The sequence below is a fragment of the Methylobacterium sp. WCS2018Hpa-22 genome, from assembly GCF_031843785.1.
Classification (GTDB): domain Bacteria; phylum Pseudomonadota; class Alphaproteobacteria; order Rhizobiales; family Beijerinckiaceae; genus Methylobacterium.
This window is the reverse complement of the sequence record NZ_JAVTJA010000025.1, coordinates 1-53,018: the sequence shown is the minus strand read 5'-3', so window position 1 is coordinate 53,018 and position 53,018 is coordinate 1. Positions and strand designations below refer to the sequence as shown.

The 53,018-nt window shown below is 66.6% G+C and carries 63 protein-coding genes and 1 riboswitch; of the genes, 15 read left to right on the top strand and 48 right to left on the bottom strand.

Annotation, left to right across the window (positions count from 1 at the left end; genetic code table 11):
* Positions 1-614: 614 nt before the first annotated feature.
* Positions 615-1,862, bottom strand: a complete 1,248-nt coding sequence (gene mtaB / locus RQI43_RS23270; RefSeq protein WP_311276739.1) for a tRNA (N(6)-L-threonylcarbamoyladenosine(37)-C(2))-methylthiotransferase MtaB — start codon at positions 1,860-1,862, stop codon at positions 615-617.
* Positions 1,863-2,750: a diaminopimelate epimerase gene (gene dapF, locus RQI43_RS23265; RefSeq protein ID WP_311276738.1), complete on the bottom strand. Its 888-nt coding sequence runs from the start codon at positions 2,748-2,750 to the stop codon at positions 1,863-1,865.
* A 243-nt stretch (positions 2,751-2,993) separates the two neighbouring features.
* Between dapF and RQI43_RS23260 the strand changes: the two genes are divergently transcribed.
* Positions 2,994-3,698, top strand: a complete 705-nt coding sequence (locus RQI43_RS23260; RefSeq protein ID WP_311276737.1) for a GyrI-like domain-containing protein — start codon at positions 2,994-2,996, stop codon at positions 3,696-3,698.
* Between the two features lie 12 nt (positions 3,699-3,710).
* Here the strand turns inward: RQI43_RS23260 and RQI43_RS23255 are convergent, their stop codons facing one another.
* The 6 genes from RQI43_RS23255 to gcvT all read right to left on the bottom strand — a co-directional run bounded on the left by RQI43_RS23255 (position 3,711) and on the right by gcvT (position 11,967).
* Positions 3,711-5,375: a cyclic peptide export ABC transporter gene (locus RQI43_RS23255; protein WP_311276736.1), complete on the bottom strand. Its 1,665-nt coding sequence runs from the start codon at positions 5,373-5,375 to the stop codon at positions 3,711-3,713.
* 332 nt (positions 5,376-5,707) lie between these two features.
* The gene (locus RQI43_RS23250; protein WP_311276735.1) at positions 5,708-6,220 is read right to left on the bottom strand and encodes a methylated-DNA--[protein]-cysteine S-methyltransferase; all 513 of its coding nucleotides are present in this window, start codon (positions 6,218-6,220) and stop codon (positions 5,708-5,710) included.
* Between the two features lie 100 nt (positions 6,221-6,320).
* Positions 6,321-7,208, bottom strand: coding sequence for a class A beta-lactamase (gene bla / locus RQI43_RS23245; RefSeq protein ID WP_311276734.1), 888 nt, complete (start codon positions 7,206-7,208; stop codon positions 6,321-6,323).
* Positions 7,209-7,396: 188 nt separating this feature from the next.
* A complete protein-coding gene (gene gcvP / locus RQI43_RS23240) occupies positions 7,397-10,243 on the bottom strand; it encodes an aminomethyl-transferring glycine dehydrogenase (protein ID WP_311276733.1) in 2,847 nt (948 codons plus the stop codon).
* Positions 10,244-10,422: 179 nt separating this feature from the next.
* The gene (gcvH, locus tag RQI43_RS23235) at positions 10,423-10,785 is read right to left on the bottom strand and encodes a glycine cleavage system protein GcvH (RefSeq protein ID WP_311276732.1); all 363 of its coding nucleotides are present in this window, start codon (positions 10,783-10,785) and stop codon (positions 10,423-10,425) included.
* Between the two features lie 51 nt (positions 10,786-10,836).
* Positions 10,837-11,967 (bottom strand): glycine cleavage system aminomethyltransferase GcvT, encoded by a 1,131-nt coding sequence (gene gcvT / locus RQI43_RS23230; RefSeq protein WP_311276731.1) that lies wholly within the window; start codon positions 11,965-11,967, stop codon positions 10,837-10,839.
* Between the two features lie 50 nt (positions 11,968-12,017).
* A riboswitch (glycine riboswitch) is annotated at positions 12,018-12,125 on the bottom strand.
* Positions 12,126-12,377: 252 nt separating this feature from the next.
* Here gcvT and nth point away from each other — a divergent pair.
* The gene (gene nth, locus RQI43_RS23225) at positions 12,378-13,139 is read left to right on the top strand and encodes a Fe-S cluster assembly protein HesB (RefSeq protein ID WP_311276730.1); all 762 of its coding nucleotides are present in this window, start codon (positions 12,378-12,380) and stop codon (positions 13,137-13,139) included.
* 15 nt (positions 13,140-13,154) lie between these two features.
* Here nth and RQI43_RS23220 read toward each other — a convergent pair whose 3' ends face one another.
* Together RQI43_RS23220 and RQI43_RS23215 are read right to left on the bottom strand one after the other, a co-directional pair.
* Positions 13,155-13,439, bottom strand: a complete 285-nt coding sequence (locus RQI43_RS23220) for a type II toxin-antitoxin system RelE/ParE family toxin (RefSeq protein ID WP_056427437.1) — start codon at positions 13,437-13,439, stop codon at positions 13,155-13,157.
* On the bottom strand, positions 13,429-13,686 hold the full coding sequence (locus RQI43_RS23215) for a type II toxin-antitoxin system Phd/YefM family antitoxin (RefSeq protein WP_244478043.1): 258 nt from the start codon (positions 13,684-13,686) through the stop codon (positions 13,429-13,431). Before RQI43_RS23215 ends, RQI43_RS23220 begins: the two co-directional genes overlap by 11 nt.
* A 221-nt stretch (positions 13,687-13,907) precedes the next feature.
* Here RQI43_RS23215 and trpS point away from each other — a divergent pair, with 221 nt between their 5' ends.
* From trpS to tam, 3 genes are read left to right on the top strand one after another with little or no spacing between them, the layout of a single operon-like run.
* Positions 13,908-14,978 carry a tryptophan--tRNA ligase gene (gene trpS / locus RQI43_RS23210; RefSeq protein ID WP_311276729.1) on the top strand — a complete coding sequence of 357 codons (1,071 nt, stop codon included), beginning with the start codon at positions 13,908-13,910 and terminating at the stop codon, positions 14,976-14,978.
* Positions 14,978-15,676: a haloacid dehalogenase type II gene (locus RQI43_RS23205; protein ID WP_056427432.1), complete on the top strand. Its 699-nt coding sequence runs from the start codon at positions 14,978-14,980 to the stop codon at positions 15,674-15,676. Before trpS ends, RQI43_RS23205 begins: the two co-directional genes overlap by 1 nt.
* A gap of 27 nt (positions 15,677-15,703) precedes the next feature.
* On the top strand, positions 15,704-16,480 hold the full coding sequence (gene tam / locus RQI43_RS23200) for a trans-aconitate 2-methyltransferase (RefSeq protein ID WP_311276741.1): 777 nt from the start codon (positions 15,704-15,706) through the stop codon (positions 16,478-16,480).
* A gap of 149 nt (positions 16,481-16,629) precedes the next feature.
* On the opposite strand, the gene RQI43_RS23195 is transcribed toward tam, so the two are convergent.
* On the bottom strand, positions 16,630-17,283 hold the full coding sequence (locus RQI43_RS23195; RefSeq protein ID WP_018044186.1) for a pyridoxamine 5'-phosphate oxidase family protein: 654 nt from the start codon (positions 17,281-17,283) through the stop codon (positions 16,630-16,632).
* 199 nt (positions 17,284-17,482) lie between these two features.
* On the opposite strand from RQI43_RS23195, the gene RQI43_RS23190 reads away from it, so the two are divergent.
* Together RQI43_RS23190 and RQI43_RS23185 are read left to right on the top strand one after the other, a co-directional pair.
* Positions 17,483-17,839: a type II toxin-antitoxin system RelE/ParE family toxin gene (locus tag RQI43_RS23190; RefSeq protein ID WP_082470252.1), complete on the top strand. Its 357-nt coding sequence runs from the start codon at positions 17,483-17,485 to the stop codon at positions 17,837-17,839.
* A gap of 54 nt (positions 17,840-17,893) precedes the next feature.
* The gene (locus RQI43_RS23185; RefSeq protein ID WP_056427426.1) at positions 17,894-18,193 is read left to right on the top strand and encodes a DNA-binding transcriptional regulator; all 300 of its coding nucleotides are present in this window, start codon (positions 17,894-17,896) and stop codon (positions 18,191-18,193) included.
* Positions 18,194-18,394: 201 nt separating this feature from the next.
* Here the strand turns inward: RQI43_RS23185 and ilvC are convergent, their stop codons facing one another.
* From ilvC to RQI43_RS23140, 9 genes are all read right to left on the bottom strand, one after another.
* Positions 18,395-19,414 (bottom strand): ketol-acid reductoisomerase, encoded by a 1,020-nt coding sequence (gene ilvC / locus RQI43_RS23180; RefSeq protein ID WP_019904456.1) that lies wholly within the window; start codon positions 19,412-19,414, stop codon positions 18,395-18,397.
* Positions 19,415-19,440: 26 nt separating this feature from the next.
* Positions 19,441-20,085 (bottom strand): TetR/AcrR family transcriptional regulator C-terminal domain-containing protein, encoded by a 645-nt coding sequence (locus tag RQI43_RS23175; RefSeq protein ID WP_311276728.1) that lies wholly within the window; start codon positions 20,083-20,085, stop codon positions 19,441-19,443.
* Between the two features lie 93 nt (positions 20,086-20,178).
* Positions 20,179-20,817, bottom strand: coding sequence for a glutathione S-transferase (locus RQI43_RS23170; protein WP_311276727.1), 639 nt, complete (start codon positions 20,815-20,817; stop codon positions 20,179-20,181).
* Complete coding sequence (locus RQI43_RS23165) at positions 20,814-21,197, bottom strand: type II toxin-antitoxin system PemK/MazF family toxin (RefSeq protein ID WP_311276740.1); 384 nt, start codon at positions 21,195-21,197, stop codon at positions 20,814-20,816. Before RQI43_RS23165 ends, RQI43_RS23170 begins: the two co-directional genes overlap by 4 nt.
* Complete coding sequence (locus RQI43_RS23160; protein ID WP_244478044.1) at positions 21,181-21,405, bottom strand: MazF family transcriptional regulator; 225 nt, start codon at positions 21,403-21,405, stop codon at positions 21,181-21,183. Before RQI43_RS23160 ends, RQI43_RS23165 begins: the two co-directional genes overlap by 17 nt.
* A gap of 112 nt (positions 21,406-21,517) precedes the next feature.
* On the bottom strand, positions 21,518-22,060 hold the full coding sequence (gene ilvN, locus RQI43_RS23155; protein ID WP_018044192.1) for an acetolactate synthase small subunit: 543 nt from the start codon (positions 22,058-22,060) through the stop codon (positions 21,518-21,520).
* 24 nt (positions 22,061-22,084) lie between these two features.
* Positions 22,085-23,860: an acetolactate synthase 3 large subunit gene (locus RQI43_RS23150; RefSeq protein ID WP_311276726.1), complete on the bottom strand. Its 1,776-nt coding sequence runs from the start codon at positions 23,858-23,860 to the stop codon at positions 22,085-22,087.
* A 271-nt stretch (positions 23,861-24,131) separates the two neighbouring features.
* Positions 24,132-24,539 (bottom strand): carboxymuconolactone decarboxylase family protein, encoded by a 408-nt coding sequence (locus tag RQI43_RS23145; RefSeq protein ID WP_311276725.1) that lies wholly within the window; start codon positions 24,537-24,539, stop codon positions 24,132-24,134.
* Positions 24,502-24,960 carry a MerR family transcriptional regulator gene (locus RQI43_RS23140; RefSeq protein ID WP_311276724.1) on the bottom strand — a complete coding sequence of 153 codons (459 nt, stop codon included), beginning with the start codon at positions 24,958-24,960 and terminating at the stop codon, positions 24,502-24,504. Before RQI43_RS23140 ends, RQI43_RS23145 begins: the two co-directional genes overlap by 38 nt.
* A gap of 254 nt (positions 24,961-25,214) precedes the next feature.
* Between RQI43_RS23140 and RQI43_RS23135 the strand changes: the two genes are divergently transcribed.
* From RQI43_RS23135 to RQI43_RS23100, 8 genes are all read left to right on the top strand, one after another.
* Positions 25,215-25,721, top strand: a complete 507-nt coding sequence (locus tag RQI43_RS23135) for a chemotaxis protein CheW (protein ID WP_311276723.1) — start codon at positions 25,215-25,217, stop codon at positions 25,719-25,721.
* A 61-nt stretch (positions 25,722-25,782) separates the two neighbouring features.
* Complete coding sequence (locus RQI43_RS23130) at positions 25,783-27,237, top strand: CheR family methyltransferase (RefSeq protein ID WP_311276722.1); 1,455 nt, start codon at positions 25,783-25,785, stop codon at positions 27,235-27,237.
* Complete coding sequence (locus RQI43_RS23125; RefSeq protein ID WP_311276721.1) at positions 27,234-27,818, top strand: chemotaxis protein CheW; 585 nt, start codon at positions 27,234-27,236, stop codon at positions 27,816-27,818. Before RQI43_RS23130 ends, RQI43_RS23125 begins: the two co-directional genes overlap by 4 nt.
* A gap of 54 nt (positions 27,819-27,872) precedes the next feature.
* Positions 27,873-29,543 carry a methyl-accepting chemotaxis protein gene (locus RQI43_RS23120; RefSeq protein ID WP_056427397.1) on the top strand — a complete coding sequence of 557 codons (1,671 nt, stop codon included), beginning with the start codon at positions 27,873-27,875 and terminating at the stop codon, positions 29,541-29,543.
* A gap of 26 nt (positions 29,544-29,569) precedes the next feature.
* Positions 29,570-31,864, top strand: coding sequence for a response regulator (locus RQI43_RS23115; protein WP_311276720.1), 2,295 nt, complete (start codon positions 29,570-29,572; stop codon positions 31,862-31,864).
* A 65-nt stretch (positions 31,865-31,929) separates the two neighbouring features.
* Positions 31,930-33,003 carry a chemotaxis-specific protein-glutamate methyltransferase CheB gene (gene cheB / locus RQI43_RS23110; RefSeq protein ID WP_056427695.1) on the top strand — a complete coding sequence of 358 codons (1,074 nt, stop codon included), beginning with the start codon at positions 31,930-31,932 and terminating at the stop codon, positions 33,001-33,003.
* Positions 33,000-34,736 carry a response regulator gene (locus RQI43_RS23105; RefSeq protein WP_311276719.1) on the top strand — a complete coding sequence of 579 codons (1,737 nt, stop codon included), beginning with the start codon at positions 33,000-33,002 and terminating at the stop codon, positions 34,734-34,736. The genes cheB and RQI43_RS23105 overlap by 4 nt, the downstream gene beginning before the upstream one ends.
* A 2-nt stretch (positions 34,737-34,738) precedes the next feature.
* Positions 34,739-36,604: a response regulator gene (locus tag RQI43_RS23100; protein ID WP_311276718.1), complete on the top strand. Its 1,866-nt coding sequence runs from the start codon at positions 34,739-34,741 to the stop codon at positions 36,602-36,604.
* Positions 36,605-36,739: 135 nt separating this feature from the next.
* Here the strand turns inward: RQI43_RS23100 and rplQ are convergent, their stop codons facing one another.
* From rplQ to rpsJ, 28 genes are all read right to left on the bottom strand, one after another.
* Entirely contained in the window at positions 36,740-37,150 is a 411-nt protein-coding gene (gene rplQ, locus RQI43_RS23095; RefSeq protein ID WP_018044203.1) for a 50S ribosomal protein L17, read from the bottom strand.
* Positions 37,151-37,339: 189 nt separating this feature from the next.
* Positions 37,340-38,377, bottom strand: coding sequence for a DNA-directed RNA polymerase subunit alpha (locus tag RQI43_RS23090; RefSeq protein ID WP_200919091.1), 1,038 nt, complete (start codon positions 38,375-38,377; stop codon positions 37,340-37,342).
* 101 nt (positions 38,378-38,478) lie between these two features.
* On the bottom strand, positions 38,479-39,354 hold the full coding sequence (locus tag RQI43_RS23085; RefSeq protein ID WP_311276717.1) for an MBL fold metallo-hydrolase: 876 nt from the start codon (positions 39,352-39,354) through the stop codon (positions 38,479-38,481).
* A gap of 44 nt (positions 39,355-39,398) precedes the next feature.
* Complete coding sequence (rpsK, locus tag RQI43_RS23080; RefSeq protein ID WP_018044206.1) at positions 39,399-39,788, bottom strand: 30S ribosomal protein S11; 390 nt, start codon at positions 39,786-39,788, stop codon at positions 39,399-39,401.
* Positions 39,789-39,959: 171 nt separating this feature from the next.
* Entirely contained in the window at positions 39,960-40,328 is a 369-nt protein-coding gene (gene rpsM, locus RQI43_RS23075) for a 30S ribosomal protein S13 (RefSeq protein WP_018044207.1), read from the bottom strand.
* Between the two features lie 209 nt (positions 40,329-40,537).
* Entirely contained in the window at positions 40,538-41,140 is a 603-nt protein-coding gene (locus RQI43_RS23070; RefSeq protein WP_056427687.1) for an adenylate kinase, read from the bottom strand.
* A gap of 117 nt (positions 41,141-41,257) precedes the next feature.
* A complete protein-coding gene (secY, locus tag RQI43_RS23065) occupies positions 41,258-42,595 on the bottom strand; it encodes a preprotein translocase subunit SecY (RefSeq protein WP_056427383.1) in 1,338 nt (445 codons plus the stop codon).
* Between the two features lie 149 nt (positions 42,596-42,744).
* Complete coding sequence (gene rplO / locus RQI43_RS23060) at positions 42,745-43,242, bottom strand: 50S ribosomal protein L15 (protein ID WP_207412098.1); 498 nt, start codon at positions 43,240-43,242, stop codon at positions 42,745-42,747.
* A gap of 11 nt (positions 43,243-43,253) precedes the next feature.
* Positions 43,254-43,445, bottom strand: coding sequence for a 50S ribosomal protein L30 (rpmD, locus tag RQI43_RS23055; RefSeq protein ID WP_018044211.1), 192 nt, complete (start codon positions 43,443-43,445; stop codon positions 43,254-43,256).
* Between the two features lie 12 nt (positions 43,446-43,457).
* Positions 43,458-44,045, bottom strand: a complete 588-nt coding sequence (gene rpsE, locus RQI43_RS23050; RefSeq protein WP_018044212.1) for a 30S ribosomal protein S5 — start codon at positions 44,043-44,045, stop codon at positions 43,458-43,460.
* Between the two features lie 93 nt (positions 44,046-44,138).
* Complete coding sequence (gene rplR, locus RQI43_RS23045; RefSeq protein WP_311276716.1) at positions 44,139-44,501, bottom strand: 50S ribosomal protein L18; 363 nt, start codon at positions 44,499-44,501, stop codon at positions 44,139-44,141.
* 12 nt (positions 44,502-44,513) lie between these two features.
* Positions 44,514-45,047, bottom strand: a complete 534-nt coding sequence (gene rplF / locus RQI43_RS23040; protein ID WP_056427377.1) for a 50S ribosomal protein L6 — start codon at positions 45,045-45,047, stop codon at positions 44,514-44,516.
* Positions 45,048-45,069: 22 nt separating this feature from the next.
* Entirely contained in the window at positions 45,070-45,465 is a 396-nt protein-coding gene (rpsH, locus tag RQI43_RS23035) for a 30S ribosomal protein S8 (RefSeq protein WP_056427374.1), read from the bottom strand.
* Positions 45,466-45,477: 12 nt separating this feature from the next.
* Positions 45,478-45,783 carry a 30S ribosomal protein S14 gene (rpsN, locus tag RQI43_RS23030; RefSeq protein WP_056427370.1) on the bottom strand — a complete coding sequence of 102 codons (306 nt, stop codon included), beginning with the start codon at positions 45,781-45,783 and terminating at the stop codon, positions 45,478-45,480.
* A 39-nt stretch (positions 45,784-45,822) separates the two neighbouring features.
* The gene (gene rplE, locus RQI43_RS23025; RefSeq protein ID WP_056427367.1) at positions 45,823-46,389 is read right to left on the bottom strand and encodes a 50S ribosomal protein L5; all 567 of its coding nucleotides are present in this window, start codon (positions 46,387-46,389) and stop codon (positions 45,823-45,825) included.
* Positions 46,382-46,699, bottom strand: a complete 318-nt coding sequence (gene rplX / locus RQI43_RS23020; RefSeq protein ID WP_018044218.1) for a 50S ribosomal protein L24 — start codon at positions 46,697-46,699, stop codon at positions 46,382-46,384. The genes rplE and rplX overlap by 8 nt, the downstream gene beginning before the upstream one ends.
* Positions 46,699-47,067 carry a 50S ribosomal protein L14 gene (gene rplN, locus RQI43_RS23015; RefSeq protein ID WP_018044219.1) on the bottom strand — a complete coding sequence of 123 codons (369 nt, stop codon included), beginning with the start codon at positions 47,065-47,067 and terminating at the stop codon, positions 46,699-46,701. The genes rplX and rplN overlap by 1 nt, the downstream gene beginning before the upstream one ends.
* 538 nt (positions 47,068-47,605) lie before the next feature.
* Positions 47,606-47,872: a 30S ribosomal protein S17 gene (gene rpsQ, locus RQI43_RS23010; RefSeq protein ID WP_056427364.1), complete on the bottom strand. Its 267-nt coding sequence runs from the start codon at positions 47,870-47,872 to the stop codon at positions 47,606-47,608.
* 10 nt (positions 47,873-47,882) lie between these two features.
* On the bottom strand, positions 47,883-48,098 hold the full coding sequence (rpmC, locus tag RQI43_RS23005) for a 50S ribosomal protein L29 (protein ID WP_018044221.1): 216 nt from the start codon (positions 48,096-48,098) through the stop codon (positions 47,883-47,885).
* Positions 48,099-48,110: 12 nt separating this feature from the next.
* A complete protein-coding gene (rplP, locus tag RQI43_RS23000) occupies positions 48,111-48,524 on the bottom strand; it encodes a 50S ribosomal protein L16 (protein WP_056251136.1) in 414 nt (137 codons plus the stop codon).
* Between the two features lie 49 nt (positions 48,525-48,573).
* Entirely contained in the window at positions 48,574-49,314 is a 741-nt protein-coding gene (gene rpsC / locus RQI43_RS22995; RefSeq protein ID WP_018044223.1) for a 30S ribosomal protein S3, read from the bottom strand.
* A 10-nt stretch (positions 49,315-49,324) separates the two neighbouring features.
* The gene (gene rplV / locus RQI43_RS22990; RefSeq protein ID WP_018044224.1) at positions 49,325-49,711 is read right to left on the bottom strand and encodes a 50S ribosomal protein L22; all 387 of its coding nucleotides are present in this window, start codon (positions 49,709-49,711) and stop codon (positions 49,325-49,327) included.
* Position 49,712: 1 nt separating this feature from the next.
* Entirely contained in the window at positions 49,713-49,991 is a 279-nt protein-coding gene (gene rpsS, locus RQI43_RS22985) for a 30S ribosomal protein S19 (protein WP_018044225.1), read from the bottom strand.
* 5 nt (positions 49,992-49,996) lie between these two features.
* Positions 49,997-50,833 carry a 50S ribosomal protein L2 gene (gene rplB / locus RQI43_RS22980; RefSeq protein ID WP_056427361.1) on the bottom strand — a complete coding sequence of 279 codons (837 nt, stop codon included), beginning with the start codon at positions 50,831-50,833 and terminating at the stop codon, positions 49,997-49,999.
* A gap of 25 nt (positions 50,834-50,858) precedes the next feature.
* Complete coding sequence (locus RQI43_RS22975; protein ID WP_018044227.1) at positions 50,859-51,155, bottom strand: 50S ribosomal protein L23; 297 nt, start codon at positions 51,153-51,155, stop codon at positions 50,859-50,861.
* On the bottom strand, positions 51,152-51,772 hold the full coding sequence (gene rplD / locus RQI43_RS22970) for a 50S ribosomal protein L4 (protein WP_311276715.1): 621 nt from the start codon (positions 51,770-51,772) through the stop codon (positions 51,152-51,154). The genes RQI43_RS22975 and rplD overlap by 4 nt, the downstream gene beginning before the upstream one ends.
* Entirely contained in the window at positions 51,772-52,515 is a 744-nt protein-coding gene (gene rplC, locus RQI43_RS22965) for a 50S ribosomal protein L3 (protein ID WP_018044229.1), read from the bottom strand. Before rplC ends, rplD begins: the two co-directional genes overlap by 1 nt.
* A 50-nt stretch (positions 52,516-52,565) precedes the next feature.
* Positions 52,566-52,874, bottom strand: coding sequence for a 30S ribosomal protein S10 (gene rpsJ, locus RQI43_RS22960; protein ID WP_018044230.1), 309 nt, complete (start codon positions 52,872-52,874; stop codon positions 52,566-52,568).
* Positions 52,875-53,018 lie beyond the last annotated feature (144 nt).

Sequence of the window (53,018 nt, the reverse complement as noted above, 5' to 3'; positions counted from 1 at the left end):
GTGAGGGGGCGCGTCCGGGTGAGCCAAGTTCGGATGCGCCCCCTCACCCTCGCTTCGGCTTCGCCTCTCGCTCATCGCGGACACGACAAGGTGTCCGCGATCCTCTCCCCGCGCGCGGGGAGAGGCGGCGCTGCCTGACACTGCCGCTCTCCTTCAGAAGGCCGGCCATTACGGTCGAGGCGCTGGCGCCGGGACATAATGCTGGAGCAGATCGAGATGTGGGTATCGGGTCGGCGCATAACGCGCGATTCCTTCTCCCCTCTGCGGGAGAAGGTGGCCCGCGAGCCAAGTCGGACGAGGGGAGCGCCATCTCCGGAGAGGTCGCTCCCTCTCCCGGTCGCTCCGCGACCACCCTCATCCGCAGCATGATCTACGATATTCACACAAATGGCGGGATGCGCCGCCCTGCCCTCCTCCCCAGCGGATCTCGGGCCTGCCCGAGATCCGTCGAGCTTGTGGGGAGGAGTTGGAGGTGGGGGTGGTTGGGCGACCCTCAGGCTGCGGAGGCTGGCGGAGCCACCCCCACTCCTAGCCTCTCCCCACAAGGGGGAGAGGGACGCGCTCTGCCTGAAACAGTAGCTGGGTGGATCTCCTCGCTCGCATAGGGCGGAGGATTACTCCGCCCCGATCAGCACCCGGCCGTCATGCCCTGCGATCGTCACGTCGCGAAGCTCGCCCGGGGGCGTGTCGGCTGCCAGCCGGACCGGGGTGAACCCTTCCGTACGCGCCATTCCGCCGCGCTCGGTGAGCACGCGGTGGGTCCGGCCGACCTCTCCCGCGAGATGTGCCGTCAGTGCCGTGGCTCCCGCGTCACGAAGACGGGCGGCGCGCTCGCGGATCACGTCTCCGGCGACGGGCGGCATGCGCGCGGCCGGCGTGCCGGGGCGGGGCGAATAGGGGAAGACGTGGAGATGCGTGAGGCCGCATTCGGCAACGAGATCGAGGGAGCGGGTGAACTGCTCTTCCGTCTCGGTGGGAAAGCCGGCGATGAGGTCGGCCCCGAAGACGGCATTCGGGCGAAGACGCCGCACGGCCTCACAGAACCGGATCGCATCGTCGCGGCCGTGCCGGCGCTTCATGCGCTTGAGGATCAGGTCGTCGCCGGCCTGCAGCGAAAGGTGGAAATGCGGCATCAGCCGGTTCTCGCCGGCAATCGCCTCCCAGAGAGCCGCGTCGGCCTCGATGGAATCGATGGAGGACAGGCGCAGGCGTGCGAGATCCGGCACGTGGCGGAGGATCGCCTGGACCAGCCGTCCCAGGCTGGATGACTGAGACAGATCCCGGCCGTAGGCGGTGAGGTCGACGCCGGTGAGCACGACTTCGCGCCCGCCATGGTCGACGATGCGGCGGACCTGATCGACCGCGTCGTCCAGCGTGACGGAGCGGGAATTCCCCCGGCCGAAGGGGATGATGCAGAAGGTGCAGCGATGGTCGCAGCCGTTCTGCACCGGCACGAAGGCGCGGGTACGGCCGGCGACCGAGGCGATCCGCGTCGGTGCGGCTTCCCGCGCGGCCATGATGTCGTCGATCTCGAGACGCGGTCTGACATGCGTGGCGGGCTGCCAGGTCTCGGCCCTGGTCTTGGCGTCGTTGCCGACGATGCGCGCCACTTCCGGCATCGCCGAATAGGCGTCCGTTTCCACCTGAGCGCCGCAGCCGGTGACGACGATCTCGGCCCCCGGCCGCTCGCGGGCGAGCTTGCGGATCGCCTTGCGGGCCTGGCGTCCGGCCTCCGTCGTGACGGCGCAGGTATTGACGAGGACGAGGTCCGCGCCCGTCCCGGCCGCCTCGGCATGGCGGCGCATCACCTCGGATTCCACCGTGTTGAGGCGGCAGCCGAAGGTCAGGGTCTCCACCGCCACTCAGTCCACCCGCGTGAAGAGTTCGGGGGACAGGAAACCCTCCCATTCGAGGGCCACGGGGCCGGTCATCAGCACGTGGTCGTCGGCGCGCCATTCGATGACGAGGTCGCCGCCGGGCAGGCTCACGGTGGCGTGGCGCGCCAGCATGCGCAGGCGCGAGGCCGCCACCAGGGTGGCGCAGGCGGCGGTGCCGCAGGCGAGCGTCAACCCCGCGCCGCGCTCCCAGACCCGGAGCTTGATCGTGTCGGGCCCCGTCACCTGAGCCACGGAGATGTTGGCGCGCTCGGGAAAGATCGGGTGGTTCTCGAGCATCGGGCCGATGCGGCCGAGATCGTAGCCGTCGGGATCGCGCTCGACGAAGAACACCGCGTGGGGGTTGCCCATGTTCACCACGCCCGGCGAATGCAGCACGGGCGCGTCGATCGGGCCGATCTGGAGCTCGATCCGCCGCGTGTCGGGGAACGGCTCGGCCAGCGGAATCTCGTCCCACTTGAGGCGGGGGCGGCCCATATCGACGGTGAAGGAGGTGTGCGCCACGCGCTTCACCTCGACGAGCCCCGCCTTGGTCTCCAGGGTGAGGCGGCCGTTCTCAGCCGGGCGCGCCATGGCCGGGTCGTCCAGCATGGCGTAGGCGACGCAGCGGGTGCCGTTGCCGCAGGCGCCGGATTCCGACCCGTCGGTATTGTATATCCGCATGAAGCCGTCCGTGCCGGGGCTGCGCGGATCGTGGATGACCATGAGCTGGTCGAAGCCGGAGCGCGGGTGGCCGGCGATGGCGCGGGCCTCCTCGGCGCGCACGACCAGCTCCGTGCCGCGCAGGTCCAGCACCACGATGGCGTTGCCCGCCCCGTGCATCTTCAGGAACCGACGGTTCTCGAGCCTCGTCATGATCGTCTTCGGTTTCGTTGTCTGAACGGGGCATCCCGCGTGCGAGGCCCCCGCATATAGGACAAAGCGCCGGGCCGCGCACGCGGGGTCCGCTCGGGGGAGCGTTGCACAAGGGACGCGCCCGTCACGTTCCTGCGTTCGGGGCGGGTTGGCGTCTCGCAGGCGGGCGGCTTCCTCCCTATTTTAAGGCTTCGCGATTCAGCCGTACGATTCGTCGCGGCGTGCGATCTCCGGAGCGTTGCCTTGACCCGTCATCGTCTATTGCCGCTCGTCAGCCTCGCCGCCGCTTTGGCCGTCTCCTCCGCGCTCGCGCAGCAGCCGTCCTCGCCCGCGACCTCCTCTCCCCTGCCGACCACGACGGCGCCCGATCCGGTCAATCCCGACGCGCCGGCCCGTCCGGTGCCGACCCAGGCGCTTCCCGCCGCGCCGGCGCTCCCGGCCGGCCCGGCACGCCAGACCCTGGTGGAGACCCCCGGCGACGCCAACGACGTGGACGAGGTCTCGCTGCCGCCCAAGCCCGCCGCGATCCTGGCGGGGCGGGCGAGCTGGGAGGAGGCGGTGCCGGCCCTGAAGGCCGCCTTCGTGAAGATCGAGGAGGCGCTGGCCAAGGACGGGATCACCCCCACCGGGCGGCCGATCGCGGTCTTCGCCAAGACCGACGATGACGGATTCCAGTTCGAGGCGATGATCCCGATCGCCTCCATGCCGGACCCGAAGCCCGCCGAGTCGGGCGGTCTGCGCTTCGGCACGACCCCCAGCGGCAAGGCCCTGCGCTTCCCGCACAAGGGCTCCTACGACGAGATCGACGGCACCTACGAGACGCTCACCGCCTATCTCGACGCCAAGGACGTGGTGGTCCAGGACCGCTTCATCGAGGAATACGTCACCGACCTGAACGACAAGGCGGACGAGAAACTCGACGTGAACATCTACGCCCTGCCGAAATAGGCGGAGTCTCGCTCACGCGGTCGCTTCCGTTCGGGGAGCTTCCAGGATCGCGCCGTTGTTCAGGTGGATCACCCGGTCGGCCGCATCGAAGTAGCGGTCGTCATGGCTGATGACGATCAGGGTCCGGCCCTCACGCTTCAGGTCCGGCAGGAGCCGTGTGTAGAACAGGCGGCGGAAGGTGGGGTCCTGCTCCGCCGCCCACTCGTCGAGGACGAGGACCGGCCGTCCTTCGAGATAGGCCTGAACCAGGGCCAGGCGCTTGCGCTGCCCGGCCGAGAGATCGACGGTGGAGAAGGCCCCGTCCCGGATCGTCACCTTGTGGGCGAGGTCCAGGGTCTCGAGATAGGCATCCGCCGCCGCCGGATCCGCCCCGGCGGGCAGGACGAGATCGTCGAACAGGTAATAGTCGAAGAACACCGCCGAGAAATGCTGGCGGTAGGCGTCCCGCGTCTCGTCCGTCACCGGCGCCCCGTCGAGGAACAGGGTGCCGGTCTGTGGCGGATACAGGCCGAGGATCAGCTTGATGAGGGTGGTCTTGCCCGAGCCGTTCTCGCCGACGATGAACAGGATCTCCCCCCGCCGCACGGTGAGGTCGATGGGCCCGAGGGTGAAGCCCGGCTTGCCCTCGACGGCCGGGAAAGCGTGGCTGACGCCGCGAAGCTCGATTTCCTCAATGGTCCGGGGCGTCCGCGTGTCCTCCGGCGCGAGCAGGTTCGGCTCCGAGACGGTGCGTCCGGCCGAGAATTCGGCGATGCGCTGGTAGGCGATCCGCGCCCGGCCGATCTCGGGCAGGATGGCGAGGATGTAGGTGACCGGCAGCTCGATATAGAGCAGCACGAGGACGAAGCCGGAGAGGACCGCGTTGTCGATCCCCAGAGTCGCCTTGTAGGTCACGATGGCCGCGATCGTGGCGAACAGGGCCAGCTTCTTCGTCAGGTAGGAGAATTCGAGGAGCGTATGGGTCCTGAATTCGTTGCGGCGGAGTTCTTCGATGGACGAGGTCAGGGCCCCGTCCCTCAACCGCATTCGGCGCTGCCGGTTGAGCCGCAATTCCCGGCTGCCTTCGGTCAGGCTCTGGAAATGCTTCTGCATCGTGTCGGCGAGGGAGCGGCGCGTGCGGTAGCCGACCATGGCGCGGCGGCGCAGGATGTTCTCGACATAGCTGCCGAGGCCGAAGACCAGCAGGGTGATGGCGAGGAGCGGGGCTGACAGAGTGAGCATGTAGACGAGGCATCCGGCGGTGACGCCGCTCTGGATGATGAGCCCCGACAGCATCGCCACCGTCGTCGACAGCGTGGCGGCATCCGTGTTGAGCGAAGCGAGGACCTTGTGGCGGCCGATCTGCTCGATGCGGTCGATGGGCGCCGTGAGGATCATGTCGGCGAGATCGCGGCTGAGGCCGGCGCTGATGCGTCCGCTCGCCAGGGCGCTGCCGAGCCCGGAGAGAAGGGACCCGCCCACGCCGAGAAGGACGAGGCCGAGGAAGACGGGAATGAAAGTCTCGGAAAGACCGCCCTCCGCATGGATGGCCGTGTTGACCTTGGCCAGAACCGTCGCCGTGGCGAGGCCGCTCAGCGCCCCGATCGCCGAGGACACGGCCACGAGCGGCCAGATCGGACGCAGCAGGCGCATCGCGTCCTTGCCGAGCCCGCTCAGACGATTGTCCGGTCCCGCCATTCATCCCTCCGGCTCGGCCCTGTCGTTGGGCCGCTGGGCAGCCGGATACGTCAGGAACGGGATGCGCCAAAATTCGAAACACGCAGGGCGTGTCTGCGGACGGGCCTGCTTGTCGTCGCGGTGGGGATGTGGAGAATAATCACAGCGCCGCGTCGGACCGGGCTCAGAATCGATCATCCCATCAGATCACCTCATCCTGAGGTGCCGGAGCGTAGCGGAGGCTTTGAGCGAGCCCTCCAGTTGCCTCGTTGGGTTCTGGAGGCCTCCTTCGAGGCCGCTCCGCGGCACCACAGGATGAGGTCAAGCCTTGGACAGACACCCCGAACAGGCGCTCAGAGCAGGCTGAGCTGCGCCGAGACACGAGAGGTCGCCCCGCGCTCCAGCGCGAGCAGCCACTTTTTCGTGTCGAGGCCGCCGGCAAACCCCGTGAGGCTGCCTCCCGTGCCGATGACGCGGTGGCACGGAACCACGATGGGGAGCGGGTTGGCGCCATTGGCGGCACCCACGGCCCGGCTGGCGCTCGGACGGCCGATTCGCCTGGCCAACTCGCCGTAGCTGATCGTCTCGCCCAGCGGGATGTCAATGAGCGCGGTCCAGACCTGCCTCTGGAACGGTGTGCCGCGCGGGTCGAGTTCGAGGTCGAACCGGGTCAGCCGGCCTTCGATATAGGCACTCAATTGCCGCCGGGCTTCGGCGAAGGCCGCGTCGTCCCGGAGCCAGTCCGGTTTCGGGGCAACGGCGCCCTTGCCGGTTGGGAAACCGATGCAATGCAGGCGCTCGTCCGTACCGGCCAGAACAAGCGGACCGATCGGGCTGGGCAGGACCGTGTAGCTGGTTTGCGGCATAGCACGTTCGTTCGTTGAAACATGAGGGTTGGTGTCGACCTCGAAGACCGGATCGGTGGTCTGCGGAGCATCACATCGCGACACGCCTCCCGCCGCCAACTCATGAGGTCGCCCAGGTCACCACAGCGGAACCAGCCTTGCGCAGCACTGCCTCGCGCACGTCCATCGCAAGTCCCGGCGCGTCGTAATAAGCTGCAATCATGAGTGCAGGACGCCCTGGGGGTCGGACGATAGCGTAGTCGTTGGTGTGTCGGTCGACGCTGGTGCCTGGCCTGTTTCCTACTCGCCATCGGGCCGGCAAGGCCGCACGCAAGCGTTGCGAGCCCGGCTTGCAGTTGACCATCCAGCTTTCAAGCTTTTCTCGGCTCCCGGCTATCAGCACGTCGCCGAGAAGGATCGAGCGGGCTGAAGCAACGATGGCCCGGGGCGTCGTTGTGTCCAGATTTCCCTTGGGGGTATTCGCAGCAAGCTCGAAGCGATCGACGCGTGTGACCTCATCGCCGATGCTGCGAAGAAAGCGGGTGAGGCCGTCAGGCCCGCCGCTGGACTTCATCAGCAGATTCGCGGCGGTATTATCGCTCGTTTCAACCATCGCTTGGCAGAGCGTCTCGACTGACAGCGCGCCGCGCGAGACGTGCAACTCTGTCACAGGTGAGGGTGACACAAGATCAACGCGCGAAAAAGCGACTTCACGCCCAAAACTTTCCGCTCCCGCATCGACGCGGGCCAAGACGTGCGCGGCCAGCAAACCCTTGAAGGTGCTGCACATCAGGAAACGTTCGTCGGCCCGGTGCTCGAGGGTTCGACCGGAGCCGGTGTCGAGCGCGAGTAGCCCCAGGCGCCCACCGTATCGACTTTCGAGGGCGGCGAAGGGGGCGCTGTCGGCGGAATGTGAAGCACCTATGCCACCGACCACACCGATTGCTGCGCCAATGATCAACTTACGGCGTGTCGGCGAAACATCAGCAGCCGCGTCGGTGTGTTTCAAGGAGACCAGTCCTGCCCAAGGGGAAGCCATGGCCAAGCTTGCTCTCGGATTGTGTTTCCGAAGGGGCGGGCGAGGATCCCCCCCGCGGTTTGCGAGCCGAGCCTTCACAGTGCGATCAGGCGCTTGGCCACATCCACCCCACCGGCCGCTGCCGTCCCGAGCGAGAGGAGAGCGGCCGACGTGGTACCCTATTCGGCCGCCTCGCTATAGGCATCCACCGGTGGGCAGGAGCAGACGAGGTTGCGGTCGCCGTAAGCGTTGTCGACGCGGTTGATCGGCGGCCAGTACTTGTCCATGCCGAGACTTCCCGAGGGGAAACACGCCGCCTCGCGGGAATAGGGCCGCTCCCACGGGCCGATCAGGTCCGCCACCGTGTGCGGCGCGTGTTTCAGCGGATTGTCGACCTTGTCCATCCGGTTATCCTCGATGGCGCGGATCTCCTCGCGGATCGCCAGCATCGCATCGCAGAATCGGTCGATCTCGCCCTTGGTCTCGGATTCCGTGGGTTCGATCATCAGGGTGCCGGCCACCGGCCAGCTCATGGTCGGCGGGTGGAAGCCGCAATCGATCAGGCGCTTGGCGATGTCCTCGACGCCGATCCCGGCCGATTTCTGGAACGGCCGCACGTCGATGATGCATTCATGCGCCACCCGGCCCTGTGCCCCGGCATAGAGCACCGGATAGGCGCCCTTCAGGCGGCTCGCGATGTAATTGGCGTTGAGGATGGCCACGCGGGTGGCCTGGGTGAGGCCGCGCCCGCCCATCAGCAGGCAGTAACTCCACGAGATCGGCAGGATCGAGGCCGAGCCGTAGGGCGCCGCCGAGACGGCCCCTTCCTCGGCCGTCCGTGGATCGGAGGGCAGGAACGGGATGAGATGCGCCTTGACGCCGATGGGACCCATGCCGGGGCCGCCGCCGCCATGGGGGATGCAGAAGGTCTTGTGCAGGTTGAGGTGGCTGACATCGGCGCCGATATCGCCGGGGCGCGCAAGGCCCACCATGGCATTGAGGTTGGCCCCGTCGAGATAGACCTGGCCGCCATGGGCATGGACGATGTCGCAGATCTCTCGGACCCGCACCTCGAACACCCCATGCGTCGACGGATAGGTGATCATGCAGGCTGCGAGGTTGTCGGAATGCAGCTCGGCCTTCCGGCGAAAATCCTCGACGTCGATGTTGCCGTGCTGGTCGGCGCCGACCACGACCACGCTCATGCCGCACATCTGCGCGGAGGCCGGGTTGGTGCCATGCGCCGAGGACGGGATGAGGCAGACCTTGCGGTGCCCCTCCCCGCGCGAGAGGTGGTAGGCCCGGATAGCGAGCAAGCCGGCATATTCCCCCTGCGCGCCGGAATTCGGCTGCATCGAGATCGCGTCGTAGCCGGTGATCGCGCAGAGCTTGTCGGAGAAGTCGCGCAGGAGTTCCTGGTAGCCCTCCGCCTGATCCGCCGGCACGAAGGGGTGGATCTCCGAGAATTCCGGCCAGGAGATCGGCAGCATCTCGGCGGTGGCGTTGAGCTTCATCGTGCACGAGCCGAGCGGGATCATCGCGCGGTCCAGCGCCAGGTCGCGGTCGGCGAGGCGACGCATGTAGCGCGTCATCTCACTCTCGGCCCGGTTCATGTGGAAGATCGGATGGGTAAGATAGGCGGAGGTTCGGAGATTCGCCTCGGGGAGACGCTGCGCCGGCCAGGCCTCGTCATAGGTCAAGCCTTCGCCGCCGAAGGCGCGCCACACCGCCTGGACGATATCGGGCCGGGTGCGCTCATCGACGGTGATGCCGATGCGGTCCGAGCCCACTTTCCGCAGGTTGATGCCGTTCTTCACCGCGTTCTGCAGGATCAACCCCTGGAAGGCGCCGACCTCGACGGTGATCGTGTCGAAGAAGCCCTTCGGCTCCACGGTGAATCCGAGGGCCTCCAGCCCTTCCGCGAGGCGCACCGCGTCGCGGTGGACCCGAGCGGCGATGGCCTTCAATCCGCGCGGGCCGTGGAACACCGCGTACATGCCGGCGATGACCGCCAGCAGCACCTGCGCGGTGCAGATGTTCGACGTCGCCTTCTCACGGCGGATATGCTGCTCGCGGGTCTGCAGGGCGAGGCGATAGGCGCGGTTTCCCCGCGCATCGACGGAGACGCCCACGAGCCGGCCCGGCAGAGTGCGCTTATGCGCCTCGCGGGTGGAGAGATAGGCCGCGTGCGGGCCGCCATAGCCCATGGGCACGCCGTAGCGCTGCATCGAGCCGATGGCGATGTCGGCGCCCATCTCGCCCGGCGGCTTCAGCAGGGTGAGGGCCAGGGGGTCGGCGGCCATCACGGCGACCGCGCCGGCCTCGTGCAGGCGGGCGATGACCTCCGAAAAATCGTGGATGGCGCCGCAGACGCCGGGATATTGGAGGATCGCGCCGAAGACCTCCGCCGGGTCGAGATCGGTCGACGGGTCGCCGACGACGATGGTCCAGCCCAGCGGCGCGGCACGGGTCTTCAGGACGGCGATGGTCTGGGGCAGGCATTCGCCGTCGACGAAGAAGGCGGTCTTGCCGTTGCGGGCGATACGCGAGGCCATGCCCATGGCTTCCGCCGCCGCCGTGGCCTCGTCGAGGAGCGAGGCATTGGCGATGTCGAGGCCGGTGAGGTCGCAGACCAGGGTCTGGAAGTTCAGCAGCGCCTCGAGCCGGCCCTGGCTGATCTCGGGCTGGTAGGGCGAATAGGCGGTGTACCAGGCCGGGTTCTCGAAGATGTTGCGCTGGATCACCGGCGGCATCGTGGTGCCGTGGTAGCCCTGGCCGATGAGCGAGACGAGAAGCCGGTTCTTGTCGGCGATGCCGCGCATGTGTTCGAGCACCCGGCGCTCGGTGAGCGACGTGCCGAAATCGATGCGCTCTTCCTGGCGGATGTCGGCCGGCAAGGTCTCGTCCACGAGGCCGTGCAGGCTCTCGGAGCCGATCACGGCCAGCATCGCCGCGATCTCAGCGGTGGTCGGACCGATGTGGCGGCGATTGGCGAAATCGTAGGGATCGTAGCGATCGTTTGGCATGATGGGCCTCGCGTGCCGAAGTCTGAAGAATGTCGCAACGCTTCTCCCTCCCCCTTGTGGGGAGGGATCGAGGGTGGGGGTGGTTCCGCCGGACTCCGCAGCGGGTCGCCCAGCCACCCCCACCTCCAACTCCTCCCCACAAGGGGGAGGAGAGAGCGTTCTGGGTCGTGCGCGTTGCGCTATTTCGCGAACTCCGCGTAGGCCGTCTCGTCCATCAATCCGTCGAGGGAGGCGACGTCGTCGAGGCGGAGGCGATAGAGCCAGCCCGCGCCCTGCGGGTCGGTGCCGATGCTGGCCGGGTCCGACACGGCGGCCTCGTTGATTTCGGTCACCTCGCCAGAGACCGGGGCGAACACGTCGGAGGCGGCCTTCACCGATTCCACCACCGCCGCGGCCTCGCCCTTGACGAGCTTGGCGCCGACCTTGGGCAGCTCGACGAAGACGAGGTCTCCGAGTTGCTCAGCCGCATGGGTGGTGATGCCGATGGTGGCGACATCGCCCTCGATGGCCAGCCACTCGTGCTCGTCCGTGAATTTCAGCATGATGCGCTCCGTGAAACGGGGATTGGGGGGAAGTCGGCCGGGGGCCGGGATTCAGCTGCGCTTGAAGCGCGCCGGCACGAAGGGAAGCGCCACGACCGAGACCGGCAGGCGCCGGCCGCGCACTTCCGCGAAGAGGCGGGTGCCGGGCGTCGACAGGGCGGCAGGGACGTAGCCCATGGCGATGGGCGCCTTGAGGCTGGGGCTGAACCCGCCGGAGGTGACCCGGCCGATGGCCTCGCCGGCTTCCTCTGCGACGAGCGCGGCCCCTCCCCGCACCGGGGTCGGGCCCTCCGGCAGCAGGCCGACGCGCCGCGACGCGGGACCGTCACCGATCTCACCGAGGATGCGCTCAGCGCCCGGAAAGCCACCCGCGCGCGCACCGCCCTCGCGGCGGACCGGCTGGATCGCCCAGGTCAGACCGGCCTCGACTGGGCTCGTGCCGACATCGATATCGGCTCCGTGCAGGCACAGGCCGGCTTCCAGCCGCAGGGAATCGCGTGCGCCGAGGCCGACGGGCTCCACGTCCCTGTCCTGCAGCAACGCCTCGGTGACCGCATCCGCGGCATCCTCCGGAAGGGAAATCTCGAACCCGTCCTCCCCGGTATAGCCGGAGCGGCTGACGAGGGCGGACGCGCCGAGGAGCTCCACCCACTTCACATCGAGGAAGCGCATGGCGGCGGTCTCCGGGGCGAGCCGCGCCAGGGCGCTCTCGGCCAGCGGCCCCTGGAGGGCGAGGAGCGCCCGGGGCAGCACGGTGATCTCGCACAGGCCGGCCAGATGAGCGCGAAGATGGGCCTCGTCCGCCACCTTGTTGGCCGCGTTGACCACCACGATCAGGCTGTCGTCGAGGCGTGCGACCATGAGGTCGTCGAGGATGCCGCCGGTGTCACCGGTGAGGAAACCGTAGCGCTGCCGGCCGGGCGCCAGCCCCAGCACGTCGATCGGCAGGAGGGTTTCGAGGGCGCGCGCGAGCTCCGCCATGCCGCCCGGACCTGGCTTCAGCTGGATCTGGCCCATATGCGACACGTCGAACAGACCGGCCGCCTTGCGGGTGTGCAGGTGTTCGGCGATCAGGCCGGCCGGATAATGGAGCGGCAGCGCATAACCCGCGAAGGGCACCATGCGGGCGCCGTGGCGCAGATGGAGCGCGTGAAGCGGGGTGCTGCAAGCATCGAGCGGCATCTGGTCATCCCATGACAGATCGGCTCCGGATGCTCGATCGAGCGATCCGGCTACCCCCATCTGTCACGGTTACCTGAGAGCTTCTCCCGCCCCGCGAGGGACCGGGATTTCTCCTTCGGTGGACGCCCGCGAAGGCGCCTCTCTCCAGATTGTCAAAACGAAGCGGTGATTGTGCCTGAGAGTTTCCGGGGGTGGTTGCTCCGTCGGCGCCATGACCGGTTGGTACCGGCCTGGGCTCTCCCGCTTCGTCATTCGCTGACGGACAGAGCCTCGCATGACCTTCGCCGGGGCGCAAGGTTCGGGCTTTCACCTTGGCGCAACTGTCAGTCTATTGCACGATACTGCTGCCCTGCGGCACTTCCTCTCGCGCCGGCTCGGAACCGGCGGGACTCGGCGCGGATTCCGTTGTCATGTCCATCGCATCCGGGCACGACCTCGCCGGCCCCCGCCCCCGGCAGACCAAGCGTTCCGTTCCCCTCGCGGATGCGAGCCTGACGGACAAGGCGCTCGAGATCCATCGCCGGCTCTGCCCCGTCTACGGCTGCCCGATTCCGTATTTCCACAGCCTCGATCCCTTGAGCGAACTCGTCTCCTCGCTTCTGTCGCACCGCACCCGGAATGCCGATTCCGGTCGCGCCTTCAAGGCGTTGCGGGCACGCTACCCGGATTGGGCCGACCTCGTGGGCGCGCCCGTGGAGGAGATCGAGGCCACCATCTCCGGCGTGACATGGCCGGAACTGAAGGCTCCCCGCATCCGTGCCATCCTGGCGGCGGTGGCCGAGCGCCACGGCTCCCTTTCGCTCGATTTCCTGAAGGAGATGGAGGTCGATGCGGCGCGCTCGTGGCTCGAGGCGATTCCGGGCGTCGGCCCGAAAACCAGCGCGGCGGTGCTCTCGTTCAGCCTGTTGCGGATGCCGGCCCTGCCGGTGGACAGCCACCACCACCGAGTGGCGCAACGCACCGGCCTCATCGGCGCGAAGGTCGATGTCGGCCCCTCGCATCCGATCCTGCGGGCGCAGCTTCCGGCGGAATGGAGCGCGCAGGATCTCTACGACAACCACGAGATCCTGATGCTCCATGGCCAGGCAGTGTGCCATCACCGCAATCCGGCGTGCGGGAGATGCGTGTTGCTGGATATCTGCCCGACCGGGCAGGCGCGGGAGCGGGGCTAGGCGGTAGCGGCGGCGCTACCGCTTGGCGGCTCCGTATACGGCACTTCGCTCCCGCTTGCCGACCGCCACCACCGTCACGGTGACCGTCGTGTCATCGACACGGTAGACCAGGCGATAGCCTGCGGACCTCAGCTTGATCTTGTAGCAATCCTTCAGGTCGGCATCGCGCAGCTTGTCCGCTTCGACCCTCGGGTTCAGCAGACGCTCCGCCAGCTTCTTCTTGAACTGCCCCCGGAGCGTCTCGCCGAGCTTGTGCCACTCCTTGAGCGCGGAAGGCAGAAACTGGAGTTCAAAGGGCATCCAGGGTGACCCGCACGGGCACTTCCCCGGAGCGGGCTTTCACGATCGACGCCAGCACGTCGTCGTCGATGGCGTCCATCATGGCCTCGAAGGTCTCCGGCGGGACCATGTAGCCCATGACGCGGTTGTGGTTCAGGATCGCCACCGGTGCTCCGTCGGCGCGGTTCATCACCGATGTCGGGCTCTTCTTCAGCTCCGACACACTCACCGCCACATCGGCCATGACACTCTGCAGCTGAGCTTCCATTCGCGACTCCACCGCCTGCCGCCTCCCTGGAACGGCAGAGGCGATCTCGTCTCGGTACCAAATTGCGTACGAAAATTCGATCTTTTTCGGGTTCGATGCGGCGTATGCCGTCAAGCTGTGCACCTTGACCACCCATGGTGAGCCGTTCAGAACGCAAACGTCGGTGCCCTGACCCGAGCGTCGGCTTCTCCCTCGCCATCACGCCATAGGAACCACGCGCGATGACCGCGTTCACAGAGCTCGTGTTCTCGGGCGTCCAGCCCACGGGCAACCTGCATCTCGGCAATTACCTTGGCGCGATCAAGCGCTTCGTGGAGATGCAGGAGCGCGACGCGCAGTGCCTCTACTGCGTCGTCGACATGCACGCGATCACCCTGTGGCAGGACCCGGCCGCCCTGAAGGGCCAGATCCGCGAAGTCACGGCCGCCTTCCTCGCCGCCGGCATCGACCCGAAGCGCAGCATCGTCTTCAACCAGAGCCAGGTGCCGGCCCATGCCGAGCTCGCCTGGATCTTCAACTGCGTCGCCCGCCTCGGCTGGCTGAACCGCATGACCCAGTTCAAGGACAAGGCCGGCAAGGACCGGGAGAACGCGAGCGTCGGGCTCTACGCCTATCCCGTGCTGATGGCGGCCGATATTTTGGCCTACCGCGCCACCCACGTGCCGGTGGGCGAGGACCAGAAGCAGCATCTCGAACTGACCCGCGATATCGCCCAGAAGTTCAACAACGACTTCTCGGAGTCGATCTCCGCCCATGGGCACGATGCGGGCGAGGGCTTCTTCCCGATCACCGAGCCGCTGATCGGCGGCCCGGCCGCCCGCGTCATGTCCCTGCGGGACGGCACCAAGAAGATGTCGAAGTCGGACCCCTCCGATAATTCGCGCATCAACCTCACCGACGAGGCGGATACCATCGCCAACAAGGTGCGCAAGGCCAAGACCGATCCTGAGCCCCTCCCCTCCGAGACGGCCGGTCTGGCCGCACGGCCCGAAGCCGACAACCTCGTGGGCATCTTCGCGGCGCTGAAGGGCGTCACCCGCGACGAGGTGCTGGCCGATTACGGCGGTGCCCAGTTCTCTGCCTTCAAGGGGGCGCTGGTGGAGCTCGCGGTGGAAACCCTCGCGCCCATCGCCTCCGAGATGAAGCGTCTCGTGGCCGACACCGACTATATCGACTCCGTCCTCGCCGATGGCTCCGAGCGCGCCGAGGCCATCGCGGCCCCGACGCTGGACGCGGTGAAGGACATCGTCGGTTTCGTCCGGCGCGGTCCGCGGTTGCGGACCGTCCGGTAATGATCCGGGCGCTCGTCTTCGACGTCTTCGGGACGCTCGTCGACTGGCGCTCGGGAGTGGCCCGCGAGGCCGCACGCCTCCTCGGCGCGGAGGCGCCCACCCTCGATGCCGACGCTTTCGCGGATGCGTGGCGCCGGCACTACGGGCCTTCGATGGAGACCGTGCGTTCTGGGGCCCGGCCCTTCGTGGACCTCGATATCCTCCATGCGGAGTCCCTGCCCCTCGTTCTGGCGGAGTTCGGCATCGTCGGCGCGCCGGATGCCACACGGCGGGAACTGGTCCAGGCCTGGCACCGGCTCGACGCTTGGCCCGACGTACCGCACGCTCTGCGGCGCCTTCGGACGCGCCACCTCCTGGCGCCAAACTCGAACGGTCATATCCGGCTGATGGCCGACCTCGCCCGCCGCAATGGGCTGATCTTCGACGCGATCCTGGGTGCCGGCCATTCCCGCGATTACAAGCCGAAACCCGCCCTCTATCACGATGCGGTGGCGGCCTTCGGCTTCGCTCCGGCGGAGACCTTGATGGTCGCCGCCCATTCGGGCGACCTCGCGGCAGCGGCGAGCCACGGCCTGTCCACCGCCCATATCGCCCGCCCGCGCGAGCACGGGCCGGGCGGTGGCGAAACGGCGCCCAATGTTCCGGTTACTTATGCAGCCCGTGACCTCACGGATCTGGCCGACCAGCTCGGCTGCTGACGACGACGGAGCGGAAGGGTGAGCACGATGGCCGATTGGAACCCAGCCCTCTATACCCGCTTCGAGGACGAGCGTACCCGTCCGGCGGCCGAGCTCCTGGCCCGTGTGCCTCTCGAAGCCCCGCGACTTGTCTACGATCTCGGATGCGGCCCCGGCAATTCCACCGCGCTCATCACTGCACGCTTTCCCGAAGCGGAGGTGATCGGCCTCGACACCTCGCCGGCGATGCTGGAGCGTGCGAGGAGCCGCCTGCCCGGCCTCGCCTTCGCGAGGGCCGATGCGGCGACCTGGATCCCCGAGCAGGCGCCGGACCTGATCTACGCCAACGCCGTGCTGCAATGGCTGCCCGACCACCCGGTGCTCCTGCCCCGGCTCCTCGGCCTCCTGGCACCCGGCGGGGTGCTCGCCGTGCAGATGCCCGACAATCTTGCCGAGCCCTCGCACCGGTTGATGCGCGAGGTGGCGGGTGCCGGTCCCTGGGCCATCGGCGATCCGGCCGTGGCCGGGCGGCTCGGGCGGATGCTGGAGCCGGCCGGCTATTACGACCTCCTGGCGCCCCTCGCGGCCGAGGTCGATGTCTGGCGTACCGCCTATCATCACCCGATGACGGATGCCGCCGCCATCGTCGAATGGGTCAGGGCGACCGGGCTCCGGCCCTTCTTCGACCCGCTGGACCCCGAGGATACGGCCGGGTTCCTCGCCGCCTACACGACGGCGATCGATGCGGCTTATCCGCCGCGCAGCAACGGGGGACGCCTGCTCGCGTTCCCGCGGGTCTTCATCGTCGCCCGCCGGGCGGACTAAGCAGGCTCGCAAAAGTGCTCACCGGTTTTGCGTCCTAAAAACCTGCGATACTTCAAGGGCCTAAGCGAGGTGAAGCGTTGGCTCACCGACGCGAACCTGCTGAGCGCACCGACCCGGATGCGATGGCCGGGACGGTGCGCGGCCGGGTTTCAGCTCTCGCCGCGCGCCACACGTGCCTCGTATTCCGGCAGGGCGAGCTGGCCTTCCTTCTCGACCCGCGCCTTGTCCTCGTCCGAGATCACGTCACCGACCATGTCGAGGCGCTTCCATAGGGCGAGCGGCGTCTCCTTGTCGGGGCGCGGCACGTATTTGTTCTGCGAAACCTTCTGGTACTTGTGGATGTAGCGCGGGCAATTGACCCAGGCCTTCGTCACCTCGATCTTCACGAGGTACTTGGCCTCGGTGTATTCGGCCATCAGCGGATCGTCGCGCAGCATCCGGGCGTGTCCCTGGACGCGGACACGGTGCGGGGTCTCGAAATCGATGAACAGCAGCCCGACCTTGGACTGACCCTCGATGTTGCCCATCGAGTACCACATGCCGTTCCCATCGAGGCCGGGGAAGACCAGCGTGTTGGCGTCGAGCACCTTCACGAAGCCGGTGCTGCCGCCCTTGTAGGAGACGGTGGGCATGCCGTCGGGATCGACCGTGGACAGGAAGAACATGTCGCGGCTGCCGATGAAGGCGGCCTCGTCGGGGCCGATCTCGTCATGCACCCAGCCGGTGTCGAGACGCTCGGCGAGCTTGACGGTGTTGTACTCTTCCTGAAGCGCGCGATGCTCGTCGTAATAGAGCGAAGCCATGGGTGTCCTCCAACCTTCGGCCGCTCTCAGATGGGCAGCCGTTACGGAGCATGATCGCCGGATTTGCTTAAGAGTACAACGGGGGGCGTCCGTCCCTCCCTCCTTCCCTTCAGAGCCGCCGACTGCCGGGCCGGATCGCTCATGGAGGTCGGTGGCGTACGTCGTTGACGTATGGGCGGTGTTGGCTTAGACGATCGGAATGCCCTCGCCCCTGCATACGGTCGCGGAAACCTCCGAGTTCGTCAGGGATGCGGATGCCGAGCGCATGCCGGCCGCAACTCGGACGGCCCTCAAGGACATGCTCGCCGCGAACCCGGAGGCGGGTGATCTCATCGTCGGCTCGGGTGGTATCCGTAAGGTGCGCGTCGCCGGGCGGGGCAAGGGCAAGAGCGGCGGCTATCGCGTTCTCGCTGCTTATGTCGGGCCCGATGCACCGGTCTACCTCCTGGCGGTTCTGAGCAAGGCGGACCGGGAGACCTTCTCGCCGGCGGAAGTCCAGCAACTGGCTCGGCTAACGCTTTCCATCAAGGCGCATTGGCAGAAGCGTGGAAGGTGACGCGCATCCATACGGCAACCAGGGCATCGCCCTCTCACAGGAGCAAGGTCGACCATGGGCAGGGATATTTTCGAACGAACCCTTTCCGCTCTGCGGGAAGCCGAGGAACACGCGCTGGGAGGGATGCCGGCCGGTCTCGTCGTCCATGTTCCCGAGACCGTCGATGTCGCCGGGATCCGCAGGCGGACCGGCAAGGCACAGCCAGCCTTCGCCGCGAGCATAGGCGTGCCCGTCGCAACTCTCAGGCAATGGGAGCATCAACGTCGCCAGCCTCAGGGGCCGGCGCGCGTACTCCTGGCTCTCCTCGACAAGAACCCTCGCCTCGTCGAGGAGACGCTCGGTCAGGTGCCATGACGGCAGAGAGATCGCCGCTCTTCCGCACTGGTTCGGGAGACGGCGGCCTTCGCAAGATCGAGGGGCGGGCAATGGGAGCGTCATCTCCCGAGATAAACTTCCTTGCCCGGTCGCGCACGAAAAAGCCGGCCCCGCTCGCACGAGGCCGGCTTTCTCCGCGAGGGGGCAGCCGAGCGAAGCCCGGCCGCCCATCACAAAAAATCAGTTCTTGGACTTGTCGACCAGGGCCTTCTCGGAGATCCACGGCATCATGCCACGGAGCTTCGAGCCGACTTCCTCGATCGGGTGACGGGCGAGCTTGGCGCGGGTGGCCTTGAACGAGGTCTGGCCGACCTTGTTCTCCAGCATCCAGTCGCGGGTGAACTTGCCCGACTGGATATCGTCCAGCACGCGCTTCATCTCGGCCTTCGTCTCGGCGGTGACGATGCGCGGGCCGGTGACGTATTCACCGTACTCGGCGGTGTTGGAGATCGAGTAGTTCATGTTGGCGATGCCGCCCTCGTAGATGAGGTCGACGATGAGCTTCACCTCGTGGAGGCACTCGAAATAGGCCATCTCGGGAGCGTAGCCGCCCTCGACCAGGGTCTCGAAGCCGGCCTTGATGAGCTCGACGAGGCCGCCGCACAGCACGGCCTGCTCGCCGAACAGGTCGGTCTCGCACTCTTCCTTGAAGGTCGTCTCGATGATGCCGGCGCGGCCGCCGCCATTGGCCGAAGCGTAGGACAGGCCGAGATCGTGCGCGTTGCCGGAAGCGTCCTGCGCAATGGCGATCAGGGTCGGCACGCCGCCGCCCTTGAGGTACTCGCCGCGCACGGTGTGGCCGGGGCCCTTCGGGGCGACCATGAGCACGTCGAGGTCCTTGCGGGGCTCGATGAGGTTGAAGTGGACGTTGAGGCCGTGGGCGAACAGGAGGGCGGCGCCCTGCTTCATGTTCGGCTCGAGCGACTCCTTGTAGATGTCGCCCTGGAGTTCGTCCGGGGTCAGCATCATGACGACGTCGGCCTGTTTGGCGGCGTCGGCGACGTTCATCACCGTGAAGCCCTCGTGCTCCGCCTTCTTGGCGGTGGCCGAGCCCTCGCGGAGGGCGATGACGATGCCCTTCACGCCGGAATCACGCAGGTTGAGGGCGTGGGCATGGCCCTGGCTGCCGTAGCCGACGATGACGACCTTCTTGCCCTTGATCAGATTGAGGTCGGCGTCACGATCGTAATAGACCCGCATGGGTTGGTTCCTCTCTTCGTGGGGTGTCAGGGACGGGCCTGGCCGTAGAGGGCCAGGAACTGGTCGACGGCGCGGGCCGCGTCGCGTCGGATCTCGGCGGCGTCGAGGTCGAGCGCGTCGCCGAGGAGAAGTCGGATCTGGATGTCGCGCCCGACCAGACCGAAGAAGGTCCGGAAGGCGGTCTCGCTGTCCTCGAAGGCGAGGAGCCCGGCCGCACGGCCCGCTTCGAGCACGGGCTTGACCCGCCCGCCGATGGCGAGGCGCCCGTTCGCCAGCACGATGGCGCCGAGGTTGCCCTTGCGCGAGCCGGCATGCGCGATGGCGATGCGGTTCAACACCACCGAGGTGCGGCCCGCGATCACATCGAGCCAGGTCACGGCGAAATCGAGCAGGCGATCGCGTAAGGCGGCCGCATCGAGCACGCCCGCCGCGTCGCGCCCTGCATGGACGCGCGAGGCCTGCCAGCGCACCGTGGCGGTGAGGAGACCGTCCCGGTCCCCGAACCATTTGTACAGGGTTTCCTTCGAGCAACTCGCCCGGCGCGCGACCGCATCCATGGTGAGCTGGTCGCCCTCCTCGACGAGGAGAGCGAGCACGGCATCGAGCACCGCCTGTTGGCGGGCCGAGGGCGCCTCAGGCACCGTCTCGTCGCGTGCGACCGTCGCGCTCATGCTTCCAGAAAACCAGTACCGTACCGTACGGTACGCGGCGGCATAGGCCGATTCGGTTTCCCGGACAAGAGGCGGTGTACCCCCGGTCGAACCTTATTCAGGCAGTTTGAGGCCTTCGCGGGCGAACACGGCCTGTACGGCGGGCCGCGCCGCCATGGCGCGGGCATGTGCGGTCCAATGGGGAAAGCGCTCCGCCATGTCGAAGCGCAGCGTCGGGCCGCGGCCCCAGGTCCAGAACAGCAACAGGTAGGGGTCGGCGACGCTGTAGGCCTCGCCGACGGCCCAGCCGCCGTTGGAGAGCTTGACCTCTGTCATCGTGAAGAGGTCGCCGCAGGTCTCGACTCCCTTGGCCTGGATGCCCGGAAAGGCCGTCTCATCGCCCGTGTAGCGCTCGGCCCGGCGGATATGCGCGTAGGCGATGTGATGGCCGGTGGAGAGCCAGCCCAGCCATTCGTCGACCCGCGCCTGATCGCGGGGCGATTGCGGCCACAGGCCGGCCTGCGGATGACTGCGCGCGATGTGGCGCAGGATGGCGGTGTTCTCGGTGAGCACCCAATCCTCCTCCACCAGCGCCGGCACGCGGCCGCGCTCGTTGATAGCGAGGTATTCGGCCGCCCGCTGGTCGCCCTTGGCGAGGTCGAGCCGCACGGTCTCGTAGGGCGCTCCCGTTTCCTCGAGGGCGATGTGGGAGGCGAGCGAGCAGGCGCCGGGGGCGTAGTAGAGGGTGGTCATTGAGCTGAGCCTTCCTGGGCCGCACTGCCGAACTGCAAGCCGATCAATGCTGCCACCTTCGCGCGGACTTCCGCGAGTATGGGATCGGGGACTGTCCCGAGGGAGCGGAGGATGCGCGCTCTGCGGTCGATCGAGCGGACCTGATCGGAGAGGATTGCGCCATCGACGCCCAGACCCGCTGGTAGAAAGACCTTCGTCGGCCAGGGATCGCGATTGCGGGTGACCGGGCAGATGATGATCCGCCGGGTCAGTGTGTTCATCTCCAGGGTCGAGATGACGAGGACCGGTCGCTTTCCGCGTTGCTCGGTTCCGAGGACGGGGTCGAGATCAACAAGAATCAGGTCCCCTGGCTCATACGGCCGATCAGCGGGGATCGTCATCGTCAATGATCTCGGAACCGACATCCGGTCCCCAATCGACCGTCGGAGGCTCGAAATCCGGCCCGAGTCGCTTCATCTCTGCTGCCATCTCGGCCATCGTGAAGACGGGGAACCCGTTGACGTAGCGGCGGGCGGGCGGAGGCGCGAGAGGAGCAGGCACTGGATCGATGTCCACTTCCTGGCCCTCGACGAGACCGAGCTTCCGCACGTCCTCTCGGGTCAATGAGAGGACGAAATCCTCTCCACTCCGTTCCAGCCTCGCTCTCATCGCATCACCCCCGGCACATCTCCGGCACTCTACCACCCTCGGCGAAAAAGCCTCACATCGCTTCCGAGCCACGCCCCATGGCCGCGATGCCCGTGCGGGAGATCTCCACGAGGCCGATCACCGTCATCAGGCCGATGAAGCGGTCGATCTCCTCGGTGGTGCCGGTGACCTCGAACACGAAGGAGTTCAGGGTCGCGTCCAGGGTCTTGGCGCCGAAGGCGGCGGCGAGGGTCAGCGATTCGGTGCGGTGCTCTCCGGTACCCGCCACCTTGACGAGGCAGAGCTCACGCTCGAGGGCCTTGCCCTGGAGCGTGAGGTCGACGACCCGGTGCACGGGCACGAGCCGGTCGAGCTGGGCCTTGATCTGCTGGATCACCGCATCGGTGCCGGCGGTGACGATGGTGATGCGCGAGATGTGGCGCGCCACCTCGGTCTCCGACACCGTGAGGCTCTCGATGTTGTAGCCGCGTCCCGAGAACATCCCCGCGATCCGCGCGAGGACGCCCGGCTCGTTGTCCACGATGACGGCGAGCGTGTGCCGGTTGATCGGCTCGACCCGACCGGCATCGGGGTAGTGTGTGTTCATGGCGTTCATGACGTCTCTCCTCCGCGCCGCCGGTCAGACCAGCATCTTGCCTTCCTCGGAGATCACGTCGCCGAGGTCCATACCGGTCTCGCCGAGGTAGTCGGAGAGCAGCATCTCATTGTGCGCCTTGCCCGACGGGATCATCGGGAAGCAGTTCTCTTTCTTGTCGACGATGCAATCGAAGATGACCGGGCCGTCATGGGCCAGCATCTCGGCGATCGCCCCGTCGAGCTCGCCCGGCTTGTCGCAGCGCATGCCCTTGGCGCCATAGGCCTCCGCCAGCTTGACGAAGTCCGGCAGGCTTTCCGAATAGCTCTGGGAATAGCGCGAGCCGTGCAGCAGTTCCTGCCACTGGCGCACCATTCCCATATACTCGTTGTTCAGGATGAAGATCTTGACCGGCAGGCGATACTGCACGGCCGTGGACATTTCCTGGATGTTCATGAGGATCGAGGCTTCGCCGGCGATGTCGATGACGAGACCGTCCGGATTGGCGAGCTGGGTGCCGATGGCCGCGGGCAGGCCGTAGCCCATGGTGCCGAGGCCGCCGGAGGTCATCCAGCGGTTCGGCTCGTCGAACTTGAAGTACTGCGCCGCCCACATCTGGTGCTGGCCGACCTCCGTGGTGACGAAGGTCTTCCGGTCCTTGCAGGCCTCGTAGAGGCGCTGCACCGCGTATTGCGGCTTGATGATCGTGCCCGACGGCCAATAGGCGAGGCAGTCCCGCGCCTTCCAGGTGCGGATCTTGGCCATCCACTCGTCGAAGCGACCCTGGTCGGGACGCTTGGGCAGGGCCTTCCAGGCCGCGAGCATGTCTTCGAGCACCGAGCCGCAATCGCCGACGATGCCGACATCGACCTTGACCACCTTGTTGATCGAGGAAGCATCGACGTCGATGTGGATCTTCTTGGAGAAGGGCGAGAACGCGTCGAGACGGCCGGTGATGCGGTCGTCGAACCGGGCGCCGATACAGACCATCACGTCGCATTCGTGCATGGCGAGGTTGGCCTCGTAGGTCCCGTGCATGCCCAGCATGCCCAGGAACTGCGGGTTCGAGGCCGGGAAGGCACCCAGACCCATCAGGGTCGAGGTGACGGGAAAGCCGGTGACCTCGGCCAGCTGGCGCAGGAGCGCCGAGGCGTGCGGGCCGGAATTGATGACGCCGCCGCCGGTATAGAGAACCGGACGGCGGGCATTCGCCATCAGCTCGACGGCAGACTGGATCGCCTGCGCGTCGCCCTTGAAGGCGGGGCGGTAGGTCTTGTGGCCGTTATGGGTGGGGCGCTCGTAGATCCCGCTGGCGAACTGGATGTCTTTCGGCAGATCGACCACGACGGGGCCCGGCCGGCCGTTCGAGGCGACGAAGAAGGCCTCGTGCAGGATGCGCGGCAGGTCGTCGATCGATTTGACCAGGTAATTGTGCTTCGTGCAGTGGCGGGTGATGCCGACCGTGTCGCATTCCTGGAACGCATCGGTGCCGATCAGGTGCGTCGGAACCTGGCCGGTGATGCAGACGAGGGGGATCGAATCCAGCATCGCGTCGGTGAGGCCCGTGACGATGTTGGTAGCTCCGGGGCCGGAGGTGACGAGGACGCAGCCGACCTTGCCTGAGGAGCGGGCATAGCCCTCGGCCGCATGGACCGCGCCCTGCTCGTGGCGCACGAGGACGTGCTTCAGTTCTTCCTGGTGGAAGAGGGCATCGTAGATCGGCAGCACCGCACCGCCCGGATACCCGAACAGCGTATCGACACCCTGATCCCGGAACGCCCGGATGACCATTTCGGCCCCGGTCATGACCTCGCCGCTCATCGTCTCAACTCCCTGAAACCCGGTTGCTCGTTCCGTGTCACGTCTTGGCTCAGGCAACAAAAAAGGGCCCCGAAGGACCCTGCATGCGCCACCATCCGGATCGCGATCCTGCTGTCAGGACCGCCCCGTCGGTGGCGCTTTCGTTACGATAAGGATGACACGCATCGACTTGATAACTTTGCTCTGTGACGCGCCGAAGGGCGAATCGACATTTCGAGGGGTCTGAATACAGAAGCAATCCATCACGGTCAACGGCCAATCAGAGGCAGGCTCACCGATGGCCGGTGGCGAAAACGTCGCGTGCGATCGCCACGGCGTTGAGCGCCGCAGGGAACCCCGCATAGGGAATCATCTGCATGATCGTCTCGATCAAGGCCGCCGGCGTCACGCCGACGCGGAGGGCGGCCTGCATGTGGACCTTGAGTTGGGGCGCGGCCGTTCCCATCGCCGTGAGGGCGGCGACCGTGGCGATCTCCCTCGTCTTCACATCGAGCCCGTCGCGGGAAAATACGTCGCCGTAAGCGAACTCGACGATGTATCGGCCGAGATCGGGCGCGATGTCGTCGAGACTTCTGACGACCGCCGCGCCGTGCGGGCCGCTGATGGCCTCCAGCTGAGCCAGTCCGCGTTGATAGCGGGTTTCAGTCGGTGCCTCCTGTGCCTCGGCATGTTGGGCCACCAGCGGGAGGGCCGTTGCTGAGGTCAGCACGGTACGTCGGGTCATCGTCATTGTCCTTGCTCTCGCGCGTTGCTTCCAGGGCCCGGTAGTGGGTGATCTTGTCATCCAGTCCCGCGATGAGGTCCGACAGTTCCGACCTGCGCGCGATCAGCGCGATGCGATGCGCCTCGAGGAGACTGCGGCGGGCTTCGAGGGTCGCATCGCCCTCCGCGCGCAGACGGCTGTATGCGAGCCGTTCGCGCATGGGCATATCCATCGCCTGGAGCTTGCGAAGGAAGGTCGCCCAGACGAGGTCGTCGCTTCCGTAATCCCGCCGACCGCCGGAATCGCGTCCGCTGCGAGGGAGCAATCCGATCCGCTCGTAGTATCGAAGCGTGTCGACGCTGAGCCCGCTCCTCGCTGCGAAGGCACTGATTCTCATCGCGAAACCCCTTCGGTAAAGGCTGTCTACGAGCTGGAGTGCGCTCCAGGTCAAGCGGCTTTTCGACGGTACGGCGAGACCGCTCCGTTCGGCCCGGAAGGTTGTGCCCCGGCCGCTCTCTTGGCTGCACGCGGCAGCCTTCGATCGCCTTGCATCCGGCGGCATCGGGATGACGAACCCGTTTGCGCCGGAGCGCCCTGTCGTCCTATCTGGCGGGGATCCGAAATCGTACTTCCTCAGACCCCGCCGGGACGATGCCTCAACCCGAGATGACGGCCTATCTCATCCTCGACGTGGCCGGCACCGGCTTCGCGATGCGACGCTCGTCCGTGAGCGAGGTCCTGCCCCTCCCCCGCCTCCATCCGCCCACCCTGACGGGCACATGGCTCGCCGGGTTCCTCGATCTCGGCGGGACGACGGTGCCGGTGATCGATCTCGGCCGGCTCCTGATGCTGCCGCCCATGCCCGGACGGGAGGGCGATCCCTACCGCCACCTGCTGCTGTCGGCCGATCGCGGCACGGCGATCCTGGTGGACCGCGCCCGCGATCTGGTTCTCGTCGCCCCGGACGCCATCCGCGCGCGGGCGGCGGAGACCAGTCTCAACGGCTGCGTCGTCGGCGAGATCGTACAGGGCGAGCAGCTCACCCAGATCCTCGGCATGGACCGGCTCCTCGACGCCGAGGAGCGCCGCCGCGTGCAGGCGCTGACGGAGGCCGCCGCCGCGCGCCTGTCCGATCTCGCCCGTCTCGAAGACGCGTGAACCGCATGCCGCGTCCGAACGAGGTAGGCCCGACAGTGGTTCTGTCTGGGAAGTCCGCCGCATGAAGCGCCCGGTGCGTGCCGTCGCGGAGATCGATCCGGGTTTTCCCGCCCTCAAGGACAAGGTGATCGCCCGGACGGGGCATCACTACTACGCCGACAAGGACGATCTGCTCTTCGACCGGTTGCGCAAGCGCTTCAAGGCCTGCCGCCTTGCCGATTCCCGGGCCTATCTCGCACATCTCGACGGCGAGGCCACCGGACCGGCGGAATGGGCCGCCCTGGAGGCCGAGATCACCATCGGCGAGACCTTTTTCTTCCGCTACGCCGAGCAGTTCACGGCGTTGCGCGGGACCATCCTGCCCGGCCTGATCGCCGCGCGGGCGGAGGCGAAGTCCCTGCGGATCTGGAGCGCCGGCTGTTCCACCGGGGCGGAGCCCTATTCCATCGCGATCCTGATCCACGAACTCCTCGGCGATGCGCTGCACGAGTGGCGGATCGACATCACCGGCACGGATATCAGCACCGAAGCGCTGGCGACGGCGCGGGCGGCGCTGTTCGGGCGCTGGGCCCTGCGGACATTGCCGCCGGAAGAGCATGCCCGCTACTTCGTCTGCGGCCCTTCGGTGCCGGGGATCGCGCGCGAGGGCAGCTTCACCCTGCGGCCCGAGTTTCGAAGGATGGTGCGCTTCGAGCACCACAACCTGATGAGTCTGCTCGACGGTACGGCGCCGTCGCATTTCGCCGATTTCGACCTCATCCTCTGCCGCAACGTGCTGATCTACTTTCAGGCCGATGCTGTCCTCGGAATCGTGCGCGCGCTGGGACGCAGGCTGGTGCCGGATGGCTGGTTGCTCATCGGCCATGCCGAGCCGAACCCGGCCTTCGCCGGCACGCTGCAGCCGATGAACCTGCCCGGTACGGTGGCCTACCGACCGCTCGGCGGGGATGCCGTCGCCGTCACGCCTCCCGCGCCGCCCATCGTCCTGCCTCCGGTGACGGTCGCGGAGCCGTTTCCCCCCGTCGTCGAACTGCCGCGATTCGTCCCGCTTCCACCCCCCGTCGTCGAGACCATCCCGCCGCTCGCGGAGCCCGTCGAAGCCGAAGATCCGGACACGGTTCTCGATGCGATCCGGGCTTTGGGGGATTCAGGCCGGATCGCCGAGGGCTGGCGCATGGTCCGCGATGCCCTCCTCGCCACGCCCACGGACGCACGACTCCACTATTATGACGGGCTTCTCGCCTATGGGCTCGGGCGCGAGGCCGAGGCCGAGCGGGCATTGCGCGGGGCACTCTATCTCGACCGGAGCTTCGCGATGGCGCATTACCAGCTCGGCCTTCTGCTCGCCGCCATCGGCCGGCACGCGGAGGCGGATCGGGCCTTCGACAACGCCATCCGCTTCGGCCGGGCCCAGCCGTCCGACGCCTCCGTGGCGGAAGGAGACGGCCTGACCGCCGGGCAACTGGTCGCCAATGCCGATGCCGCCCGCATGCGCATGAGGAAACCCGTATCGTGATCGAACCGCCCGCCGGGACTGCCGAGGTCGATCCCTACGTGGCCACCCTCCTCGCCGAGCGCACCGTGGCCCTGGCCCGCCGTGGACGGGAGAGCACGGCTCGGGTCGCGATGACGCCCTTCCTCGTCTGCCAGTCGGGCGACGATCGCTACGGCCTGCCCCTGGAGGCGGTGGCGCAGGTGGTGCCGGCCCGTTCCTATACGCCGGTGCCGGGGGCGCCGGCGGAGCTGCTGGGCCTCATCGCCCTGTCCGGTCGCGTCGTCAGCGTCCTCAGCCTGTCCGGTGCGTTGCGGCGGCCCGTCTCGGCCAGGCCTGGCGACATGCCGGCCTCGGCCGGACATATCCTCGTGCTTCGCGGAGGGATCATGCCGCTCGCCCTCGCCGTCGACCGGGTTCTCGCGGTCAGCGATGTGGACGGCGCCTTCGCGAGTGCCCCGCTTCATCTCGGCGGCTTGGGTGCGGACGCGGTTTCGGGCTATGCACCGGCACCCGGCCAGGACGCCGCCCGCCAGGGCGGCGAGGCCGGCTTCGTCGTCATCGATCTGCCGCGCCTCCTGCGGCGATACCTGCCTCAAAGCTGACGGTAAGGCTCATCTGGCCTTTCCCCGTCGAGCGGTTTCGGAGCATCGCCAAGCGTGTCGATCTCGATTGGAAAACGGATCCTCTTCGGCTTCGTCGTCGTCACCCTGGTGATGGTCGGACTGGGCGCCTATGCGCTGAGCCAGATCGGGGCCGTCCGCGACAACACGACGACGATCGTCTCGCGGGACCTCACCATCGCGCGCAAGCTCGACGATCTCGGCAACAAGTCTCGTGACCTCGGCAACCTTCGGCGCAACGGCGTGATCGCCGCGCTGATGCGCAACCGGCCCGATACCGAGATCGCCGCGATCATCGACACCTGGCGCCGCGTCGCCTCCGAATCCGAGGCTATCCTCGTCGATACCGTCCGCACCGCCGACGGCTATTCCGCGACGGCGCCGTCGCCGGAGCGTGCCGCGATCTGGAAGAGGCTCGGTGAATCCGCGACCATTGCCGCCACGGATTTCCGGAAGCTGCGGACCGCCAGCGAAGTTCAGCTTTCCGCCATCGCGGCCAAGGATGTCGATGGGGTGGAGGCTCGCAACTCCGATCTGAACCGCCTGCAGGACGAGTTCCTGCGCGATCTCGACCGCACCCGCGACCTGCTCGATCAGGGGATCGATGCCGGCCAGCGCCGGGCTACCGACATCTACGAGCGCAGCCTCGTCTCCATCGTGCTCATCCTCGCCTTGTGCGTTCTCCTGAGCATCGTGGTCACCGGCCTCATCCGCCGGGGCGTGGTGAAGCCCCTCGAAGAGGTCATGGCCTTCGCCGAGCAGGTCGGATCGGGCGACCTGACCCGCACCCTCGACCGTACGGGGGGCGACGAGATCGGCCGTCTCGCATCGACCTTGAACAGAATGGTCTCGGGCCTTGCCGACCTCGCCCGGACCAATCGGGCGGCCACGTCCGACCTCAATGCCGCCGCCGCCGAGATCCGCGCTTCCGCCCAGGAACAGGCGGCCAGCGTCGAGGAGCAGTTCGCGGCGGTGCAGGAGACCGCCGCCACGGTGGATGAGATCACCCATTCCGGAGCCCAGATCGGCAAGCGCGCGAGCGAGGTGATCGCTACGGCCCAATCCACCGCGCAGATCTCGCGGGCAGGCCTCAGGGCTGTCGCCGATACGGCCAAGGCCATGGATGCCATCCGCGAGCAGGCGGAGGCCGTCGCCGGCAACATCGTATCCCTCAGCGAGAAGACCCAGGCGATCGGCGAGATCATCACCACCGTTAACGACATCTCGGAGCGCACCCATCTGCTGGCGCTCAACGCGGCGATCGAAGCGGCGGCGGCGGGCGAGAGCGGCCGGAGCTTCGCCGTGGTCGCCTCGGAGATGAAGCTTTTGGCCGATCAGGCCAAGGCGGCGACCGCGCAGGTGCGCACCATCCTGTCGGAGATCCAGAGGGGCATCAACACCTCGGTCATGCTCACCGAAGAGGCGGTCAAGCGCACGAGCACGGGCAAGGCCCGCTCGGACACGACCCAGCGGACCATCGAGGAGATCACCGCCAAGGTCGAAGAGAGCGTCCAGACCTTCCAGCAGATCGTCGCCTCCACCAACCAGCAGCAACTCGGGATCGAGCAGGTGATGGGCGCCCTCCAGAACATCCGGCAGGCGAGCCAGCAGACCGCCGCCGGGACCCGTGAGGTGGAAGCGGCCTCCGCCAATCTCACCGAACTCGCCCAGGCGCTCCTGACGCTCGCCGACCGATACCGGCACTGAGGGGAGAGGCCGGGCGACCGCCACCCATGGATATCCGCCAGCAGCTCCTCGCGGCCTTCGAGGTCGAGCATCGCGAACATATCGACGCGATCCGCGCCGCCCTGGCCGGTGCGGCCGGGGACGTGCCGCCCGACTGGAACGACGTGTTCCGCCGGGCGCACAGCCTGAAGGGCGCCTCGCGGGCCGTGGACCTGCCGAAGGTCGAAGCCGTGGCGCATCGGCTCGAGACCCTGTTCGAGCGGATCGTCGCCGGTGACGGCACCCTCGACCGGGAGGCGACGGGCGCCGTCCATCTCGCCCTGGACCGGATCGAAGCCTATGTCGCCGCGCTCAAGGGCGAAGCGGACCCGGCCATGCCGGCGGATGCGCTCGCGTCCCTCGACCGCTGCCTCGCCGGGCCCTCCCCGTCCCAGCCCGACCCTCCCGTCGAGCCCCCTCCTCGGCAGCCCGGTCCACCGGCGGAGAGCGTTCCGGCGCAAGCGGGACTGCAGAAATCTGCATCGACTCCCACCGAGCCCGGCAGCGATCCGGGAGTGCTCCTACGCGTGCCGGCGGATGCGGTGGAGGCGCTCACGCGGGCCTCACACGAGCTCGCCAGCGCCCTCGGGGCGGAATCCGCGGTGGCCGAAGGTCTGGCGCGGCTCCAGCGGGATGCCGCCGCCCTCGGCCGCCGGGCCGAGAGCCTTCGCGGGAGCAAGGCGCAATCCGGTACGACCCGGCCTCGCCCCTCCGATGCCGAGACGGCGGAAACCGCCCTCGACGCCATGAGAGCGGAGCTGCGCGGCTTCGAGACGACGCTCCTCGCGCTCGCCCGCGATGCGGCGCAGCTCGCCCAGATCCGCACCGGAATCATCGCCTCGGCGGAAGCGGCCTCCACCCGGATCGGACGGGAGGCCGAGCGCCTGACCCTCGTGCCGGCCGAGACCGTCTTCGGTGCGTTTCCGCGTGCGCTCCGCGACATGGCACGAGAATCCGGTCGCGAGATCAACGTCGTCGCGCGCGGTCTCGATCTGCCCGTCGACCGCGCCATGCTGCAATCGCTGAAGGACCCGGTCCTCCACGCCCTGCGCAACGCCCTGAGCCACGGCGCGGAGACGCCCGAGCAGCGTGAACGCCAGGGCAAGCCGCCCGCACTCTCGATCACCCTCGACATCGCCGTGCGCGGTGGCCGGCTCGTCCTCGGCATCCATGACGATGGGCGCGGGCCGGACCTGCGCGCCATCGAGGCGACGGCGCGAGCGCGAGGCCTGATCGGGGCCGGCGACGGCGACCCCGATACCCTTCTGGCGCTGGTGTTCGAGCCCGGCTTCTCCACCGCCTCCGCCGTCGATACCCTGTCCGGCCGGGGCATCGGCCTCTCCGTCGTCGCCGACGCGGTTCGACGTCTCGGGGGCAGCGTCCGGCTCGAGCCGCGTGTTCCGGCCGGGACGTCGCTGATCATGCATCTGCCGCTTTCGGCGGCGCGGCGGACTTTGCTGCTGGTCGATGTCGGTGCCTCGCTCTTCGCCGTGCCGAGCGCCAGCGTGGAACGTCTCCTGCGCCTCGACCGGTCGAGCCTCTACACCGCCATGGGCCGGATCATGGTGCGTCTGCCGAGGGAGCGCGGCGAGGATCTGTCCCTTCCCCTCGTGGATCTGGCGAGCCTCGTCGGGGTGACGGGCGAGGAGAGCCGCCCGGGCGAGGGACACACGGTGACGGCGGTGCTGATGCGCTCGGGCGGCCGGTCATGGGTGCTGCGGATCGATGCTTTGCGCGACGTCCGAAACCTCCTCGTTCTGCCGGCGCCGCCGATCGGCGCGGATCCGCGCCTGATCTCGGGCACCGTCGTCCTGGGCGGCGATACGCCGGTTCTCGTCCTCGATCCCGACGGCCTCGCGGCGCGTGCGACCGAGACGAATCACGCTGCGCCAGAGCCTGTTGAAGACCGCACCGGAACAGCCGCGCTCCCGCGACGTTCGACGATCCTGGTCGTTGACGATTCCATCACCACGCGAACCTTGGAGAAGGGCATTCTGGAATCGGCGGGCTACCGCGTCGTCGTCTGCGTCGACGGGCAGGATGCGCTCGACCGCCTCCGCGCCGGGATCGAGCATGTGGATCTCGTCGTGGCCGATGTGGAGATGCCGCGCCTCGACGGGTTCGGCCTGCTGAAAGCCCTGCGGGCGGACGAGTCTTTCGCCCGCCTTCCCCTCATCCTGATGACCTCGCGGGGGGATGCCGACGATGTCGCACGGGGGCTCGGTCTCGGCGCGGATGCTTATCTGACGAAACAGACGTTCGACCAGCGCCAGCTTCTCGATACGATCGGGCAATTGTTGTGAGTGACACCGAACAGAGATCCGTCGAGGCGCCTCAGATCACGAGACAGGGCGCCCGCCTGCGCGTGATGCTGGTGGAGGATTCCCTCGTGGTGCGGGAGCTGTTGCGTCACATCGTCGGCCGCGATCCGCGCCTGGAAGTAGTGGCGGCGGTCGCCTCCGGCGAAGAGGCGCTCGCGGCACTCTCCACTGCCCGCCCCGACGTAATCTCGATGGATATCCGCCTCCCCGGCATCGACGGGCTGGAGACCACGCGCCGGATCATGGCCGAGCGGCCGACGCCGATCGTGGTCATCGCCGATTCGGTGGAGGATTCCTCCCTGCGCATCTCCATGAACGCGCTGCGCGCCGGTGCGCTCTCCGTCGTCGAAAAGCCGGTGGCGACGACCAATGCCGGCTACGACGCCGTTTCCACCGAGATCTGCACGCAGCTGCGCATCATGGCCGAGGTGCCGGTGATCCGTCGCCGGCCGATCGGCTCGGAATGGGCCGGACGCCGGGCGGCCGCCCTGTCGCCGTCGGACTTCGCCGCGCCCCCGGCCGCCTCGGACGCCGCGAGCGTTCTGGCCATCGCCGCCTCCACCGGCGGCCCGCCTGCCCTCGCCCGCGTCATCGGCGGATTGCCGGATGGGTTTCCGCTCCCGATCCTCGTGGTCCAGCATATGGGTGCGGCCTTCATGGAGGGCTTCGCCTCCTGGCTGAACGGCGTCGTCTCCCTGCCGGTGAGGCTCGCCGCCGATGGCGAGCGGGCCGAGCCGGGCCATGTCTACGTGGCACCGGGCGACAGGCACCTCGAATGGGCGCCCGGCGGAAACCTCCGTCTCCTGGATGCCGCGCCCGTGGGTGGCCAACGCCCGGCCGCCACCGTCATGTTCGCTTCGGTGGCCCGCCATGCCGGCGCGCGCGGCATCGGCGTGCTTCTCACCGGCATGGGCGAGGATGGCGCCACGGGCCTTCTGGCCATGCGCCAGGCCGGCGCCCAGACCGTTGCCGAACACGAGAGCACCGCCGTGGTGTTCGGCATGCCGGCGGCGGCGATCCGCCTTTCGGGAGCCTCCGCGATCCTCCCGCTCGACCGGGTCGCGCCCCATCTCGTCCGGCTCGCTCTCCCGGGCCTCGCTGCGGCGGACCCCTTCGCATGAGCGGGAACGGCATACCCGACGAGACTGCAACCCGGCCTCGCATCCTGCTGGTGGAGGATTCCGAGACGCAGGCGCTGGAACTGCGGCTGCTCCTGGAGAGCCACGGCTTTTCGGTGGAGCGCTGTCCCACGGCCGAAATGGCCCTCGACCATCTCAACACCCGCCTGCCCGACCTCGTCGTGGCCGACCACCACCTGCCGGGAATGAACGGCGACGAGTTCACCCGTCAGCTGCGCCTGTCGCTCCGTACCCGCGCTCTCCCCCTGTTGATGCTCACGGGCGCCCGCGATGGCGAACGCCAGGGGCTGGAGAGTGGTGCCGACGCCTATGTGGCGAAATCCGCCGACCGGGACATCCTGATCCTGCGCATCCGTGCCCTCCTGCGCGAGCGTCATGGCGGTAGCGCCCCCGGCGACGGGCCGGGCGTGTCGGCGTTTCGGCGCGGACGCGTTCTGGTGGTCGATGGCAGTGCGACCTATCGCACCTTCCTCGCCGGCCTCCTGGCGCATGAGGGCCACGAGGTCCGTACCGCCGCCACCCACGATTCCGCGCTCGCCGCCCTCGACGAGGCCGATGCGGCCTTCGATTGCGTGACCATCGACCTCCTCGGCCCCGCCTATGACGGCCTCGCCTTATGCAGGGCCATCGACCGCCGCCGGGCGGCCGGGATCGAGGCGCGGGAGGCGGGAGCGCCGACGTTCCACCTCGTCGGCATCGCCGGCAGCGCGCCGGCCAAGGATTTCCTGGTGGAAGCCTACGCTGCGGGGGCCGACGACGTGGTCTCGAAGGCCGATGGCGAAGTCCTCGTCATCCGCGTCAGGGGCCTGGTCCGGCGCAAGCTTCTGGAAGAAGACGACCGTCGCATCGCCGGCGAGTTCGGCGCTCGCGAGCGCGCCCTCGAACGCGCGCGTGCTGAGGCCGAGGCGGCCGAGGCGCGTGCCGCCCTGGCGGGTGCCCTCGAACAGGCCAACCAGGATCTCGCCACCGCCAACCGCAAGCTCACGGATGCCCAGGCCAAGCTGGTCCAGGCCGCCAAGATGGCGTCCCTCGGCGAGCTCGTCGCCGGCATCGCCCATGAGATCAACAATCCCCTCGCCTTCATCCTCGCGCATCAGGGCACGGTCGAGCGCCTGCTCGGCGAGATCGCGGATTCCGAGGCGGAACTCGCGTCGCACCGGTCGCTCGCCAAGTGCCGCGACCGTGTCGGCTCTATGCGCCTGGGCCTCACGCGCATCCAGGATCTCGTCTTGAACCTGCGCAAGTTCTCGCGGCTCGACGAAGGTGAGCGCACCCTCGTCAACGTACCCGAATCGATCGAGACGGTGCTGGCACTGATCCAGCACAAGCTCGGGACACGGATTACCGTCGAACGCGACTTCTCGGGCCGGCCCGAGATCCATTGCACCCCCGCCCTCCTCAATCAGGTCGTCATGAACATCCTCGGCAATGCCGCCGATGCCATGCCGGAATCCGGCACCATCTCCATCGTCACCCAGGAATTGCCCGAGACGGACGTGATCCGCATCAGCGATACCGGGCCCGGTATTCCCGAAACCCTGCGGGAAAAGATATTCGAGCCCTTCTTCACGACGAAACCCGTCGGTTCGGGCACGGGGCTAGGTCTTGCGATTGCGTATAGCGTGGTTCAAGCGCATAGCGGCTCGCTTAGCGTGGAGACGGCCGAAGGGGGGGGAGCCTGTTTCGTGATCGGCATTCCGCGGCAGGCAGCGTAGACATGGCCAAAGGCACGATTCTCGCCGTCGATGACGAGCCGGACATCCTGATTGCCCTCGAAGACCTGTTCGAGGACGACTACACCGTCATCACCACGACGAAGCCGTCGGAAGCGCTCGACATTCTCCGGGCGAGCCCGGACATCGCCGTGATCCTGTCCGACCAGCGGATGCCGGGCATTACCGGCGACGCCATGCTGGCCGAGGCACGGGGCTTCCACGACGCACAGGCGATCCTCCTCACCGGCTATGCCGATATGAGCGCCGTCATCGCCGCGCTCAACCGGGGAGGCATCACCGGCTACGTCACGAAGCCGTGGGACCCCGTCCTGCTGCGCTCCACCGTCCGCCAGGCCTTCGAACGGCACAGCCTCGCCCGCGACCTCGCCACCGAGCGCGCTCTCCTGCTCGGGCTCCTCGACAACGCGGAAGACGCCATCGCCTTCAAGGACGTGGAGGGACGGTTCATTCGTCTCAACGCGCGGAAGGCCAGCCGGCTCGGCCACACCGTCGCCGAATGCCTCGGACGCACCAGGGACGAGATCGAAGGCACGCCCAACGGCGAAAGCGCCACGCGTGACGCTGACCGCGCCGCCATTGCGAGTGGGAGCATTTCAGAGACGGTGTCCGCCGAAGGCCCAGTCGGGGCGGAGCGGTGGAGCCATGTCACCCGCGTGCCGATTCGCGGTGCCGCCGGCGCCATCACCCATCTGGCGACGATCGAACGGGACGTGACCGAACAGAAGAATCTCGAGGCACGACTCCGCCAATCGGACAAGATGCAGGCGCTCGGCACCCTCGCCGGCGGGATCGCGCATGACTTCAACAATCTCCTCACGGCGATCCTCGGCAGCCTCGAACTCGTGGGCCCCAAGATCGTCGACCAGCCAAGGGTCCAGCGCCTCGTCACCAACGCGGCACAGGCTGCGCAACGCGGCGCATCCCTGACGAAGCGGCTTCTCAGCTTCAGCCGCGCGCGTGACCTGCGCCCTCGCTCGGTCGACGTGAATGCCCTGGTCGCCGGAATGGACGTATTGCTCAAGGGCAGCCTAGGCGGTCTCGTCACGGTGACGACCGATCTCGACGCCGTGCATCCGGCGGCCATCGTCGATCCCGATCAGCTGGAACTCGCCATTCTCAACCTCTGCATCAACGCGCGTGACGCCATGCCGGAGGGGGGAACGATCTCCATCGCCACGGGCGCGGCGCGAGTGACCGACGACCCTGACTTGGCGGCGGGCGACTACGTGACCGTGGCGATCAGCGATACGGGGATGGGTATCCCACCGGAGATCCTGGCGCGGGTCTGCGAACCGTTCTTCACCACCAAGTCGATTGGACAGGGCACCGGGCTCGGCCTCGCAATGGTGTTCGGGCTGACCCAGCAGTCGCAGGGCAAGCTTCGCATCACCAGTGACGTGGGCAAGGGCACGAGGGTCGATCTGTTTCTCCCCCGTGCGGAGGCGGCCGAGGAAAAAACCCAGCGCGCCGCCGTGACGGCCATGGGGGCCGCGAGTCCGGCGCGCATCCTCGTGGTGGACGACGATGCCGAAGTCCGCCACGTCACCGCGTCCTTCCTCAGTACGTTCGGTTACACCGAGACCGAGGCGGCCGACGGGGCGGCGGCGGTCGCCCTGCTGGAGCGCGCCTCGTTCGATCTCATCGTGGCGGATCTCGCCATGCCGGGGATGACGGGTGTCGAACTCGCGGAAATCGTAAGGCGGCGCTGGTCCGACGTTCCCATCCTTATTGTCACCGGACATGCGGAGGCGATCCCGATCCCCGACGATCTGCCTGTCCTGCGTAAGCCCTTCGATTCGGCCGACCTGGCGGCACTGGTTTCCGGTATGCTCGTCGCAGACGCGTGAGATCAACACGTCCCCTCCCCCGAGACCCGCTGTGGGTCATCGGGGGCGGGGCACCGACACCTCCATCCCGTAGGGATCATGAAAAAAGGCGGCCTCTCGGCCGCCTTTTCGTCGTCTGATGGGTGAAGCTGAGGCTTACGCCGCGTCGGAGACCTGCGAGGGACCCGAATCCAGGCCGCGCGCATCGACATCGCGATCCACGAACTCGATCACGGCGAGCGGAGCATTGTCGCCGTAACGGAAGCCGGCCTTCATGATGCGGCAGTAGCCGCCCGGACGGGCATTGTAGCGCGGGCCGAGGACAGCGAAGAGCTTGCGGACCATGGCCTCGTCGCGGATCTGCGACATGGCGAGGCGGCGCGTATGCAGGCTGTCGATCTTGCCCAGCGTGATCAGCTTTTCGATGACCGGACGCAGATCCTTGGCCTTCGGCAGGGTGGTGATGATCTGCTCGTGCTTGATCAGCGCGGCGGACATGTTGGCGAACATCGCCTTGCGGTGTTCGGTGGTGCGATTGAAGCGACGACCGCGAAATCCATGACGCATTTGGCTGTTCCTTGCTTATCTGGCCGCCGTGCCACGGTACGGCCGAGCGCCCCATGATCGGGGCTGTTCATTCCGCATGACCCCGCGGCGGGATTCTGTTTGCTGGGAAGCTTGCCGAACCCGGCCCGCCTCATTCGCCGCGTCATTCCGGGCTCTGCTGCGCAGCCCCGGAATGACGTCGTATGTCGGCTAGTAGTGCTCTTCGAAGCGCTTGGCGAGGTCTTCGATGTTCTCCGGCGGCCAGCCGGGGATGTCCATGCCGAGATGGAGACCCATCGCGGCCAGCACTTCCTTGATCTCGTTCAGCGACTTGCGGCCGAAATTCGGGGTGCGCAGCATCTCGCCCTCCGACTTCTGGATGAGGTCGCCGATATAGACGATGTTGTCGTTCTTCAGGCAGTTCGCCGAACGCACCGACAGTTCGAGCTCGTCGACCTTCTTGAGCAGGGCCGGGTTGAAGGGGAGCTGCGGCGCGAGCGGCTGCGCCTCTTCCTTGCGGGGCTCCTCGAAGTTCACGAACACCTGGAGCTGGTCCTGGATGATGCGAGCGGCGTAAGCCAGCGCATCTTCCGGCGACACGGCGCCATTGGTCTCGATCGTCATCGTCAGCTTGTCCTTGTCGAGATCCTGGCCCTCGCGGGTGGTCTCGATGCGGTAGGACACCTTGGTGACAGGAGAGAACAGCGCATCGACCGGGATGAGGCCGATGGGGGCATCCTCCGGACGGTTGCGCTCGGCCGGGACGTAGCCCTTGCCGGTGGCGACGGTGAATTCCATCCGGATCTCGGCGCCGTCATCGAGGGTGCAGATGACGAGGTCGGGATTGAGGATCTGGATGTCGCCAACGGCGGCGATATCGCCGGCGGTCACGGTGCCGGGGCCGGTCTTGCGCAGCGTCAGGCGCTTGGGGGCTTCCGTCTGAGACCGGATCGCGATGGTCTTGATGTTGAGGACGATGTCGGTCACGTCCTCACGCACGCCGGGGATCGACGAGAATTCGTGGAGAACGCCGTCGATCTGGACCGAGGTCACGGCCGCGCCCTGGAGCGACGACAGCAGGACCCGGCGAAGGGAGTTGCCGAGGGTGGTGCCGAAGCCGCGCTCGAGGGGCTCGGCGACGACGGTGGCGACCCGCTTGGGGTCGTGCCCGGTCGAAACCTGGAGCTTGTTCGGCTTGATGAGCTCTTGCCAGTTCTTCTGTATGACCACGGTCCTACCTCTCGCAATTCCGACACGAGCCACTGACGTGGTCGGTCCCTGAGCCCTTCCCGCGCATCGCCTTGCACGGCTCGGTCTCGAAAAACATGTGCCCGCGAAGCGGCGGGCGGTTAGTGGGCCGCGACCCAAAGTTCCGGGACGAAGCTGTAAGCCCCTCCATCCCGCGCCACGTAGCCCAGCGCCGGAAACTCCAGATGTCCGCCGGTGACGAAGGTTCTCTCGCTCGAGACTTCGTCCAGCATCCGCTCGCGCACCGCCCTCGCCTCGTCCGGATCGACGTCGAAGACCATCGTGGCCTCCGGACGCTTGAACTGGATCGCCGGCAGATGGATGATGTCGGCCCACATCAGAAGCGATGCCGAGCCCGACACGATACGAAAACCCGTATGGCCCGGCGTATGCCCCGGCAGGGCGACCGCCGTGATGCCCGGAAGGACCTCACCGCCGGTCATCGTCCGCACGCGACCGGAATACGGCGCCACCGCCTTCTGGGCGTTCTCGAAATACGGGCGGGCCCCCTCGGGAGCCCGCGAGATCGCATCGTCCGCCAGCCAATGAGCGGCTTCGGCCTGATGAAGGACGAGTTCCGCATTGGCATAGGCGGCCGACCCATCCTCATGGATCAAGCCACCGGCATGATCGGGGTGAAGATGCGTGAGCAGCACCGTCTCGATATCGTCCGGGCGGACACCCGTTGCGGCAAGCGCCGCGGGGACCCGACCGAGCGTATCGCCACCGAAATGGCCCATCCCCGAATCGATGAGGATCGGCTTCCGACCGGGCGCTTCGATCAGATAGGCGTTCAGCGTGATCCGAGGGGCCTGCGCGCGAAAGCCGGCCGCCTGAAGCGAGCCGGCCTCGTCCGCCCCGATCCCGGTGACGAGATCGAGGGAGCCTTGAAGGTAACCGTCATTCAGAACGGTGACGGTCAGATCGCCAAGGCTCCAGCGCAACACGCCGGGGAGCGCCTTCACGGCATCGGACACACGCTTCTCCGCTTTCAAACCCAAGGGCAGATCGACGAGTCGTCTTAGACGCGACGACGCTTGCGCGGACGGCAGCCGTTATGCGGGATCGACGTCACGTCGCGGATCGAGGTGACAGTGAAGCCGGCGGCCTGCAGAGCGCGAAGAGCGGATTCACGGCCCGAACCGGGACCGGACACCTCGACTTCGAGCGTGCGCATGCCGTGCTCGGAAGCCTTGCGGGCGGCGTCTTCGGCGGCGACCTGGGCGGCGTAAGGGGTCGACTTACGCGAACCCTTGAAGCCCATGGCGCCAGCGGACGACCAGGAGATGGTGTTGCCCTGCGCGTCGGTGATGGTGATCATCGTGTTGTTGAACGAGGCGTTCACATGGGCCACGCCCGACACGATGTTCTTGCGTTCGCGGCGGCGAATGCGGGTTGCTTCCTTAGCCATTGTCTCTCGTCTCGTCCTTCAGGCGCGCCCGTCATTCCAGGCGCTCGGGATTTTTGCGGTGCTGGCAGCGCGGCTCTGGATGACCGTGCCGCCATACGGGCTGCCGATAGCGGGCCACCCTGCGCGATAGAAGGGAGGCAGAGCGAAGCGCTGCCTCCCAATCTCGAAAAATTACTTCTTCTTGCCGGCGATCGGCTTCGACTTGCCCTTGCGGGTGCGCGCATTGGTATGCGTACGCTGACCGCGGACGGGCAGATTGCGGCGGTGACGGAGGCCGCGGTAGCAGCCGAGATCCATCAGGCGCTTGATGTTCATCGACACTTCGCGGCGCAGATCGCCCTCGACGATGTAATCGCGGTCGATCGTCTCGCGGATCGACAGCACTTCGGCGTCGGTCAGCTGGTTCACGCGGCGCTCGGCGGGAATGCCGACCTTGCCGGTGATCTCTTCGGCCTTCTTCGCGCCGATGCCGTGAATATACTGGAGCGCGATGACGACGCGCTTGTTGGTCGGGATGTTGACGCCTGCGATACGGGCCAAGGTCTACTCCATCGGGCGCTCGGACGCTGCGGTCCGGCCCTGCTGTGTCACGCGCGTCCGGTGGAGGCCGGCCCCTGCGCGCCGCCCATAACGACAAATCGGCCCGCAGCGTCTCTTGAACCGAGACACTCCAGACCCATTGCGTATGGACGAATAACGGCCTGCTAGCGCGGGCCGCCGATCTTGTCAACGTCCATCGGACGGTAAATTCAGGAGGCGGTCGCGCTGGCCAACGGTTCGAGCACGGCCATCACTTCGCTCGTGACCTCATCGACCGGATTCATCCCGTCGATGGTCCGGAGCATGCCGAGGCTCGAATAATAAGCCGAGAGCGGCGCGGTCTGTGCCCGGAAGGCGGCGAGGCGGGTCTTGAACACGTCAGGGGTGTCGTCCTTCCGCACCGGCTCCCCACGAGCAGCGGTCTCGGCGGCCCGCTTGGCAATGCGGCCCACGAGGATTTCCTCGTTCACCGCGAATTCGATCACGGCATCCAGGGACAGGTTCTTGTCGGCCAGCATCCTGTCGAGGGCAGCTGCCTGCTCCACCGTGCGGGGGAAACCGTCGAGGATGAAGCCCGGGCGCGCATCGGCCTCTTCGATCCGGTCGGCGACGATCCCCACCACCACGGAATCCGGGACCAGGCCGCCGCTCTCCATGATCGACTTCGCTTCGAGTCCGACCGGGGTGCCTGCGGCCACCGCAGCGCGCAGCATGTCGCCAGTGGAAAGCTGCGGAATGCCGAAACGCTCGACGATTCGGGCCGACTGGGTTCCCTTACCGGCACCAGGTGGTCCGAGCAGAATGATCCGCATAGCGTCGTTGTCCTCGTCCGGTGGCCGCATCGGGCGTTATGGTTCGGGCATCATGGGCGTAGAGAGGCGATGCCTGGACCGGCATCGCCCCGATCGATCGAGCTTGTCGAGCCGGCTTCAGCGACGACGCGTGGCGCCGCGCAGCTTCGCCTTCTTCACGAGGCCCTCATACTGGTGGGCCATCAGATGGCCGTGGACCTGCGCCACCGTATCCATCGTCACGGAGACGACGATGAGGAGCGAGGTACCGCCGAACCCGAGGCTCGCCGATGCGTAGGAGGCCAGGATCTCCGGCACAAGGCAGACAAAGGTCAAATACAGCGCGCCGATCAACGTGATGCGCGTCAGAACCTTGTCGATGAACGTCGCCGTGCGCTCGCCCGGACGAATGCCGGGAATGAAGCCGCCCTGCTTCTTCAGATTGTCCGCCGTCTCCTGCGGGTTGAAGACCACCGCCGTGTAGAAGAAGGCGAAGAAGATGATCAGCGCCGCGTAGAGAACCATGTAGAGCGGCCGGCCATGGCCGAGATAGGTGGTGATCGTCGCCAGCACGCCGGTGCCGCCGTTATTGGCCGAGAAGCTCGCCACGGTGGCGGGAAGCAGCAGCAGCGACGAGGCGAAGATCGGCGGGATCACGCCGGCCGTGTTCAGCTTCAGCGGCAGGAACGAGGTCTGACCCTCGTACATGCGGTTACCAACCTGGCGCTTGGGGTAGTTGATCAGGAGCCGGCGCTGAGCCCGCTCCATGAACACGATGAAGTAGACGAGGGCGATGGCGGCAAAGCCGACGCCGAGGATGACGGCCGCGGACAGCGCACCGGTCCGGCTCAGCTCGAGAGCTCCTACGATGGCGGTGGGCAGATGCGCGACGATGCCGGCGAAGATGATCAGCGACGACCCGTTACCGATGCCGCGTGATGTGATCTGCTCGCCAATCCACATCAGGAACAGCGTTCCGCCCGTGAGCGTGATCACCGTGGACAGGATGAAGAACGGTCCCGGATCGATCGCGGCGCTCGAACTCTGCAAGCCGAAGGCGATGCCCCAGCTCTGAACCAGTGCCAGCACGACCGTGAGGTAGCGGGTGTATTGGTTGATGACCTTCCGGCCGGACTCACCCTCTTTCTTCAGCGATTCGAGGCTCGGGATCACCGAGGTGAGAAGCTGAATGATGATGGAGGCCGAGATGTACGGCATGATGTTGAGCGCGAAGATCGCCATGCGCTCGACGGCACCGCCGGAGAACATGTTGAACAAGCCGAGCACGCCACCGGCCTGCTGCTGGAAGTTCCGCGCGAATTGCTCAGGGTCGATGCCGGGAATCGGGATGTAGGTGCCGAGCCGGAACACGACGAGCGCACCCAGCGTGAACCAGATCCGCTTCTTGAGCTCGTCGGCCTTGGCGATGGCCCCGAAATTGAGGTTCGCGGCAAGCTGCTCGGCGGCTGAGGCCATGGCACCGGTTCCTGAGATCGATCCAGATGGGGGATTGAAGGACCCCCGAACAAACTGAAACGGCGGCCACGCGCAGGTCGCACGGGCCGCCGCTCAGAGCTTCGACTTAAAGTCTGCTCCGACGCTACGCAACAGCGGCGTCGGAAGACTTACTCCGCGGACGGCTTGCCGCGGGTGGAGATGCCGGCACCGTAAGCGACGTTCACCGAACCGCCGATCTTCTCGACAGCCTCGACGGCCGACTTCGAAGCGCGGGTGACCTCGAAGGAGAGCTTCGCGGTCAGTTCGCCGACGCCGAGCAGCTTCACGCCGTCACGGGGACGGGCGATGATGCCGGCGGCAATGAGGGTCTCCACCGTGACCACGGCGGAAGCATCGAGACGGCCGGCATCGACAGCCTGCTGGACGCGTCCGAGGTTCACCTCGTTCAGGTCCGTGGAGTACAGGTTGTTGAAGCCGCGCTTGGGCAGGCGACGGTGAAGCGGCATCTGACCGCCCTCGAAGCCCTTGATCGAGACGCCGGTACGGGCCTTCTGACCCTTGACGCCGCGACCAGCGGTCTTGCCCTTGCCGGAGCCGATGCCCCGGCCGACGCGCATCCGGTTCTTGGTTGCGCCGTCATTATCGTGGATTTCGTTCAGTTTCATGATGCCCTCCCTCAGGCCGCGTCGTCGAGGACGCGCACGAGGTGATGCACCTTGCGGATCATGCCGCGCACAGAGGGGGTATCCTCCAGCGTAGCGACCCGGTGCAGCTTGTTGAGCTTAAGGCCGATCAGCGTCGCACGCTGGTCGCCCTCGCGGCGGATCGGCGAGCCGATCTGCTCGACGCGGAGAGTCTTAGTTGCCATTGCACCCTCCCCTTAAGCGACTGCGGCTTCGGACAGGTCCGAAGGATCGGCATCGCGACGGCGAGCCTGAAGCGTCGACACCTTGAGACCCCGACGGGCCGCGACGGCGCGCGGGCTGTCCTCGTTCTTCAGCGCCTCGAAGGTGGCGCGGACGAGGTTGTAGGGGTTCGACGAACCGAGCGACTTCGCCACGACGTCCTGCATGCCCAGCGTCTCGAAGACGGCGCGCATCGGACCGCCGGCGATGATGCCGGTACCCTGCGGCGCAGCGCGGAGGATGACCTTACCCGCACCGTGACGTCCGTAGACGTCGTGGTGAAGGGTACGACCTTCGCGCAGAGCGACGCGGACGAGACCGCGCTTGGCAGCTTCCGTTGCCTTGCGGATCGCCTCAGGCACTTCGCGCGCCTTACCGTGGCCGAAGCCGACGCGACCCTTCTGGTCGCCGACGACGACGAGAGCTGCGAAGCCGAAGCGACGACCACCCTTCACCACCTTGGCGACGCGGTTAATGTGGACGAGCTTGTCCACGAATTCGCTGTCGCGCTCCTCGCGCTCATCGCGGCGGCCGCGGCCCCCGCCTTCCCGTTCACGTGCCATGTTTGAATCCTGTCTCACTGACGCGGGCGGCGGAGCCCGCTCGCTTGATAGCTTGTCCGAGGGACGGCCTGCGCCGCCCCTCCCCGCCTGGTCTTAGAACTCGAGGCCACCCTCACGGGCGGCGTCGGCGAGCGCCTTGACGCGCCCGTGATAGATGTAGCCTGAACGGTCGAAGATCACCTTGGTGACTCCGGCAGCCTTGGCGCGCTCGGCGACGAGCTTGCCGACGGCCGCGGCCGCTGACGTATCGGCACCGGTCTTCAGGCCCGAGCGGAGATCCTTGTCGAGGGTCGAAGCGGCGGCGAGGGTCCTGCCCTCGGCGTCGTCGATGACCTGGACGTAGATCTGCTTGGAGGAACGGAACACCGAAAGCCGGGGCCGTCCATTCGCCGCCGCCCGCAGCGCGCGGCGCACACGCGCCTTGCGGCGGTCGAGTGCATCGATTTTGCGTGACATGATGGCCGGCCCTTACTTCTTCTTGCCTTCCTTGCGGAAGATGAACTCACCCGCGTACCGCACGCCCTTGCCCTTGTAGGGCTCGGGACCACGATAGTCGCGAATCTCGGCTGCCACCTGTCCCACCACCTGCCGGTCGATGCCGGAGATGACGATCTCGGTGGGCTTGGGCACCGCGATCGTGATCCCAACGGGGATCTCGTACTCGATGTCGTGGCTGTAGCCGAGGGAGAGCTTGAGGGCCTTGCCGGCCATGGCGGCACGATAGCCGACGCCGGTGATCTCGAGCTTCTTCTCGAAACCCTTGGAGACGCCCTCGACGAGGTTCGCCACCTGGGCCCGGGAGGTGCCCCACAGCGAGCGGGCCTCCTTGGTCTGGTTCTTGGGCAGCACCGAGACGGCACCGTCCTCGAACTTCACGTCCACCACGTTGGGGACGATATACTGGAGCTCGCCCTTGGAGCCCTTCATCTTCACCGTTTGACCGGTCACCGTGGCCGTCACACCGGACGGGACGGGAACGGGCTTCTTGCCTACGCGAGACATAGCCTTTCCTCCAAGTCCGAGATCAGAACACCTTGCAGAGCACTTCGCCGCCAACGTTGCGCTCACGCGCCTCGTGGTCGGCCATGACGCCCTGCGGGGTGGACACGATGGTGACGCCGAGGCCGTCGGCGACGCGGGGAAGTTCGCTCACGGCCGAATAGACGCGGCGGCCGGGCTTCGAAACGCGCTGGATCGAGCGGATGACGGGCTGGCCGTCATAGTACTTGAGCTCGATCGAGAACTCGGTACGGCCGTTGCCGAAATCGGTCGTTGCGTAATCGCGGATGTAGCCCTCAGCCTTGAGGACGTCGAGAACGCTTGCACGGAGACGCGAGCCGGGCGTCTGAACGACGTTGCGGCGGCGCATCTGGCCGTTGCGGATGCGGGTGAGCATATCACCCACGGGATCGTTGACCATGGTGCCTGCTCCTTACCAGCTCGACTTGACCAGACCGGGAATGAGACCCCGGTTGCCAAGTTCCCGAAGCGCCACACGCGAGATGCCCATCTTGCGGTAGAAGGCGCGGGGACGTCCCGTCATGCCGCAACGATTGCGGACACGGGTCGCCGACGAGTTGCGGGGCAGTTCCGCGAGCTTGAGGCGAGCTTCGAAGCGCTCCTCCATCTCGAGGCTTTCGTTATTGGCGGTCGCAAGGAGGGCCTTACGCTTGGCGGCGAACCGCTTCACCAGTTCCTTGCGGTGATTATTCTTCTCGACTGAGCTTTTCTTTGCCATGTCTCTCTCCAGTGTCCGCGTCTAAGCGCTTTTCAGCACTTACTGCCGGAACGGGAATCGGAATTGCGAGAGGAGCGCACGTGCCTCGGCATCGGTACGGGCCGATGTCTGGATCACGATGTCCATGCCCCAGGTGGCATCGGCCTTGTCGTAGGAGATCTCGGGGAACACCAGGTGTTCCTTGAGGCCCAACGCGTAATTGCCGTTGCCGTCGAACGAACGGGGGTTCAGGCCGCGGAAGTCACGAACGCGCGGAAGCGCGATGGTGATCAGGCGGTCCATGAATTCGTACATCCGGTGCTTGCGCAGGGTGACCTTGCAGCCGATCGGCATGCCTTCGCGGACCTTGAAGGTCGCGATGGCCTTGCGGGCCTTGGTGATGACCGGCTTCTGGCCGGCGATCAGCGCAAGGTCGCCGGCGGCGATGGAGGCCTTCTTGGAATCAGCGGTGGACTCGCCGACGCCCATGTTGATAACGATCTTCTCGATGACCGGAACCTGCATGGGGTTCTTGTAGCCGAACTCTTCGATCAGCTTCTGGCGGACGACCTCATCGTAGTGCTTGCGCAGACGAGGGGTGTACGCGTCGTTGTTCTTCTCAGCCATCGATCAGATCCCCCGAGCGCTTGGCGAACCGGACCTTGCGGCCGTCGTCGAGAATGCGGAAACCAACGCGCGTCGGCTGACCGTCTTTCGGGTCGGCGATCGCGATGTTGGACAGATGAATCGCGGCTTCCTTGGAGATGATGCCGCCTTCCTGGTTCTGCGTCTGCTTCTGGTGCTTCTTGACCAGATTGACCCCGCGCACGAGCGCACGGTCTTCCTTCGGCATCACCTGGATGACCTCGCCGGAGCGACCTTTGTCGCGACCGGTGAGAATGACGACCTTGTCGCCCTTCTTGACCTTGGCAGCCATCACAGCACCTCCGGAGCAAGCGAGATGATCTTCATGTGGTTCCGGGCGCGCAACTCGCGCGGCACGGGTCCGAAGATACGGGTGCCGATCGGCTCTTTCTGATTGTTGATCAGGACAGCGGCGTTCTTGTCGAACCGGATCACGGATCCGTCGGCGCGCTTCACTTCCTTGGCGGTGCGAACGACGACGGCCTTCATGACGTCGCCCTTCTTCACGCGGCCGCGGGGAATGGCCTCCTTCACCGAGACGACGATGATATCGCCGACACCGGCATACTTGCGCTTCGACCCGCCGAGAACCTTGATGCACATCACGCGACGCGCACCAGAATTGTCGGCGACGTCCAGATTCGTCTGCATCTGGATCACGAGAGTGACCTTTCCTTGTTTCAGACGGGTTTCCGCACACGGACGGTATTGTCCGGCGGACGACGTCTGATGGGGATCTGATGTCCCCGGCTCATATAGAAGGACCGCGCATTCGGCGTTTCTCAACACCGGCGCGGTCACCGCGGTCCAGGGTGCGAACACCCTTTTGCATGTCGCGAAGGACGGCCTAATACTAGAGAGGGAAGCGCTGCGCAAGAGCAAAGACGCGCAGCTGTGCTGCAGACAGCAATCCAGGCCGGGTCTTCGTGAAAGTGCCCGAGCGGCCGTCTCCGACGCCGACAGCCATCCTGACGGGCGCCGTCAGTGGTACGCGTTGAATGATGGAACCGAACGCTCGGCGGAACTGAACAGGTGTTCGCGGTCGAAGCCGATTGTTCCGATTACGCTTCATCGGCCGTTAGGTGCGACCGACAGAGGGCCATGCGTCTCGCTGATTCGCGCGTTCTTCGTGGGTCGGCATAAGACGCAAAAAAGCGGGCGCAGAAACTGCGCCCGCTTTAACGACACTGCACCGGTCTCACGCTTCGGCGGAAGGAGATTCCACGGTGGCAGCGCCACCTTCGATGAGCTTCCAGGTCTTGGTCTTCGAGAACGGACGGCACTCTTCGATCGACACGGTCTGGCCGACCTTGGCGACGTTCGTCTCGTCGTGGGCGTGGTAGTTCTTCGAACGACGGACGGTCTTCTTCATCACCGGATGGGTGAAGCGACGCTCCACCTTCACGACGATGGTCTTCTCGCCCTTGTCGCTGACGACGACGCCCTGCAATACGCGCTTCGGCATGGTGTACTCCTCAGGCCTGCGCGGACTTCAGCGTCTTCTGACGCTGGAGAGTGCGAACGCGGGCGATATCGCGACGGACCTCACGGACGCGGGCGACGTTCTCGAGCTGGCCGGTGGCGCCCTGGAAGCGCAGGTTGAACTGCTCCTTCTTCAGGTTCAGCAGCTCATCGTTCAGCTGATCGGGCGACAGGGCGGCCAGATCCGACTGTCTCTGTGACGACTTCATGATCCCCTCCCCTTAGTCAGCGATGCGCTGAACGACGCGCGTGCGGATCGGGAGCTTCGCCGCACCGAGGCGGAGAGCCTCTTTGGCGATGTCCTCGGCGACGCCGTCGACTTCGAACATGATACGTCCGGGATGCACGCGGGCAGCCCAGAACTCGGGTGCACCCTTACCGGAGCCCATGCGGACTTCGGTGGGCTTTGCCGTGACCGGGACGTCCGGGAAGATCCGGATCCAGACACGACCCTGACGCTTCATCTCACGGGTGATCGCGCGGCGGGCCGCCTCGATCTGACGTGCGGTGACGCGCTCGGGCTCCACGGCCTTGAGGCCGAAGGTCCCGAAATTGAGGTCGAAGCCGCCCTTGGCCGCACCGTGGATGCGACCCTTGAACTGCTTACGAAACCTGGTCTTCTTGGGTTGCAACATGGCAGCCTCTCAACACCTTCTATGGCTAACGGGCGTACGCGATCACGCTTTAAGCGTGTTCGCGCCGGCCGCGCTCGCGGCCACCCTCGCCATCGCGCTCGCGACGTCCGCCCGAACGGCCGCCTTCTTCCTGAGCGCGCTTGTCCTGCGCCATCGGGTCGTGCTCGAGGATTTCGCCCTTGAACACCCACACCTTGATTCCGCACGTCCCGTAGGTCGTGAACGCGGTCGCCACGCCGTAATCGACATCCGCGCGCAGGGTATGCAGCGGGACGCGACCTTCGCGGTACCATTCCTGACGGGCGATCTCAGCGCCACCGAGACGACCCGAGCAATTGATCCGGATGCCTTCGGCACCGAGACGCATGGCCGACTGCACCGCGCGCTTCATGGCACGACGGAAGGCGACACGGCGCTCGAGCTGCTGGGCGATCGAATCGGCCACCAGAGTGGCGTCGATCTCGGGCTTGCGCACCTCGACGATGTTGATCGTCACGTCGGCCTTGGTCAGGGTGCCCACGAGCTTGCGCAGCTTCTCGATATCCGCGCCCTTCTTGCCGATCACCACGCCGGGACGACCCGAGTGAATGGTGACGCGGCACTTCCGGTGCGGACGCTCGATGACGATCTTGGAAACGGCAGCCTGTTTCAGCTGCTTCATGAGGGCGGCGCGGATGGCGACGTCCTCGTGCATGAGCTTCGCGTATTCACCCTTCTGGGCGAACCAGCGGGAGTCCCAGGTCCGGTTGATACCGAGCCGAAGACCGATCGGATTGACTTTCTGGCCCATCAGGTCCTCCTCACGCCGCTTCGGCGGTCGGGACTTCGCGCACCACGATGGTGAGGTTCGCGAAGGGCTTCAGGATGCGGGCGCCGCGGCCACGTGCACGAGCATGGAAACGCTTGAGCACGAGTGCCTTGCCGACGAAGGCCTCGGAGACGACGAGATCGTCGACATCGAGGTCATGGTTGTTCTCGGCATTGGCGATGGCGCTCTCGAGGCACTTCTTGACCTCGCGGGCGATCCGCTTGCGGGAGAATTCCAGGTCGGCCAAAGCCGACTCGACCTTCTTACCGCGGATGAGTTGCGCAACGAGATTGAGCTTCTGAGGGCTCACGCGCAGCATGCGCGCGACGGCCTTCGCTTCGTTCTCGGGGAGCGCGCGGGGGGTGGCTTGCTTGCCCATCTCAGCGCCTCTTCGCCTTCTTGTCGGCTGCGTGGCCGTGGAAGGTACGGGTCGGCGAGAACTCGCCGAACTTATGACCGACCATCTCCTCGGACACATAGACCGGGATGTGCTTCTGTCCGTTGTGCACACCGAAGGTGAGCCCGACGAACTGCGGCAGGATCGTGGAGCGACGGCTCCAGATCTTGATGACTTCGTTGCGGCTGGATCCGCGAGCGGTCTCAGCCTTCTTGAGGAGGTAGCCGTCGATGAACGGCCCCTTCCAGAGCGAGCGTGCCATGAGGGTTACTTCTTGCGGTTGTGACGGCTGGCGAGAATGAAGACATCGGTCCGCTTGTTGGAGCGGGTCTTCTTTCCCTTGGTGGGCACGCCCCAGGGCGTGACCGGATTACGGCCGCCCGAGGTACGACCCTCACCACCGCCGTGCGGGTGATCGACCGGGTTCATGGCAACGCCGCGAACGTGCGGGCGCTTGCCGAGCCAGCGGTTGCGACCGGCTTTGCCGAGCGAGATGTTCATGTGGTCCGGGTTCGATACCGCACCGATGCTGGCGAAGCACTGACCGTGAACCAGGCGCTGCTCACCCGAATTCAGGCGCAGCGTGACATAGCCCTGGTCGCGCCCGACGATCTGAGCGTAGTTGCCGGCGGAACGGGCAATCGCGCCGCCCTTGCCGATCTTCAGCTCGATATTGTGGACGATCGTCCCCACCGGCATGTTGCCGACCGGTCCGGCATTGCCCGGCTTCACGTCGACCTGTTCGGCCGCGATCACCGTGTCGCCCGGCGACAGACGCTGGGGAGCCAGGATGTAGCTCTGCACGCCGTCCGGATAGGTGATAAGCGCGATGAACGCCGTACGGTTGGGATCGTACTCGATCCGCTCCACCGTCGCGGCGACGCCGAGCTGCTCGCGCCGCTTGAAATCGACGTTGCGCAGGGTGCGCTTGTGACCACCGCCGCGGAAGCGGACGGTGATGCGACCGAGGTTGTTGCGACCGCCCGAGGACGACTTGCCCTCGGTGAGCTTCTTGACCGGCTTGCCCTTGTAGAGCTCACGGCGGTCGACGAGCACGAGCTGGCGAAGGCTCGGCGTGACCGGTTTGAATGTCTTCAAGGCCATCGGCTTGATCCTAACGCTTTTCGTGTCAGAGCCCGGTCGTGACGTCGATCGTCTCACCCTCGGCAAGGGTCACGATCGCTTTCTTCACGTCCGAACGCTGTCCGCGAAGCCCGCGGAAAATCTTCTTCTTACCCTTGGTGACGAGCGTGTTCACGCCCGTGACCTTGACGTCGAACAGCTTCTCAACCGCCTCTTTGATCTGCGGCTTGGTAGCCTTCGGGGAGACCCGGAAGACGACCTTGTTCTGTTCGGTGAGGTTCGTCGCCTTCTCGGTGATGACCGGGGAGACGATGATGTCGTAGTGGCGCGGATCGGCACTCATTTGAATCGCGCCTCCAGCGCATCGATCGCTGCGCGCGTCAGCACGAGCTTGTCGCGACGCAGGATGTCGTAGACGTTGATGCCCTGGACCGGCAGGACGTCGATCTGCGGGATGTTGCGGGCGGCGCGACCGAAGTTCACGTCGACCTCAGCACCGCTGATGATCAGCGCGCTGGACAGGCCCATCTTCTCGAAGCGCTCGACCAGGTTCCGGGTCTTGCCGTCGGCGAGCGTCACGTCGTCCACGATGATCAGGGTCTCGGCCTTGACCTTCGCCGAGAGGGCGTGGCGAAGAGCGAGGGCACGCACCCTCTTCGGAAGATCATGAGCATGGCTGCGCACGACCGGGCCGAAGGCACGTCCACCGCCGCGGAACTGCGGAGCGGAGGCAGCGCCGTGACGAGCGTTACCGGTGCCCTTCTGCTTGTACAGCTTCTTGCGCGTCCGGTTGACGTCCGAGCGGTTCTTGACCGCATGGGTGCCGGCCTGACGCTTGGCGAGCTGCCAGCGCACCATGCGCTGGAGAAGGTCGGCGCGGGGCTCGAGACCGAAGATGGTCTCGTCCAGGTCGATGGACCCGGCGCCGTCGCCGTCGAGAGTGGTGATATCGAGCTTCATCACGCGTTCTCCTCGGAAGCGGGAGCCTCGGGAGCCGGAGCTTCGGTGGCGGGAGCAGCGGAAGAACCGTTCTCACGGAACTTGCCGGGCTGCGGCACGTCGGCGGGGAGCTTACGCTTCACCGCGTCGCGGATCTGGATCCAGCCGCCGGCGACGCCGGGAACGGCGCCTTCGACGAGGATGAGGCCACGCTCGGGATCCGTGCGCACGACGCGCAGGTTCTGGGTCGTGACCCGGTCGACGCCCATGTGACCGGGCATCTTCTTGTTCTTGAAGGTCTTGCCCGGATCCTGGCGACCACCGGTCGAACCGATCGAACGGTGCGAGATGGACACGCCGTGGGTGGCGCGCAGACCGCCGAAGTTCCAGCGCTTCATACCGCCGGCGAAACCCTTACCCGTGGTCGTGCCCGTCACGTCGACGAACTGGCCGGGGATGAAGTGATCGGCGGTGATTTCGGCACCGACCGGGATCAACGCGTCCTCGGACACGCGGAACTCGGCGAGCTTCTGCTTGGGCTCGACCTTGGCGACCGCGAACCGGCCGCGCTCGGCAGCCGACACGTTCTTCACCTTGGCCTTGCCAACGCCGACCTGAAGGGCGACGTAGCCATTCTTCTCGACGGTACGGTGGGCTACCACCTGACATTGATCGATTTTAAGCACTGTCACGGGGACATGTTCGCCAGCATCCGTAAAGATGCGGGTCATGCCGACCTTCTGTGCAATGACGCCTGAGCGCATAGGTGTCTCCCTCGCGCGATTCTACGGTAAGCTCTAAATCCCCGCGGGACTTAGAGCTTGATCTCCACGTCCACGCCGGCGGCGAGGTCGAGCTTCATCAGCGCGTCCACGGTCTGCGGCGTCGGATCAACGATATCGAGGACGCGCTTGTGGGTGCGCATCTCGAACTGCTCGCGCGACTTCTTGTCGATGTGCGGCGAGCGGTTGACGGTGAACTTCTCGATATGCGTCGGCAGCGGGATCGGACCACGAATGGTCGCGCCGGTGCGCTTGGCCGTCGACACGATCTCGCGGGTCGAGGCATCGAGGATGCGATGATCGAACGCCTTGAGGCGAATGCGGATATTCTGACCGTTCATGACCTGAAACCTTGGCGGGACTTAATAAGGGGCGGGCGCGAGGACCCGCCCCTCTGTCGATCCCAGCAGACTGAGCGTACCGAACTTAATCGTTGATGGCTGCGACGACGCCTGCGCCGACGGTGCGTCCGCCTTCACGGATGG

Excerpts from the sequence above, each read along its gene's own strand:
- RQI43_RS23135 (WP_311276723.1), top strand. The coding sequence starts at position 25,215 with ATGCCTCAACCCGAGATGACGGCCTATCTCATCCTCGACGTGGCCGGC.
- RQI43_RS23130 (WP_311276722.1), top strand. The coding sequence starts at position 25,783 with ATGAAGCGCCCGGTGCGTGCCGTCGCGGAGATCGATCCGGGTTTTCCC.
- RQI43_RS22975 (WP_018044227.1), bottom strand. The coding sequence starts at position 51,155 with ATGAGTGCCGATCCGCGCCACTACGACATCATCGTCTCCCCGGTCATC.
- rpsN (WP_056427370.1), bottom strand. The coding sequence starts at position 45,783 with ATGGCAAAGAAAAGCTCAGTCGAGAAGAATAATCACCGCAAGGAACTG.
- RQI43_RS23170 (WP_311276727.1), bottom strand. The coding sequence starts at position 20,817 with ATGACCACCCTCTACTACGCCCCCGGCGCCTGCTCGCTCGCCTCCCAC.
- RQI43_RS23150 (WP_311276726.1), bottom strand. The coding sequence starts at position 23,860 with ATGAGCGGCGAGGTCATGACCGGGGCCGAAATGGTCATCCGGGCGTTC.
- rplC (WP_018044229.1), bottom strand. The coding sequence starts at position 52,515 with ATGCGCTCAGGCGTCATTGCACAGAAGGTCGGCATGACCCGCATCTTT.
- rpsE (WP_018044212.1), bottom strand. The coding sequence starts at position 44,045 with ATGGCACGTGAACGGGAAGGCGGGGGCCGCGGCCGCCGCGATGAGCGC.
- RQI43_RS23220 (WP_056427437.1), bottom strand. The coding sequence starts at position 13,439 with ATGCCCTTTGAACTCCAGTTTCTGCCTTCCGCGCTCAAGGAGTGGCAC.
- trpS (WP_311276729.1), top strand. The coding sequence starts at position 13,908 with ATGACCGCGTTCACAGAGCTCGTGTTCTCGGGCGTCCAGCCCACGGGC.
- rpsJ (WP_018044230.1), bottom strand. The coding sequence starts at position 52,874 with ATGAACGGTCAGAATATCCGCATTCGCCTCAAGGCGTTCGATCATCGC.
- RQI43_RS23190 (WP_082470252.1), top strand. The coding sequence starts at position 17,483 with ATGCCCTCGCCCCTGCATACGGTCGCGGAAACCTCCGAGTTCGTCAGG.
- rplV (WP_018044224.1), bottom strand. The coding sequence starts at position 49,711 with ATGGGCAAGCAAGCCACCCCCCGCGCGCTCCCCGAGAACGAAGCGAAG.
- rpsS (WP_018044225.1), bottom strand. The coding sequence starts at position 49,991 with ATGGCACGCTCGCTCTGGAAGGGGCCGTTCATCGACGGCTACCTCCTC.
- RQI43_RS23100 (WP_311276718.1), top strand. The coding sequence starts at position 34,739 with ATGGCCAAAGGCACGATTCTCGCCGTCGATGACGAGCCGGACATCCTG.
- rplQ (WP_018044203.1), bottom strand. The coding sequence starts at position 37,150 with ATGCGTCATGGATTTCGCGGTCGTCGCTTCAATCGCACCACCGAACAC.
- rplE (WP_056427367.1), bottom strand. The coding sequence starts at position 46,389 with ATGGCTGAGAAGAACAACGACGCGTACACCCCTCGTCTGCGCAAGCAC.
- rpmC (WP_018044221.1), bottom strand. The coding sequence starts at position 48,098 with ATGAAGTCGTCACAGAGACAGTCGGATCTGGCCGCCCTGTCGCCCGAT.
- rpsC (WP_018044223.1), bottom strand. The coding sequence starts at position 49,314 with ATGGGCCAGAAAGTCAATCCGATCGGTCTTCGGCTCGGTATCAACCGG.
- ilvC (WP_019904456.1), bottom strand. The coding sequence starts at position 19,414 with ATGCGGGTCTATTACGATCGTGACGCCGACCTCAATCTGATCAAGGGC.
- rplR (WP_311276716.1), bottom strand. The coding sequence starts at position 44,501 with ATGTCACGCAAAATCGATGCACTCGACCGCCGCAAGGCGCGTGTGCGC.
- RQI43_RS23105 (WP_311276719.1), top strand. The coding sequence starts at position 33,000 with ATGAGCGGGAACGGCATACCCGACGAGACTGCAACCCGGCCTCGCATC.
- nth (WP_311276730.1), top strand. The coding sequence starts at position 12,378 with ATGTCCATCGCATCCGGGCACGACCTCGCCGGCCCCCGCCCCCGGCAG.
- rpsQ (WP_056427364.1), bottom strand. The coding sequence starts at position 47,872 with ATGCCGAAGCGCGTATTGCAGGGCGTCGTCGTCAGCGACAAGGGCGAG.
- secY (WP_056427383.1), bottom strand. The coding sequence starts at position 42,595 with ATGGCCTCAGCCGCCGAGCAGCTTGCCGCGAACCTCAATTTCGGGGCC.
- RQI43_RS23165 (WP_311276740.1), bottom strand. The coding sequence starts at position 21,197 with ATGACGATCCCCGCTGATCGGCCGTATGAGCCAGGGGACCTGATTCTT.
- RQI43_RS23255 (WP_311276736.1), bottom strand. The coding sequence starts at position 5,375 with ATGGCGGGACCGGACAATCGTCTGAGCGGGCTCGGCAAGGACGCGATG.
- cheB (WP_056427695.1), top strand. The coding sequence starts at position 31,930 with ATGCTGGTGGAGGATTCCCTCGTGGTGCGGGAGCTGTTGCGTCACATC.
- rplF (WP_056427377.1), bottom strand. The coding sequence starts at position 45,047 with ATGTCTCGCGTAGGCAAGAAGCCCGTTCCCGTCCCGTCCGGTGTGACG.
- gcvT (WP_311276731.1), bottom strand. The coding sequence starts at position 11,967 with ATGCCGCTCGATGCTTGCAGCACCCCGCTTCACGCGCTCCATCTGCGC.
- RQI43_RS23215 (WP_244478043.1), bottom strand. The coding sequence starts at position 13,686 with ATGGAAGCTCAGCTGCAGAGTGTCATGGCCGATGTGGCGGTGAGTGTG.
- rplP (WP_056251136.1), bottom strand. The coding sequence starts at position 48,524 with ATGTTGCAACCCAAGAAGACCAGGTTTCGTAAGCAGTTCAAGGGTCGC.
- tam (WP_311276741.1), top strand. The coding sequence starts at position 15,704 with ATGGCCGATTGGAACCCAGCCCTCTATACCCGCTTCGAGGACGAGCGT.
- rplD (WP_311276715.1), bottom strand. The coding sequence starts at position 51,772 with ATGAAGCTCGATATCACCACTCTCGACGGCGACGGCGCCGGGTCCATC.
- rplO (WP_207412098.1), bottom strand. The coding sequence starts at position 43,242 with ATGAAACTGAACGAAATCCACGATAATGACGGCGCAACCAAGAACCGG.
- RQI43_RS23140 (WP_311276724.1), bottom strand. The coding sequence starts at position 24,960 with ATGAGAATCAGTGCCTTCGCAGCGAGGAGCGGGCTCAGCGTCGACACG.
- rplB (WP_056427361.1), bottom strand. The coding sequence starts at position 50,833 with ATGGCCTTGAAGACATTCAAACCGGTCACGCCGAGCCTTCGCCAGCTC.
- gcvP (WP_311276733.1), bottom strand. The coding sequence starts at position 10,243 with ATGCCAAACGATCGCTACGATCCCTACGATTTCGCCAATCGCCGCCAC.
- RQI43_RS23175 (WP_311276728.1), bottom strand. The coding sequence starts at position 20,085 with ATGAGCGCGACGGTCGCACGCGACGAGACGGTGCCTGAGGCGCCCTCG.
- rpsH (WP_056427374.1), bottom strand. The coding sequence starts at position 45,465 with ATGGTCAACGATCCCGTGGGTGATATGCTCACCCGCATCCGCAACGGC.
- RQI43_RS23070 (WP_056427687.1), bottom strand. The coding sequence starts at position 41,140 with ATGCGGATCATTCTGCTCGGACCACCTGGTGCCGGTAAGGGAACCCAG.
- RQI43_RS23185 (WP_056427426.1), top strand. The coding sequence starts at position 17,894 with ATGGGCAGGGATATTTTCGAACGAACCCTTTCCGCTCTGCGGGAAGCC.
- rpmD (WP_018044211.1), bottom strand. The coding sequence starts at position 43,445 with ATGGCAACTAAGACTCTCCGCGTCGAGCAGATCGGCTCGCCGATCCGC.
- gcvH (WP_311276732.1), bottom strand. The coding sequence starts at position 10,785 with ATGCTGAAATTCACGGACGAGCACGAGTGGCTGGCCATCGAGGGCGAT.
- RQI43_RS23205 (WP_056427432.1), top strand. The coding sequence starts at position 14,978 with ATGATCCGGGCGCTCGTCTTCGACGTCTTCGGGACGCTCGTCGACTGG.
- rplX (WP_018044218.1), bottom strand. The coding sequence starts at position 46,699 with ATGGCTGCCAAGGTCAAGAAGGGCGACAAGGTCGTCATTCTCACCGGT.
- ilvN (WP_018044192.1), bottom strand. The coding sequence starts at position 22,060 with ATGAACGCCATGAACACACACTACCCCGATGCCGGTCGGGTCGAGCCG.
- rpsK (WP_018044206.1), bottom strand. The coding sequence starts at position 39,788 with ATGGCTAAGGAAGCAACCCGCATTCGCCGCCGCGAACGCAAGAACATC.
- RQI43_RS23250 (WP_311276735.1), bottom strand. The coding sequence starts at position 6,220 with ATGCCGCAAACCAGCTACACGGTCCTGCCCAGCCCGATCGGTCCGCTT.
- dapF (WP_311276738.1), bottom strand. The coding sequence starts at position 2,750 with ATGACGAGGCTCGAGAACCGTCGGTTCCTGAAGATGCACGGGGCGGGC.
- RQI43_RS23195 (WP_018044186.1), bottom strand. The coding sequence starts at position 17,283 with ATGGCTTCGCTCTATTACGACGAGCATCGCGCGCTTCAGGAAGAGTAC.
- RQI43_RS23115 (WP_311276720.1), top strand. The coding sequence starts at position 29,570 with ATGGATATCCGCCAGCAGCTCCTCGCGGCCTTCGAGGTCGAGCATCGC.